Source organism: uncultured Kluyvera sp. (genome assembly GCF_902485085.1).
Lineage (GTDB): Bacteria > Pseudomonadota > Gammaproteobacteria > Enterobacterales > Enterobacteriaceae > Kluyvera > Kluyvera ascorbata.
This window is the reverse complement of the sequence record NZ_CABTJS010000014.1, coordinates 56930-113204: the sequence shown is the minus strand read 5'-3', so window position 1 is coordinate 113204 and position 56275 is coordinate 56930. Positions and strand designations below refer to the sequence as shown.

Genomic DNA, 56275 nt, shown 5'->3' with positions numbered 1-56275 from the left:
GGATGCTGTACCAGCAGGGAGTTACCGGCATCGAATGCACCCGGGATATCGTTAGATTTGGTCGGTACCTGATAGATTTGTTTTTCCGGGAAGCCCGCCGCTTTCAACGCGTCCATTGAACCGGTAGTACGACGACGCGCCGTATCCAGTTCGTTCGCGGTGATGGCCATCACGCCGGTCGTTTTCACATCCCAACCGCGCTTTTGCATTTCTTTGTAGAGTTCCTGGCCCTGACGCGCGCCAATTTCGCTCGCCGCCATCATCACCAACGGTACATCTTCCATCGGTTTACCTTTGGCGTTGACGAACTGATCGTCGACGGTGATTACCTTCATGTCATAGCCGCGCGCTTTCGCCACAATGGCTGGCCCTAATTTCGGGTCTGGGGTGCAGATAACAAAGCCTTTTGCGCCGCTAGCCGCCAGGCTATCAATCGCATTCAGCGTTTTCTCTCCGTCCGGCACGGCAATTTTAATCACGTCAAAGCCGAGGTCTTTACCGGCTTTATCGGCAAATTTCCATTCCGTCTGGAACCAGGGTTCCTCGGGTTGTTTCACTAAAAAACCGAGCTTGAGATTTTCAGCCATAGCTGATTGTGACATAACCGCTGCCAGACCAATGGCCGCCAGCGCTTTGGTAAATTTGTGCATGGTTAACTCCAGCCTTAATGTTCTTTTATGTAGGGAAAAATCAAATAGGTGATTTAAATTAGACATAAAACAAAGTATTAGCCGTATTATTAACAGCGTTAACGTTGTTGAAACATTAATAGCCCGGAATGCGTTTTCCAGAAGAGAGCGGCATCACACCGCAGAATTACAGTAGGGTGATGCATATATTCAGCAATTAAGTACATATAGAAAGCGTGAATTGTCGGACAATTCACGCTAAGGGATAGCAGATTTATCTATATAACGAGTGGGAAAATCCCTTTAACCGGAATTTGTTAACAATTACCAGCGGTAATAGATGTGATCGGCATGGTCGCGAACCGGCGCTTCATCACCCAGCAGGCGAGCGGCAACGGTGAATGCGAAATCAAAGACATGACCAAAGCCTTTGCCGCTAATCAGATTGCCATCTTCGACAACCGGTGCATCAACATATTCACCGTTTTTCACATCCTGCCATAAATCCCCGGAGCAAACGTAACGGCGCCCTTTCAGCAAGTCATTACCTGCTAATACACGTGCCGCCGCAGAGCAGATTGGGCAGATAAACTTACCTGCCGCATCGTGGGCCGCGACGAATTTAACAACATCGGCATTCGCCGCCAGATTCACGCTCCCCTGAGGGCCGCCTGGCAGGACAACCGCGTCGTACAGCGTATCAAGGCGTTCTGCCAGCGTCGCATCGGCAACCATCGGAATATCGTGATAGCTGACAACCGCTCGGGACTCAGCGCAGGACACCAGTTCAACGCCAATGTGCAGACGACGTAGGATATCAATCGTGACAATCGCTTCCCCTTCTTCAAAACCTGGGGCCAGCAGTACAGCAACCTGTTTCATTTTAACTCCTGTCATTTTAATCAACGCATCTTCCCTGAGGCGGCAAAACGGGAAGAACTTGCGTACCCTTAATTACGGCAAACAGCATCTACCGGCTGTCTAATAGCAAAAATGATCTAAAACAAATTTAACCTTGTTTTGATATTCAAGACAGCCACTTAAAAATACATGCTTTGTCTGATAAACATTATTCGTAAAATGCCATTCATCGTAAATAATACGTATTAATTTCGCTTTAACTTTAATATTCATTGAAAAACAAGATCGCGATCACACTTTAAATGCCCATCGAGCCCTAGCAAACCTCATGTTAACAAAGCCTTACGGAAAATATACAAACGCGTTATATTCACTGTTAATCATCGCATTAAGAAAATATATCTCTGCCAATGGCGTTAATTTTAATATAGGTTGTAACGAAACGTAAAAAGCAACCCATGAGACTTTTCTTATATCCACACTCAGCGTATTATTTTTTTGACGAAGGGATTTAATATCCCAAAGTCAGACGCAAGGACTACAGGTAATATGTAGTCACACTCTAACGCGGAAATAGCGCATGGTTAGCGGCTATTACGAACTATGCGATTTAACGCGTATCGTTCCTACCAGCAATAAGGATATTTGTATGGCAGTTCCAGGAATGGTTCAAAAGCTTAATGCACAGATGAATCTTGAGTTTTCTGCATCTAATCATTATTTGCGTTTGAGCGAGTGGTGCTCAGAACATAGGCTGAATGGGACCGCGACGTTTCTACGTTCACGGGCTCAGTCCAGCGTAACGCAGATGATGCGCGTGTTCGACTATATGAAGAAGTCTGGCGCTTATCCGGTGGTTAAAGCTTTTGAAACCAACGAAGATAAATGCGCGACCCTCGAAGATCTTTTCCTGAAAACAATCGAAGGCCATGACCAACGTGCTTCAACGCTGTCAGAATTAACTGAACAAGCTAAAGTGCTTCATGACGATAACACCCTGACGTTCCTGAACGCTCTGGAAGAAGAGCAGGAACAGGATGGTATCTTGCTGAAGACGATTCTGGATGAAGTTCGCAGCGCACGAAAAGCCGGTCTTTGCATTCAACAAACCGACCAGCATCTGCTGAATATCGTGACTCAACAACAACATTAATTGATTTCAGAAGGGCGGCGTCTCCGCCCTTCTTTTATTGGTATTCCGGGCCATTTTCCCGAAACCTCACCGCGTTATTGGTATTCCGGGCCATTTTCCCGAAACCTCACCGCGTATTAGTGCGTTGCATCCTGTGGCGCAAACTTCAGCTCAATCAGTGCAATCGCTTTCTGAATCGCTCGCAGCGTCACCGGGTCAGCCCCTGCTGGGTGGGTGGTAAAATCGATGGATTTCAGTTGGCTCGCCATTTTTTCACGGACTTCAACCGGGGCGATAACGTCGATGACGTCGAGGATCTGTTTGATAACGAGCTGGCAGGCTACCACATCGGAAACCAGTTCATCGTTCGGGGTCAGGTTCTGAGACATTTTTTGCTCCTATTTTGCGGAGCGTAATAGTAACCTACTTTCGCAGAAGATAAAAAAACCTGCCGTGGCAGGTTTTTTTTATCAGAACATAGCGCCTGGCGGTACGTCTTTGAAAGTTTTGCAGTAGTTCTCAAACATGCTTTTGAGGATTTTACGCATGCGCTGTTTCATGTTGATGCTCCGGTTTTGTTATGCAGGTGTTATTGTCTTTACGCACATAATATGACCACCGTCACAAAAATCAACCGTTTTGCGACAAAAATCACACTAGTTTTATCGATTGCGTTAAATTTATAAAAATTTTGTTATAGAAATCGACCACTTACCAAAACTACAAAAGCTATAAATTTTAAAAATTATTTTGATAGGGTAAAACAACCATGAGTGAGCCTCTCCAGGCCCAGGCGAGCCGCGGGGTATCCCCTGCTGCGCTGCTTGTGGCCGGTGCATTCTTTATGGAGTTCCTGGATGGTACGGTGATTGCCACCGCCCTTCCTGATATGGCGAAAACATTTGGCGTTGAAGCCGTCGACCTGAACATCGGCATCAGCGCCTATCTGATCACCCTCGCCGTACTCATCCCCGCCAGCGGTTGGATTGCGGATCGCTTCGGCGCCAGAACTATCTTCAGTCTTGCGCTGGCTATCTTCACCGTCTCCTCCGTTTTCTGCGGGCTAGCCACCAGCGCGCACAGCTTTGTGGCTATGCGTATTTTGCAAGGCGTCGGCGGCGCGCTGATGGTACCGGTCGGGCGACTCGCCGTGCTGCGTACCACGCCCAAGCACCTATTGATTACCGCCATCGCCACGCTCACCTGGCCCGCGCTGATTGCCCCCATTATTGGGCCACCGCTTGGTGGGTTCATCACCAAAGTCGCAGACTGGCGCTGGATTTTCTTTATTAACGTTCCACTTGGCATCATCGCCATTCTTCTGGCACTGAAGATAATCCCTAATATCCGTGACGATGAGCGGAGACCCTTTGATCTGCCGGGATTTGTGGCGACCTCGGTCTCGATGGTGAGCCTGGTCTATGCCATGGAACTACTGGGGGCTGAAAAATTACAAGGTGGGTTAATCGTCGGCCTGCTGGTGCTCGGCGGCGTCACCTTCTATTACGCACTGCGCCACTTCCGCAACAGTCAATGGCCAATGATTCGTATGGACGCCCTACAGGTCCCAACGTTTAAAGTCACGATGTACGGTGGATCGCTATTCCGCGCCTCCATCAGCGCCGTGCCGTTCCTGCTTCCGCTGCTGTTTCAGGTGGGCTTCGGTATGGATCCGTTCCATTCCGGCCTGCTGGTGCTGGCGGTATTCGTGGGTAACCTGACGATTAAACCGGCTACAACGCCGCTCATCCGCAAGCTAGGATTCCGCCGCCTGCTGCTGCTCAACGGCGCGTTAAACGTCATTGCGCTGGTTGCCTGCGCCTTCTTAACACCGCACACGCCGGTGTGGGTGATAATGCTGGTGCTCTACCTTGGCGGCGTGTTCCGTTCCATCCAGTTCACCGGGGTCAGTACGCTGGCTTTTGCCGACGTACCGTCCGCCCAGATGAGTTACGCCAACACGTTATTCAGCACCGCCAGCCAGCTGGCTATCGGCCTTGGCATAACGCTTGGCGCTATCGGTATTCGTTTGGGTGAGAAAGTCAGCGCTATACTGAGCCTCAGCGATGTTCCAGGCATTAGCTTCCGTTTGGCGTTCATCTTTATCGCGCTGATTTGTCTGGTGGGGATGATTGATACGCTGCACTTAACGCGGGATGCGGGCAGTTCGGTGTCGAAGAAAGTGAAACAGTAACCCATCCGGGATGGGTCTGGTTGCAAGGTACGGTGAGCCGTTGACCGTACCAGTAAAAGACCACCTTCTTAGAAGGTGGCTTTTGAGAATGCCCCCTGTAAGGGGGGCTACTTTCACCTTCCGCTTACTACTCTAGCAATTCCATCTGTTGTTCATGTGTTTGTTCCGTTTTCTCCTGATGCCGCACATATCTTCTGATAATTTCCTCATTCACTCCTACCGTATCTACAAAGTAACCACGCGACCAAAAATGGTTTCCCCAGAGCTTCTTCCTGATGTGTGGAAAACGATTGTAGAGCCTGATGGCACTGCGACCTTTCAAATGGCCCATTAGCGTTGATATTGAGATTTTAGGTGGGACGATGACGACTAGATGTACATGATCTGGCTGGACATTTAACTCCAGAACTTCACAATCCTTGATTCCGCAGAGAATGTAGATTGTCCTGTAAAGCTCCTTGCCCAGCTTGTCTTTGAGGATCCTGAATCGATATTTTGGTGTCCAGACTATGTGGTATTTGCAACGCCAATATACATGTGATGAACTCCTGTAAAGCCCCATGTTGGTTTGTCTCCTTTTACTTGTGGTGAGTAAGCAGAGATATTCCGGCATGGGCATTCTTCAGGCTATAGCCTTACAGGATCAATCACCACCTCCCTAGGAGGTGGTTTAGGGGTGACAATGAAAAGGCAGACTTCGGTCTGCCTCTTTTTTTGGACATCATAATGGTCTGTGTTATTTTAACCCTTCAGCTTTGTCTAAAAATAATTTAAATCAATAAGTTAAGTAAACACATTTAACCTAAAAATGGTTAAGGAGAACCGTTTGTCTATTTCCATCAAAGGCATTAACGCAGGCGTTATTCGTCAGGAAAATAACTTCATTGCGCTGGCCTTAAAAGTTAAAGAGCCGCGTAACAAAGAGTCGCTCTTTTTCCTGCCCGCTATCGTGCTGAAAGATTTGCTGATTGCCCTCGAATACCGTCTTGCTCAGATCCCGCAGCTCAGCGCCGACGAGCATAGCCGCTACGAAAAGGCGCGCGATAAAGCCACTGCGAAAATGCACCAGAATATCCCAGCTTTGCAGCGCGAAGAGCTGGAGCAAGCCGACGTGAATCTGCGCGTCAACGCCATCGCACTCACGCATGATGACAATGAAACCCAGACGTTCACCCTGACGCTGCATTCCGGCAAAAAGGTCGAACTGGTCGTTGACCTGCTGCAAATCGAGCTGCTGGTGACCGTGATGGTCCATGCCATCAATAACGCGGGGATGAACGAGCTGTCGCTGCGTATCTCTTCCATGCTGGATTTCCTGCCACTGTACGATGTGGACTGCCAGGCAGGCGGTAATCTGGAATACGACACATACTACCATCCGGCCTGGAAACGAAACCTGTTCGTTCACCATCTGGCGGTTATCTATCGTTATACCGATACCGAAGGGAAAACACAGTTTAGCGGGACGGTGATTAAAACGCGCAGCAAACCGGGCACCAAAGACGTCGAAGCCGTCACCCGTCGGCTGTTAGATTGCAGTCCAAGGCTGAAGAAACTCGCGGGCTTACCGTGCCAGGTTTTTGTCAGAGCACTCTCTTCTGACAAACGTAAAACCTTCACGGCTGATGCCTGCATGCAGGCGCTGTATCAACTACAGCAAAGCGTAGAAAAAAACGCAGAAAAAGCCTGACGCACTACGCCCCCGAAATACTAGCGGGGGCGCTACGCGTGAATCAGTTCGGGCACTTATAAACCTGACCGTTCATTTCGCTGTCGGTCGGCACGAAGCTGGACAGTACGCCTTGGGTCGGGCTGCTTACGCCATAAATAACGTTGCCGCCCATCTCTGCGGCGTGGTTACGCAGCGCATTGGCCGCACCGCGCAGAGAGCCACCTTCAGCACCCTGCTGCCCAGAAAGCCAGTTACCCTGAGTCCCGGTAGCGGTACCCAGCAGCTGACACTCCGCACCCGGTTTATCTTCTACAAAGCGTACGTTCTGGCCGCCAGAGGTCAGTTCCGTGGTTGAGCTACAGCCGGCCAGCAGCAGCGCTGCGCCAACGATCCCTGCCAAATATTTTACCTGCATGTTATTCCCCATAATCAATGAGCTGGACGCAAGCCGCCCGTGTGTAAACCTTATACCTAAAAGATGACCAAAAGAAAAACCCCCGAGCATTTCTGCTCGGGGGTTTCTTGATGCTATGGGGTATAGCGCACGATTACATCATGCCGCCCATACCACCCATGCCGCCCATGCCGCCAGCTGCGCCTAAATCAGGAGCGTCGCCTTTTGGCAGGTCGGTAACCATGCACTCGGTGGTGATCATCAGACCAGCAACGGATGCAGCGTACTGCAGAGCAGAACGGGTCACTTTAGTTGGGTCCAGGATACCGAAGTCGATCATGTTGCCGTATTCTTCAGTTGCTGCGTTGTAACCGTAGTTACCTTCGCCCGCTTTCACGTTGTTCGCAACAACAGATGGCTCTTCACCGGCGTTGGAAACGATCTGACGCAGTGGAGCTTCCATTGCGCGCAGCGCAACTTTGATACCGACGTTCTGATCTTCGTTCTGAGCGGTCAGGCCAGCCAGTTTAGCGGCAACGCGAACCAGCGCTACACCACCACCAGCAACCACGCCTTCTTCTACCGCAGCACGGGTCGCGTGCAGGGCATCGTCAACGCGTGCTTTTTTCTCTTTCATTTCAACTTCGGTAGCTGCACCGACTTTGATTACCGCAACGCCGCCAGCCAGTTTCGCTACGCGTTCCTGCAGTTTTTCACGGTCGTAGTCAGAAGTTGCTTCTTCAATCTGTTTGCGGATCTGAGCAACGCGGCCCTGGATCGCAGCTTCTTCACCCACGCCATCGATGATGGTGGTGGTGTCTTTGTTGATCACAACGCGTTTAGCCTGACCCAGGTCTTCCAGGGTTGCTTTTTCCAGCTCCATACCTATCTCTTCAGAGATAACGGTACCGCCGGTCAGGGTTGCGATATCTTGCAGCATAGCTTTACGACGGTCGCCGAAGCCAGGTGCTTTAACAGCAGCGACTTTCACGATACCGCGCATGGTGTTAACCACCAGAGTAGCCAGCGCTTCGCCTTCAACGTCTTCAGCGATGATAACCAGTGGTTTGCCTGCTTTAGCAACGGCTTCCAGAACTGGCAGCATTTCGCGGATGTTGGAAACTTTTTTGTCAGCCAGCAGGATGAACGGGCTTTCCAGCTCAACAGCACCAGTTTCTGGTTTGTTGATGAAGTATGGGGACAGGTAGCCACGGTCGAACTGCATACCTTCAACCACGTCCAGTTCGTCTTCCAGACCGGTACCGTCTTCAACGGTGATCACGCCTTCTTTACCGACTTTATCCATCGCTTCAGCGATCAGTTTACCTACGGTTTCGTCGGAGTTAGCGGAGATGGTACCAACCTGAGCAATCGCTTTAGAGTCGGAGCAAGGTACGGACAGCGCTTTCAGTTCTTCAACTGCAGCCAGAACGGCTTTGTCGATACCGCGCTTCAGGTCCATTGGGTTCATACCCGCAGCAACGGCTTTCAGGCCTTCTGCGATGATAGCCTGAGCCAGTACGGTCGCGGTGGTGGTACCGTCGCCTGCAGCGTCGTTCGCTTTAGAGGCAACTTCTTTCACCATCTGTGCACCCATGTTTTCGAACTTGTCTTCCAGTTCGATTTCACGTGCTACAGATACGCCATCTTTAGTGATGGTCGGTGCGCCGAAAGATTTGTCCAGAACAACGTTACGGCCTTTAGGGCCCAGGGTAACTTTAACTGCGTCTGCCAGTACGTTAACGCCGCGCAGCATTTTTACACGAGCGTCGTTACCAAATTTTACGTCTTTAGCTGCCATTTCTTCTATTCCTCAAATTCGTTCGCGCGTTGCTTACGCTTCAACAATTGCCAGGATGTCGCTTTCAGACATGATCAACACTTCTTCATTGTCGATCTTCTCAGATTTCACGCCGTAGCCATCGTTGAAAATCACGATGTCACCAACTTTAACGTCCAGCGGCTGCACGGTCCCGTTTTCCAGGATGCGGCCCTTACCGACAGCGATGATTTCGCCACGAGTTGATTTTGCTGCCGCAGAACCGGTCAGAACGATGCCGCCTGCAGATTTGGTTTCAACTTCTTTGCGTTTGACGATCACACGATCATGTAACGGACGAATACTCATTGATAGCTCTCCTTTGAGAAAGTCATTATCAGTTATGGGTGATGCCGGGCCGTAAACGGTTTTCCGGCTAGTGCCAGAGAGATGGGGATGGTTATTTTGCCCTTCAAGGGGGCACCCTAAAAAAAATTTTGTCAGGCGGCGCAATCACGATAAATCGCTGAATTACCGGCTTAGAACAGCACAATGCCGCGGGGCCGTCGGGAGGGGGGATGTGGTAACATTTTGCTCTTTTTGCAAGGGTGTGGACGAGGGACATGGCAGGACTTAAACAGGAGCTCGGGTTAGCTCAGGGAGTAGGATTACTATCAACGTCACTGCTCGGCACCGGCGTCTTTGCCGTTCCGGCGCTGGGCGCGCTGGTTGCCGGTGATAATAGCCTGTGGGCATGGCCCGCGCTGATTGTACTGGTCTTTCCCGTGGCGATTGTTTTTGCCCTTCTGGGTCGACACTTTCCCAGCGCCGGCGGCGTAGCGCACTTCGTCGAAATGGCCTTTGGCCCTCGCCTCGCCCGCGTGACCGGCTGGCTGTTCCTTTCCGTTATCCCGGTTGGCCTGCCCGCCGCGCTGCATATCGCCTCTGGCTTTACCCAGGCGCTGTTCGGCTGGCATGGCTGGCAGTTGCTGATGGCGGAGATGGCGACGCTGGCGATTGTCTGGTGGCTGGGCTCACGCGGCGCCAGTTCCAGCGCTAATTTACAAACGCTGGTCGCCATTTTGATTGTTGCCCTGCTGGCCGCCATTTGGGTCTACGGCGATATTTCTGTAAAAGCGATCCCTTTCCCGGCGCTACCGGATGTCGATAGTTCACAGCTTTTCGCCGCGCTATCGGTGATGTTCTGGTGCTTCGTCGGCTTAGAAGCGTTCGCCCATATGGCCTCAGAATTCCGCAACCCGGAGCGCGACTTCCCGCGCGCGCTGATTATCGGCCTGCTGTTGGCGGGCGTGGTCTACTGGGCCTGTACCGTGCTGGTGCTGCACTTCCACGCCTACGGTGCCGCCAATACCGCGGCGGCCTCGCTGCCGACCATCGTGGTGCAACTGTTTGGCGTGAAAGCGCTGTGGCTGGCGAGCGTAGTCGGCTTCCTCGCCTGCTTCGCCAGCCTCAATATCTATATTCAAAGCTTCGCCCGGCTGGTGTGGTCGCAGGCGCAGTCTAAGCCGGATAGCTATCTGGCGCGCCTCTCGCCGGGGCTGGTGCCGCGCAATGCGCTGAGCGTGGTGATTGGTAGTTGCATGGTGAGCACGCTTGCCAGCTACTGGCTAAACATCAACCTCGATGCGCTGATCGTCTATGCCAACGGCATCTTTATTATGATTTATCTGCTGTGCATGCTGGCGGGCTGCCGGTTGTTAGGCGGGCGCTACCGCGCATTATCCGTCGTGGGCGTGGCGCTGTGCGTGCTGTTGCTGTCAATGGTGGGATGGAAGAGCCTGTACGCGATCGTGATGCTGGCCGCGCTGTGGGTGCTGCTGCCGAAAAGGAAGGCCTGAGCATTCCCGGCGTCGCTGCCGACCTGTAGCCGGGACCGCACCAACGCCATAAAAAAAGCCGGAGGCTCAACGCGCTCCGGCTTTTTATTATCACCACCACTTACGGGCGATGATCGTCTTTGTTATCCAACTGGTCCGGACGCTCGTCCTTACGCTGATACTCACCGTCAAACGTCTGCCCGCCTGTAGTACCGCCCGCAAACCCGCCGCCCGGCATCCGATTAAAGTGCAGATACGGCATCAGCTTCACGGTGAGGTGTTTCTGCACCGGCGGCAGCAACAGCACCAGACCTAACAAGTCGGTAAAGAATCCTGGCAACAGCAGCAGCAAACCGGCGAGGATCAGCGAAACGCTTTTGACCATCTCGGCCGCCGGGCTTTCGCCCGCCTGCATTTTTTCCTGCATCAGCATCAGGTTTTTGAAGCCCTGATTGCGCACCAGCGACATGCCGATGACGGAGGTAAAAATAACCAGCACTAACGTCAGCAGGACGCCAAACACATGGGCGACCTGGATAAAAATCGATATCTCAATGTAAACATAGAGAAAAATGGCAATTAACGGTATCCAGCGCACTGGCATCTCCTGTTCGAAAAATAACGCGATTCGCGCGTTTGCAGCGATTCACAGCCCGCTACACTACCTTTAGATGGTGGTGATTCATCGTATTTCAATCAGCACCTGTCCATAATTTTGTCAACAATGGTCAAGCGGTGACTCATTTCACAAATCAATAATTCTTATCTGTTCCGTCTGATAATAAGTGATCCAGATTACTGCAATCCGCTATTATCAGCATATGATCATGGACACCGGGCCGATTAAGGAAATAATCTGCGGTCAGAAAACGCATAACCATTCAGATTATGCGTATTTAGTGAAATCATTGGCAGCTCGCAAATAGAAGGTTCACATGCTAAACAACATTCGTATCGAAGAAGATCTGTTGGGTACCAGGGAAGTTCCGGCTGACGCTTATTACGGCGTTCATACTCTGAGAGCGATTGAAAACTTTTACATCAGCAACAGCAAAATCAGCGACATCCCGGAATTTGTTCGTGGGATGGTGATGGTGAAAAAAGCAGCGGCCCTGGCGAACAAAGAACTGCAAACGATCCCTAAAGGCGTGGCGAATGCCATTATTGCTGCCTGTGATGAAGTCCTGAATAACGGCAAATGCATGGACCAGTTCCCGGTAGACGTTTACCAGGGCGGTGCAGGCACCTCCGTTAACATGAACACCAACGAGGTACTGGCAAACATCGGCCTGGAGCTGATGGGCCACCAGAAAGGGGAATACCAGTACCTGAACCCGAACGACCACGTCAACAAATGCCAGTCCACCAACGACGCCTACCCAACCGGTTTCCGCATCGCGGTGTACACCTCTATTCTGAAGCTGATTGATGCGATTAATCAGCTGGGCGAAGGCTTCCAGCGCAAAGCGGCGGAATTCCAGGACATCCTGAAAATGGGCCGTACCCAGCTGCAGGACGCGGTACCGATGACCCTGGGCCAGGAGTTCCACGCGTTCAACGTGCTGCTGACCGAAGAGACCAAAAACCTGCTGCGCACCGCAGAACTGCTGCTGGAAGTGAACCTCGGCGCGACCGCTATCGGTACTCGCCTGAACACGCCTGACGGCTATCAACAGCTGGCGGTACAGAAGCTGGCAGAAGTCAGTAATCTGGCGGTTGTCCCGGCGGAAGACCTGATCGAAGCAACCTCCGACTGCGGCGCGTACGTGATGGTACACAGCTCGCTGAAACGCCTGGCGGTGAAAATGTCGAAGATCTGTAACGACCTTCGCCTGCTCTCCTCCGGCCCGCGCGCTGGCCTGAACGAAATCAACCTGCCGGAGCTGCAGGCGGGCTCGTCCATCATGCCAGCCAAAGTTAACCCGGTGGTGCCAGAAGTGGTGAACCAGGTGTGCTTCAAGGTTATCGGCAACGACACCACCGTCACCATGGCATCTGAAGCCGGTCAGCTGCAGCTGAACGTGATGGAGCCAGTGATTGGCCAGGCGTTGTTTGAGTCTATCCACATCCTGACCAACGCCTGCTACAACCTGCTGGAAAAATGCATCGACGGGATTACCGCGAACAAAGAAGTGTGCGAAAGCTACGTCTATAACTCGATTGGTATCGTCACCTACCTCAACCCGTTCATCGGCCACCACAACGGCGACATTGTCGGTAAAATTTGTGCCGAAACCGGTAAGAGCGTACGTGAAGTGGTGCTGGAGCGCGGACTGCTGACGGAGGCGGAGCTGGACGATATCTTCTCCCCGCAAAACCTGATGCATCCGGCCTATAAAGCGAAGCGATATACCGATGAAAGCGAACAGTAGTCTTTCTGACTAATAAACTGAGGCATGTCATGATGACATGCCTTTTTTGTTTCTATAATTCACGAAAACACAACAATTATATATCAACTTGTTAAACAAGGAAGGCTATTATGTTTGGAGCAGAACTGGTCATTGTGCTTCTTGCCATTTATCTGGGGGCAAGACTTGGCGGTATCGGCATTGGTTTCGCTGGCGGTTTCGGCGTGCTGGTACTGACGCTCATCTTTCAAATTAAACCCGGTGCGATACCCTTTGACGTTATTGAAATCATCATGGCGGTTATCGCTGCCATTGCCGCGATGCAGATTGCGGGAGGGATGGATTATCTCGTCAGTCTGGCCGAGCGACTGCTCCGCCGTCACCCCAAATACATCACCTTCTTAGCGCCGCTGGTCACCTGGTTTATGACCATTCTGGCGGGCACTGGGCACACCGCGTTCTCCACGCTGCCGGTCATCACTGAAGTCGCCAAAGAGCAGGGGATCCGCCCTTCTCGCCCGCTCTCTATTGCCGTGGTCGCCTCGCAGATTGCGATTACCGCCTCGCCGATTTCCGCGGCGGTGGTGTTCTTCGCCGGCATTCTGGAACCGATGGGCGTGAGCTACCTGACGCTGCTGGCTATCTGTATTCCGGTAACGCTGATTGCCGTTATGCTCACTGCCGTTGTCTGTAACTTCCTCGGCTGCGAGCTGAAAGACGACCCGGTGTATCAGGAACGTCTAGCAAAAGGTGAAGTGCGCCTGCGCGGTAGCAAAGTGTTTGAGTTGAAGCCGCATGCGAAGCGTTCCGTCCTGCTGTTCCTGATTGGTATTGTGGCGGTGATGTTCTACGCCACCGCCATCAGCGACACCGTCGGGCTGATTCAGAACCCGGTACTGCCGCGTAACGAAGCGATTGTGGTGTTCATGCTGACCATCGCCACGCTGATTTGTATCACCTGTAAAGTCGATACCGGCGAGATCCTCAACGCCAGCACCTTTAAGTCCGGCATGAGCGCCTGCGTATGCGTGCTGGGCGTTGCATGGCTGGGCGATACCTTCGTGAAAGCGCATATCACCGACATTCAGGCGGTAGCGGGCGACCTGCTGCACAATTACCCGTGGCTGCTGGCGGTGGTGCTGTTCTTTGCCGCAACCCTGCTTTACTCCCAGGCGGCAACCACCAAAGCGCTGATGCCTGCGGCGCTGATGCTCGGCGTAACCCCGCTGACGGCGATTGCTTCCTTCGCGGCGGTTTCTGCGCTGTTCGTGCTGCCAACCTACCCGACGCTGTTGGCCGCGGTAGAGATGGATGACACCGGCTCTACGCGCATCGGCAAATACGTGTTTAACCACGCCTTCCTGATCCCGGGCGTGATAGCCATTACCCTGTGCGTGATCCTCGGTTTTATCTTCGGCGGCCTGATGCTCTAATCCGCTGTAAAAATCGTTAAAGTCGGGCCGCGCTGCGGCCCGATTCATTCAATCCCCATTACCCGCCGTGCTATAGTGCCTCTTTTCATCGATACGAGGTTTGCAATGAGTACTCCCGACGCTGTTGTGGTTCTCTGTACTGCTCCTGATGAAGCCACCGCCCAGGACCTGGCGGCGAAAGTGCTGGCAGAAAAGCTGGCGGCCTGCGCTACGCTGCTGCCCGGCGCAACATCGCTCTACTACTGGGAGGGGAAACTCGAACAGGAGTATGAAGTGCAGATGCTGCTGAAAACCGACCACGCGCACCAGCAGGCGCTGCTCGACTGTCTGAAGGCTCACCACCCGTATCAAACGCCCGAACTTCTGGTTTTACCCGTTACTCACGCAGATACCGATTATCTCTCATGGCTCAACGCTTACTTACGCTGATTCTGCTGCTGTGCAGCACCTCGGCCTTTGCCGGGCTGTTCGACGCGCCCGGCCGCTCGCAATTCGTTCCTGCCGACCAGGCTTTCGCCTTTGATTTTCAGCAAAACCAGCACGATGTAAAACTTACCTGGCAGGTGAAAGACGGCTACTACCTGTATCGCAAACAGGTTCAGGTTACCCCCGCTAACGCCAGCATCGCTCCGCTCCAGTTGCCCAACGGCGAATGGCATAGCGACGAGTTCTACGGCAAAAGCGAGATCTATCGCCACAGCCTGACCGTACCGGTGACGCTGACCCAGGCCAACGCAGGTGCGATGCTTACCGTCACCTACCAGGGCTGCGCCGATGCGGGCTTCTGCTACCCGCCGGAAACCAAAACTGTACCATTGAGCGCGGTCAAAGCCCTTCCCCCTCTCCCCACCGGGGAGAGGGCCGGGGTGAGGGGCAACCCCAGCGCGGACTTACCGTTCTCCGCCCTCTGGGCCTTACTCATCGGCATCGGCATCGCCTTCACCCCCTGCGTCCTGCCAATGTATCCGCTGATCTCCGGCATCGTCCTCGGCGGCAAACAGCGCCTCTCCACCGCCCGCGCGCTGCTGCTGGCCTTTATCTACGTGCAAGGCATGGCGCTGACCTACACCGCGCTCGGCCTGGTGGTGGCCGCCGCCGGAATGCAGTTCCAGGCAGCGCTCCAGCATCCGTACGTGCTCATCGGCCTGTCGGCGGTGTTTATCCTGCTGGCACTGTCGATGTTTGGTGCCTTCTCGCTGCAATTGCCATCGTCGCTGCAAACTCGCCTTACCCTGATGAGCAACCGCCAACAGGGCGGCTCAATGGGCGGCGTATTTGCGATGGGGGCGATTGCCGGGCTTATCTGTTCGCCGTGTACCACCGCGCCGCTGAGCGCCATCCTGCTGTACATCGCCCAGAGCGGTAACCTGTGGCTCGGCGGCGGAACGCTGTACCTCTACGCGTTGGGGATGGGTCTACCGCTGATTCTGGTGACGGTATTCGGCAACCGCCTGCTGCCCAAAAGCGGGCCGTGGATGGCGCACGTCAAAACCGCGTTTGGCTTTGTGATCCTCGCTCTGCCGGTGTTCCTGCTGGAACGTATTATTGGTGACGTCTGGGGGCTGCGACTGTGGTCGATGCTCGGCGTGGCATTCTTCGGCTGGGCGTTTATCACCAGTCTTGGTTTGAAAAAGCCGTGGCAGCGCATCGGCCAAATACTCCTGCTCGCCGCCGCGCTGATTAGCGTACGCCCGCTTCAGGATTGGGCCTTTGGTACTACCGTGGCGCAGAGCCAGTCGCACCTCAACTTTACCCGCATCAACAGCGTTGAGACGCTGAACGCCGCGCTGGCCAGCGCTCAGGGCAAGCCGGTCATGCTCGACCTTTACGCCGACTGGTGCGTGGCCTGCAAAGAGTTTGAGAAGTACACCTTTAGCGACCCGCAGGTACAGCAGGCGCTGCAAAACACCGTGCTGCTACAGGCGGACGTCACCGCCAACAGCGCGCAGGACGTGGCGCTGCTAAAACATTTACAGGTTCTGGGCCTGCCAACCATTCTCTTCTTTGATGAGAACGGCAACGAGCAGCCCGCACTACGGGTGACCGGCTTTAAGGATGCCGCCGCGTTCCGCGCACATTTGCGCGATCGCCAACCGTAGACAACACTTTTAGACGGATAGCCGTCAACGGAGGAGAGACACGTGCAACGCGAAGACGTACTAGGAGAAGCCCTACAGCTCCTCGAGCAAGAAGGGATTGCGAGCACCACGCTGGAGATGGTTGCCGAACGCGTAGACCGCCCGCTGGACGAACTGCGCCGTTTCTGGCCGGACAGCGAAGCGCTACTGTATGACGCGCTACGCTACCTGAGCCAGCAGGTTGAGACCTGGCGCCGCCAGTTGATGCTCAACGAAGAACTGACTCCCGAGCAAAAACTGCTGGCCCGCTACAGCGCGCTAACCGACTGCGTGACCAAAAACCGCTACCCCGGCTGCCTGTTTATCGCCGCCTGCACCTTCTACCCGGAAGCTGACCACCCGATTCATCAGCTCGCCGCGCAGCAAAAGCAGGCCGCCTATGACTATAGCCACGAACTGCTGACCCAACTGGAAGTGGACGACCCGGCGATGGTCGCCAAACAGATGCAGCTGGTGCTGGAAGGCTGCCTCAGCCGCATGCTGGTCAGCCGCAGCCAGGCCGACGTGGACACCGCGCAACGTCTCGCCGAAGACATTCTGCGCTTTGCCCAGTGCCGCCAGAACGGCGCGCTGACCTAAGCCCCAGCCGCGCAGTAGCCTGAAAAAGGAAGAGAAACACGTAGATTGCCGCAATAGTAAGCAGTTGAACGGCTTTTCGGTGATTTTGGTTGACGCGCGGGGGCGACTACGGTTTAATGCGCCTCGTTGCCCGGATAGCTCAGTCGGTAGAGCAGGGGATTGAAAATCCCCGTGTCCTTGGTTCGATTCCGAGTCCGGGCACCACTATTTTTGTTTTGGGACGTCACTATACGTCCGGGAACATAGAAAAATCAGTAGGTTGATGAAAATCTGGAACACCGAAAGGTGCTGCTAGATTTTTTTATATCCGTAGTTTCTGGTGGCTTAATTGAGGGCCTGCCGGTTCGATAAACTACGGAGCCCCCCACCATGTCTCTGACTGATGCCGCCATCCGCAACGCCAAATCGCTCGATAAACCTTACAAACTCATTTACCCTTTCGGCCTTTTTACTTTGGCTGCATCAGAGACAAGAATAACCCCCTTCGTTTCAACGCCCACAGCGGTTCGTATCCAGCGCGAAGCTTTCAATTCAGCGGCAAATTAATCAACCAGTTCCGCCGATGTGCTGGATATCCTCAACGGTATTGATAAGCGCTAAACCTAAGGCCCGGTCTTCGCAGCGCCACCGGGGAAGATCAATGCCGTTATGCCAGCGCCTGTTGCCAGTCGGCAATCAAATCGTCCGAGGCTTCAATTCCCACCGACAGCCTAATTAGCTGCGGCGTAATGCCGTTCGCCAGCCGTTGCTCCAGCGGGATTGAGGCGTGCGTCATGCTATAGGGTTGGCTCACCAGACTTTCCACACCGCCCAGACTCTCAGCCAGCGTAAATAGTTTCAGCTTGCTAATAACCTGCGCCGCGTAGTGGTCGTCGCCTTTCACTACCACTGAAATCATCCCGCCGGGCAGCGCCATCTGCTTACGCGCCAGCGCATGATGCGGGTGCGACGGCAGCCATGGGTACCACACTTTTTCCACCCGCGGCTGCTGCTCCAGCCACTGGGCCAGCGCCAGTGCGTTACTGCTGTGGCGCTCAAGGCGCAATGACAGCGTGCGGATCCCGCGCAGCGTCAGGAAACTGCTGAACGGATCGAGCACGCCGCCCACGGCGTTATGCAAATAGGCCAGTTTTTCCGCCAGCGCGGGGTTATCGCCCACCACCGCCAGCCCGGCCACTACGTCAGAGTGGCCGTTCAGATATTTGGTGGCGGAGTGCACTACGATATCGAAACCGAGCTCAATCGGGCGATGGATAACCGGCGAGGCAAAGGTGTTATCCGCCACGCTCAGGACCTTGTGCCGCTGCGCGATCGCCGCGATCGCCTCCAGATCCGCCAGCTTAAGCAGCGGGTTGGTCGGCGTCTCAACCCAGATCATACGCGTATCTGGATGAATGGCCGCTTCCAGCCCCGCCAGGTCGTCGGGCTTCACCCAGCTCACCCGTAGGCCAGTACTGCGCTTGCGAACATTTTCAATCAGGCGATACGTGCCGCCGTAAACATCATCCACCGCAACGATATGGCTGTCTTTATCAAGCAGCTCCAGCACCGTAGAGATGGCCGCCAGTCCGGAGGCAAAGGCGTAGCCGCGTGTGCCTCCTTCGAGTTCCGCAATCGCCGTTTCCAGCGCATGGCGGGTCGGATTTCCGCTGCGGGAATATTCATAGCCGGAATGCTGACCAGGGGCAGGCTGCGCAAAGGTGGATGTGGCGTAAATCGGTGGCATCACCGCGCCGTGCTGGTCGGTGAAGGTGCCGCTGTGCACGCTCAAAGTATTCAACGTTTTCATAAGTACTCCTTTATTGTTCCAGTCGGTTACGCCAGGTGGTCAGCACATCGCTGCGTGTAATCAGGCCAAGAAAGCGGTTGTTGTCCGTAATCACTGCCACCAGGCCCCGGTCAAAAATGGCTCTCAGGTCGCTTTCCGACGCGTGCTTGTCAAGGGTTTCCACGTTGCGGGTCATCGCCTCTTTCACCGGTGATGAAAAACGCGCGCTATCGCCCTGCACGTGGCTTATCAGGTCCCACTCATCGACGATGCCGACTACGTGGCCGTTTTCCAGCACCGGCAACTGCGAGAAGTCGTACAGCCGCATACGCGCCAGCACGGCGGCGAGGGTGTCATCCGGGGCTGCGGTGACGGTGGCCCCTTCGTCGTGGCGTAGGGCAATGAAATCGGTCAGATCGCCGCGCGTCGGGCGGCTTAATAATCCCTGCTGACGCATCCAGTCATCGTTGAACATTTTGGAGAGGTATTTGTTGCCGCTATCGCAGGCGAGCGTCACCACGCGTTTAGCGGTGGTCTGCGTCTGGCAGTAACGCAATGCGGCACTGAGCAGTGTCCCGGTGGACGAACCGGCCAGCACCCCTTCGGTTTGTAGCAAGGCGCGGGCGGTGGCAAACGCCTCGGCATCGCTCACGCGATAGGCCGTATGAACGCCGTCGATATGGGCCAGCGGCGGGATAAAATCCTCACCGATCCCTTCGACTAGCCAGGAGCCCGGCTCGCCGTACTGTCCGGTTTCAACCTGATCGGCAAGAATCGAACCGGCCGGGTCGGCAAGGATAAATTCGGTTTTCGGCGAGTGTTCGGCAAACCACGCCTGCAATCCCCCCAGCGTCCCGCCGGAACCGACACCGACCACAATCGCGTCGATATCGCCGTCAAGCTGGGCGTAAATTTCCGGCGCGGTGGTACTAAAGTGCGCCAGCGGATTGGCCTCGTTATTAAACTGGTCGATGTAAAACGCCCCCGGCGTCTCCTGCGCCAGGCGATGAGCATAATCCTGATAATAGGCCGGGTGACCTTTGTTGACGTCTGAGCGCGTTAGCACCACTTTTGCCCCCAGCGCCCGCAGGTGGAAAATCTTCTCCCGGCTCATTTTGTCCGGCACCACCAGAATCAAAGCGTAGCCTTTTTGCGCGGCAATCAGCGCCAGCCCAAGGCCGGTATTGCCCGCGGTCGCCTCTATGATGGTCCCGCCTGGCTGTAAATGGCCCAGCCGTTCGGCTTCGGTAATCATCGACAGCGCAACGCGGTCTTTGATGGAACCACCCGGGTTCTGGTTTTCCAGTTTTAAGAACAGGCTGCAGGGGCCGGTCTCCAGTTTATGCAGTTGGAGAAGCGGCGTCTGGCCGATAAGTTCACTAATCGAATGCAACACTGACATGGTTAATCACCCACAGATAAACGTGATGAGCGGATGATAGGTCTGTCAATTTGCCTGTTTAAAGAACGTTTATCCAGCAATTAGAACGAAAAGAAATATGAACTGCTATTTAGACATCAGGAGGGAAAGGCGCTTAGCCGTCCGGAAGTGTTGATTGCCGTAATTTGGCATTTTTGCTGTGTTTTTAGCCATTTTACCGGAAGTCTGTCTGTGGTTTATGCATCTCGCAGATAACCATTGCTGAATTAAGTCATTAGGCAAAACAGTGTGACGGGGCGCTACTTAGTGCCAGAAGTTATATCTAATGTCTATTTAGTTATTTGAATTATATTCATGACTGATTATTATCTTTTGGACTTCCATACTGCTAAACCGCCAAACGGATAAGTAATGCAATGATCATTCTCAGGAATATTTCTAAGATTTTCGACCAGGGAAAGGCGTCGATTACCGCCGTGGACAGCGTCAATCTGTCGGTTGAGCAGGGGCAAATTTACGGGATTATTGGCTACAGCGGCGCCGGGAAAAGTACGCTGATTCGTCTGCTGAACGGTCTGGAAAAACCGACCTCCGGCAGCGTTGTGATAAACGGTCAGGACATCTCGGCGGCAAAGGGCGAGCAACTGCGCCAGGCCCGGCTGAAAATCAGCATGGTCTTCCAGCACTTCAACCTGTTGTGGTCGCGTACGGTGGCAGAAAACATCGCCTTTTCCATGCAGATCGCCGGTGCGCCAAAAGCGAAAATCAAAACTCGCGTGGCGGAACTGATCGATCTGGTCGGGCTGAAAGGCCGCGAAGGGGCTTATCCGTCGCAGCTGAGCGGCGGGCAGAAACAGCGCGTGGGGATTGCCCGTGCGCTGGCGAATAACCCGGATGTGCTGCTGTGCGATGAAGCGACGTCTGCGTTGGATCCGCAAACAACCGATCAGATCCTCGATCTGCTGTTGGATATTAACCGTCGTTTCAAACTGACGATCGTGCTGATCACCCATGAAATGCATGTGGTACGCAAAATCTGTGACCGCGTGGCGGTAATGGAAAACGGCAGCGTGGTGGAAGAAGGCGATGTTATCAGCGTCTTCACGCACCCACAGCAGCCGATCACGCGCCAGTTTGTTCGCCAGATTGGTCAGTATCAGGAAGAGGAATTTAACCCTGATCTGAACGCAGATCTCGACGGCACCGTGATCAAACTGACCTTCACCGGGCATAACACGCATCAGCCGGTGGTGGGTGAAATGACGCTGCGCTACGGACTGCCGTTCAATATTTTGCATGGAAAAATGACGCAAACCGCCCACGGCGTGTTTGGTCAACTGTGGGTGCACGTCGTGGCCACAGAGGAACAAGTGAACAATATCCTCGCGGATTTACGCCATAGCGATATTGAAGGCGAGGTGATTAAACATGCTTGAGACATTATTTCCGCATCTGAAACTGGCCCAGTTATGGGCGGCAACGCAGGAGACGCTGTACATGACGGCGCTCTCCGGCGCGGCAACTTTTGTATTAGGGATCATTCTGGGGCTGGCGCTGTTTTTGACTGCCCGTGGCGGGTTATTTCAAAACCGCGCGCTCTATAGCGTGATTTCGATTGTGGTGAACGTGTTCCGCTCGATCCCGTTCATCATCCTGATTGTTCTGCTGATTCCGTTCACCAAAACAATTGTCGGCACCATCCTCGGGGCGAATGCCGCACTGCCGGCGCTGATTGTTGGGGCTGCGCCGTTTTATGCCCGCCTGGTGGAGATTGCTCTGCGTGAGGTGGACAAAGGGGTAATCGAGGCGACCCGCTCAATGGGCGCGCGTCTTAGTACACTGATTTTTCGGGTACTACTGCCTGAATCATCACCTGCACTGGTTTCCGGAATCACGGTGACGCTGATTGCTCTGGTGAGTTACAGCGCCATGGCCGGAGTTATCGGTGCGGGCGGCTTAGGAAATCTGGCTTATCTGGAAGGATTCCAGCGCAACCACGGCGACGTCACGCTGGTGGCGACAGCGACCATTTTGATCATTGTCTTCATCATCCAGTTCTTTGGCGACGCAATTACTTCTCTGTTAGATAAACGCTAATAAAATTAGGGAACCATATCATGAAAAAAACACTGACACTGATTGCCGCCATGACTTTAGGTGCGATGAGCTTTTCCTCCTGGGCTGACAAGCTGACCGTGGGCGCGTCCAACGTACCGCATGCTGAAATTCTGGAGCAGGCGAAACCGATTCTGGCAAAACAGGGGATCGATCTGGAGATCAAACCGTTTCAGGACTACATCCTGCCGAACACCGCACTGGCTGGCCGTGAAATCGACGCCAACTATTTCCAGCACATCCCGTACCTTAACAGCGTACTGAAAGACCACGCGGGCGACAAAACCTATGATTTCGTCAGCGCTGGCGCAATCCACATTGAGCCGATTGGTATTTACTCCAAAAAATACAAGTCGCTGAAAGACCTGCCGCAGGGTGGCAAAATCATTATGCGTGACGCGGTATCCGAAGAAGGCCGTATTCTCTCTATCTTTGAAAAAGAGGGAGTGATCAAGCTGAAACCGGGCGTGGATAAAGTTTCTGCACGTATCAGCGATATCGTTGAGAACCCGAAAAAGTTGCAGTTCCAGCCAAACGTAGAAGCAGCGCTGCTGCCGCAGATGTATAACAACGACGAAGGTGATGCGGTGGTGATCAATGCCAACTACGCCATCGACGCGGGTCTTGACCCAGTACACGATCCGATCGCAGTTGAGAGCGGTGAGAACAACCCGTACGCCAACATCATTACCGTACATCGTGGCGATGAGAAGAAAAAAGATATCGTCGCGCTGGTGAACGTACTGCACTCTAAAGAGATTCAGGACTGGATCCGCACTAAATATAAAGGTGCTGTTATTCCGGTAAACAACTGATTTTCTGCTGTCCTGGTGCGACGGGTTAGCCTGTCGCACTGCCCCACAGCAGCATGATATTCATCCCCGCAATAGGCCACCACAGAGGCGTAATTATCGGGCAGACCCGGCGTCGGCGCGTTGCGTCTCGGACGAGCTACGTCCAGATGAAGGACAGATAAGCGCAGCGCCATCCGGCAATGCCACAGCGCGAATCACCCAATCCTCACCCACCGCCACCCTACCGCCATCATCACCAGCACAATCGTCACTCCCGCCGCCATATGCAGCAGAAAATCCAGCGGATGCACCTCCACCGGGTGGCAAAACGACAGCATCGTCAGCGCCATACAGGCGATTCCCACCCCTGACGTCGCCAGCGTGCGCAGCGGGTACAGCGCCCGGGTCCGGCGCAGGTAGCCCATCATAATGGCCATCATCGGCGTGCTCACCGCCATCATAAACGCGTAGCAGTTCACTTCGTCGGGATGGCTTTCCGGGGCGTGTGTCGTCCCGAGGCTGAAGATAACGCCGCCGAGCCAGAGCGCAATTAGCGGCACAAACCAGCGCCAGCCCAGCGGTTTACGCCCGGCGATGCTCAGCAGGAAGGCGTTGCGTATCGCTAGTATGCCCATCACAAAGGCCACGGTCAGTTGCAGTACTGCCAGCAACGCGCCGGCTTGCGTCCAGTCCGTCGCTACCCGGTGAAACACCAGGCTACTAAGCCAGCCGCACGGCAGCGCCATCAGCAGCCAGGCGGCGACCCGTCGGTTGCTGGCCCAGGGGCGGCGTATCGGCCCGGCGTCGCGGCTGAGCTTCGCAATAAAAAGATCATGATCGGTCATGGTTCGCTCCCATCCGGCGAAGGTTGGTTAGTGCTCTGTGTAATAGTGATTTCACCGCCGAAACGCTTAAATTATGGCGGGCGGCGGCCTCGGCGAGGCTCATCTCCTGCAGGTGGATATGCTCCACAATCTGCCGCTGGCGCGAGGGGAGCTGGTCGAGGATTAGCGCCAGCGTTGCTTCTCGTTCATCCTCTTCCGGGATGTGTTCAGCGGCGGGCTCAACGACCTCTTCCTCATCGGCTTCACGTAGCCAGTGGCGACCGCGTTTACGCAGCGCGTCAACGGTGCGGGCCTGAGTGATGGCCATCAGCCACGGTAAAAACGGACAGGCGGGATCGTAGGTGTGGCGCACCCGATGGACAGCCAGCAGCACGTCCTGGATAACATCGTCAACCAGCACGCTGTCGGCAATCTGCTTGCGGACCATCGCCCGAATCACCGGCACGATGGCCCGCAGCAGTTGGGTATAGGCATCGCGATCCCCCACCTGCGCGCTTGCCATCAGCGCAGGCCATGCTTCACGCGGCGCTAAACCGTTATCCATATTCCGCCATGCCCGTTACCTCATGCTTTTTTACCGGATGCCTGATTCAGGGCGTCGACCACAATCATCGGGGTCAGCACCTGCGGCAGCACTTTCGGCGCGCTGCCGTCCGCCGGGTAGACCACGTAGAGCGGCAAACCACCCTGCCCGAACGCGGTCATCGCGTCATCGATATCGGCGTTAAATTTAGTGGAATCCGCCACCATGTAGATCGTATTTGTGCTCGCCAGAGCCTGTTTCACCGCCGCCGTTGAGAGCGATGTGCGCTCGTTCACCTGGCAGGTAATGCACCAGGACGCGGTGAAGTCGACAAAGATAGCTTTGCCATGCCCGCGCATCTCCTCCACCGTCTGCGGCGACCACTTCACCTGCGTGATGTTCTCCACGCGCGCGAGTTCCGGCTGCGACGGCTGGACGTGCATCACGCCAGGCAGCGGGCTGACCGCGGCGATAAACAGCACCACCGTCACCGCCAGCAGCGCTTTGTAGGATTGGCCGATATAGCGTCGGCGCTGGGCCATACCGTACAGCCACGCGGCAAAGCTCACCACCACCGCACAAATCAGCATCGCTAACAGCGCGGTGGTCCCCGCCTGCTGGGTCAGTACCCACACCAGCCAGGCAAACGCTCCGAGCATCGGGAACGCCAGGCCGCGTTTGAGGATATCCATCCATGCGCCTGGTCGCGGCAGACGTTTGGCGATGGCCGGGAATAGCGAGACCAGCGTAAACGGTGCGGCAAAGCCTATCGCCAGCGACAGGAAAATCGATAGCGAGGCCACCGGAGGTTGAACCAGCGCGTAGCCCACCGCGCCCGCCATAAAGGGTGCCGAGCAGGGTGTTGCCACCACAATCGCCAGCGCGCCGGTTAACGCCGAGCGCACAAAAGCCCCGCTTCCTACCGAAATCTCCCCGGCGCGTTGCAGCGATAAACCCACTTCAAACACGCCGAGCAGATTCAGCGCCGCGCCCAGAATGATTAACGCCAGCACGGCAATGACCATCGGCGACTGAAGCTGGAACCCCCAGCCGACGGCGGTGCCGCCAGCACGCAGCGCCAGCAGTATGCCAGCCAGCACCAGCATGGTAAAAATCACGCCGAGCAAAAAGCCCAACCCTTCGGTGCGCGCACTTTTGGCATCGCCCTCATGGCGCAGAATGCCCAGCGCCTTCAGCGAGATGACCGGGAACACGCAGGGCATCAGGTTGAGGATAATGCCGCCCACAAAGGCGGCCAGAATGGCAGTTAACATAGCGAACCCCGGCGGCTAAATTACGAGTGCGATTGCGCGTATTGCTTCACGGCATCCATCGCTTTCTGGATGTGCTCATCAGGGTTACGGTCGGTGTAGCTCATCAGAATTTTGCCGTCCGGTGCAATCACAAACGAGGTGCGGTCCGACAGCGTTTTGCCATTCATCTGCATCAGCGTCTGGTACTGCGCCGCCACTTTCGCGCCCGGGTCTGCCGCCACGGCAAATTTATCCCGGCACTCCAGTTTTGAGAACTCATCCACCTGGTCAACGTTACCGGCAGTCACGCCCACCACGGTTGCGCCGAGCTTTTTGAAATCATCGGTGGCTTCGGCAAAAGCGTGCGCCTCAAGGGTGCAGCCTTTGGTGAACGCGGCTGGGAAGAAATAGAGCACCACTGGCCCTTTCTGCAATGCCTGTTGCAGGGAGAAGGTCAGCGGTTTGCCGCCGAGCGCGCCTTGCAGGCTGAAGTCTGGTGCTTTTGCGCCGGGTTCAAGGGCAGCGTTCGCATTCACGGCGAACAGAGAAAGGCTGAGTACGGCGGCGGCTGACAAGGTTTTCAAACGATTCATGGTCGACTCCATCAGGGGGATAAAGGTGCTCTGTACATAATAGTTCGCACGCTAAGGCCTGAAGGTTTCGGTCAATAGAAAAAAATATCAGTGCCAATTGAAAAAATCAGTTTACAGCCAATAAAGGCGGAGGTTGTTATATGAAGCGAAGATGCTGAGAGAAGGCGTTGCAGAATGAGTAAAAATGTTTAATGAACCGCTTACCTACGAGGATTCTTGTACACTATCCGCTGACAATGTTTAGAGAATAAAATGGCCCATATAATAACTGAGCCATATTCTTATTTGTAAGAACACATCTATAGATGTTTAATAAATAACATCATGGATATGTAATTATAGCATTCACATTACCATCAAATAGTTTACATTGATCCTTAAACGTCCAGTACTTAACGTTCTCTACCTCGTTTGAGAGTACTGGCTTGCATCCGTTACTATCAATAGGCATATTTCCTATTTGTTTAACCACATTACCGTCATTAATCAATAGAACACTATTACCACTTTTAAAAAACGAAAGAGTATCACCTTCTCTATGCAATGTTCTTTCCAGTATTATCTCTGGGTGTGGGTTATAAAGATTCGGGTAATTCTCAAGCACAAATGTACTTACAGGTGACAAATATGTATAGTCTTTCGCATACCACAAATTATTAGCCTGCATATATGCAACAATTGTCTGAGAAGCCAATACAAATACAGAAATTGAATTTACTAACCATTTCCTATCAAACGAATAAATTAATTCAGATATTGCGAAAATAATAAAAACAGAGTTCCAGTATGTATATCTAAGTATTCCAAACGTTCCTGGATTCCAGTTTGTCGTCTGTGTGCTGGGTATTGCAGAAACAATACTTAAAAAAATCAAAAACAAAGATAAAACAATTCTACCAACATTCTTTTCTTTTTTAAACAAAGAAAAACAAAATAAAGGAAGACATATAAAGAAAGCAGGAATGAGTAAAACCATACCTTGATTAAGATCAAGGTAAAACCCAATAACCCTCTCTATTGAAATTAAATTATAATCTGCACTCCCCTTTGACAATATAAGGTTTGGAGCATTGAAATTATATAGATAAAATATAGATGGAGCTAATATCAGTAAAGCACAAACTATTGCAAATGGTATATCTCGATATATCGAACGAGCAAGCACTTTAATTTTACTATCATTATCATCCTTAGCCATTGTTAACAAGCCAAAGATATATACAGCCAATGAAGAAAAAGCTATCGGTGGATTTTGCATTGAGCAAACAGCGAGAATAAGAGCAGATTTTTTATACTTCCTATTCTTTAAGAGCACCAGTGATATAACAATTAAACTTAGAGTAACTGATTCTGGATGATTCCATTTTAAGTATTGAATCGTTGCTATTGTTATTAGCCCAGAAAGAACTACTGCTTTATATACTAACCCCTCACTTAATTTAAATATTAAAAAATACATAGCCAATAAGAAAAATATCATATTTGTAAATACAAATGATACTGTTGGACTAGATTTTATAAAACTAAAAACTACATATGAAGGTAAATTAAGTAAAGAATAGCCAAAAAAATGCCAAGGAAAATACTCATTCTTCGTCGATTTAAAAAAAGGCACAGACTCTTCGCTAAGACAGCCAGGGTCTTTTAGGCAATTAAGCGTCTGGTCATTAAAATCATCGGACTTAGCTTTAAATTTTGATATCACATCGTTAACATCTTCAACTCTCAATGCTGGTGAACCGTGATTCATCAGACTTTGTGACATCAGTATATACTCATGGCCATCGCCTGTTATGGGAAAATCTCTCCCCTTCAAATAGAAAAATAGCGCCACAATAATCACAGTTAATACTATCGCCAATTTTTTTCTTAATTTCATTTTTAATTTAAACATTTATGATGATAATCCCACACAATATAACAACGATTCCAATTATTAGCTTTGCACTAATTTGCTCACCAAATAAAAATCCGAAAAACAATAACTGAAGTACAGCAAACGCTACCATTAAAGGATATGCTTTTGAAACAAGAGAATGTTTTAATGCCATAGAATAAAAGACAAACCCAATACCATAAAAAAACAATGCAGGTGTTTTAGAAATAATACTGTCACCTAAATTATTTAGTATATAGATCCTATCCTGGTATTTTATGACCACACTTGCCAACGCACTAAATGTCGCGCTAATGAAAAGAAATATGACGCTTAAAAACTCCACATGGAACTCCAATTGATGTATTTAAAGCCTAGGATAATCATCACCATTGCAATGGTTATGGAAGTATAGATTGAAGTTCTTCGTATGTGTCGATTATTATCACACCGCCACCAATAGAGAACAATGATAAAATTTTGGTCACCGGGGTTTTCCGCGCTTGTAATTAGTGTGAAAATCGTAGGATTGATTACCATTTGAGATGAGACAAAATTTTAATGAGATCACAAAGAAAAAATAATAACGAAGCCCTTGCAAAATTTCTATCACAAAGTTGGGGGTTGTGCAAGCTGATGCGGCCAAAGCAGTGGGTTAAGAACGGATTTGTTCTAGCTCCACTGATGTTCTCCGGGGAGTTTATGGACCTCGAAGCAGTGAGTCGCGCTATGTTTGCTATGTTTTTGTTCTGTGTCGCTTCATCAGCCGTCTACATAATCAACGATATACACGATATTGAGAATGACCGCCGGCATCCAAGAAAATCAAAGACTCGCCCTCTGGCAGCAGGCATCATTTCTATACCAGCGGCCCTTACACTACTTGCGGTTCTTTATACTGTACTTGTACTAAGTTGGTTTATCGCACCAAAAGTTATGCTGGTCATCATAGCCTATTCGGTTTTGAACCTAGCCTATACTTTTAAACTTAAATATCTGCCCGTGATAGACATATTCGTTATTGCCATTGGTTTCGTTTTACGCGTCTATGCTGGGGCCATGGCAGTAGGGGCACCGGTTTCATCATGGATGTTTATCACAACCCTATGTTTAGCTTTATATTTAGCATCTGTTAAACGCCAGCAAGAACTAAAACAAAGCGGTAGTGAGGGGCGAAAGACGCTTGAAAAGTATACAGTTGCGTTGGTGGATCGCTATGCTGAAATGTCCGCAACAGGGGCATTGTTGTTCTACAGCATGTTTGTTATGTCTGCCAGACCTGAGCTAGTCATCACCATTCCATTGGTGCTTTTTGGATTATTTCGTTATTGGTTTGTTGTAGAGGCTCTTGAGGGTGGTGAATCGCCCACTGATGCGCTATTCGCGGACTGGCCATTGTTACTTACAGTGATATTGTGGGTTAGTGCTTGTATTTGGTCATTGTGGCCGGGGCAGGGGTAATTATGGACTTCTCTTATTTATTGACTCCGTTTCTGGCTTGGCTTGTTGCGGGTATCTCCAAGTTTATTATCAACAGCGTAAAAGCCGGTAAACCTGCTTTTTCTCTTATCGGTTACGGTGGGCTGCCTAGTAACCACAGTGCGATTGTTAGCAGCATGACCATGCTTATTGCCTTGAAGGAAGGTATCGGAAATCCCGCTTTTGGTGTTGCGCTCACACTCGCTTTTATCGTTATGCTTGACGCTAGCAGTCTCCGTCGGCAGGTAGGAAAACATGCTGAAGCGATCAATAAGTTGTTTGCTGATCAATCCGAGAACAAAATACTACGCGAACGTATGGGTCACACCCGAATTGAAATTTTAGCCGGTATCATCGTTGGCATTGTGGTTGCTGCCATAGTAAATGCGGCTTTTCTAGCATTTTAGTCACGTAGGCCGAATAAGCTTGCCTTATCCGACCTATAGAATTATGCCACGCTGCCGAATACCAGCCGCCCCTTATGGAACGTCGCAGCGCGCGGAGAAATCCGCGCCACGGCTTCCGCCGAGCACGAGGCGTCCACCAGCACAAAGCTGGCGTCATCCTGCGCCTTCGGCCACACGCGCTCGCCCTGGTCGTTCAGCGGCAGCACGTCGCCGGTGGCGAGGAACAGCGAGCGGGAGAGATTCTGCTCGTTCGGGCGGATATAGAGCTGGGCGTAGAGGTTGGCTTTTTCGAACATATCGCCAAGGCCGTACGGCGACCAGTGGTCAATCACGCTGTCGGTGCCGGTCATCAGCGTCACGCCTTTGTCACGCAGCTGTTTCAGCGGCATATGCAGCGTGCCGATGGGGACCGTTGAAGCGATGGAAATCTGCTGCGCGGCCATACGGGTGGCAATCTCATCCACCTGCCCTTCGTTCATTGTTGCCAGCGCGAAGGCGTGGCTGATGGTCAGCTTGCCCTTCAGCGCCGGCGTTTTCTCCACGGTTTCCACCATATATTTCACCGCCGCCACGCCCGCCGGGCTGGTTTCATGCAGGTGAATATCCACCCCTTTGTGGTAGTCGATGGCAATCTGGAACATGGTGTCGAGGGACTTCTCCATCGCACCGTCGACGTTGGTCGGGTCCAGCCCGCCGACGTAGTGCGCCCCGGCCTGCATCGCTTCGCGCATCAGCGGTTCAGATTTCGATAACAGCAGCCCATGCTGCGGGAAGGCGACGATTTCACAGTCGAAACCGGCTTTGCGCCGCGCCAGCACCGCCTGTAAATTTTCGAGGTTTTTCAGCCCGGAGACCGGCTCGATATTGCAGTGGCTGCGGGCGATGGTGGTGCCTTTTGATTGCAGCAGGTCAATCAGCTTTTCGGCGCGCTCCTGCGTGTAGGGCTGGAGTTCAGGCAACAGCTTTTGCTCAAGCTTAATCATATCCTGAATCGTGGTGCCTGCCGGGCGGTTGAGCGAGCGCCACGGGCCGCCGTAGAAGGTTTTATCGAGGTGGATATGCATGTCGCGGGTGGTCGGCAACATCAGCTTGCCGCCAGCGTCATAGTGCGGCAGCGCGGCGTCCGGGTGGCTGTTGTTATCGCGCAGGGCCACGATTTTGCCGTCCTGAATTTCCACGGTCTGTTGCGCAGTGCGGGTGTGCACGACGACGGCCCCCTCGTACTCAAAACCCGTTTCAAGCAGCACGTTATCCAGATAGTAATGGCTGTCGGTAATATTCATGGTTCCCTTCGTCTCGCAGACGGCAGTGCCGGAAGTCGCTGCATAGGCCATCGGCGCGGTCGCGCCAAACAGCGCGGCGGCGGTGACCATTTTGCCGCTGTTGCTTAAAAACTCACGGCGACTGTTATTCTCTTTCATCGTCGTTCCTTATCAATGGACAATATGAGTGCCCGTTTCGCCGCGCAGGGCGGCAGGCAGACATTCCGGCGTGGTGATAATCACTCGTTTACCGCCGTGTTGTAAAAATTGCAGGCTAGCGACAATCTTCGGCAGCATGCTGCCCGCCGGGAAGTGGCCTTCGTGCATGTAGCGGGTCATGGTGGCGATATCCACCTGCCCCATCGTCTGCTGTTCCGGTTTGCCAAAGTGAATGCAGACCTTCTCCACCCCGGTGGTGATCACCAGAATATCAGCGGCGATCTCGCGCGCCAGCAACGCGGTGGAGAGATCTTTGTCGATCACCGCATCGACGCTGTGATAATCGCCCTCTTCCCCCAGCACCACCGGAATGCCGCCGCCGCCCGCGCCGATCACCAGGAAGCCTTTCTGCGCCAGCGCCTGAATGGCTTCAGACTCGACGATGCGTTTCGGCTCCGGCGAGGCCACCACGCGGCGATAGCCGCGCCCGGAATCTTCGACGAAGCGCCAGGTCGGGTTGGCTTTTAACAGTTCGTCACGCTGCTCGGTGCTGAAGAACGCGCCGATGGGTTTGGTCGGGTTGACGAAGCCGGGGTCGTTTTTATCGACCTCCACCTGAGTCACCACCGTCACCGCTTTTTGTTCGCCACGTTTTGCCAGCCGGTTATTCAGCGCCTGCTGAATAAGGTAGCCGATACCGCCCTGGGTATCGGCGACGCAGTTGGCGAGCGGAGTGAGCGGCAGCCCTTCGCGCTCGTGGGCAATCTCCGCACGACGCAGATCCAGCCCCACCTGTGGGCCATTGCCATGGGTCAGTACAATGTTGTAATCCGATGCCAGCATCTCCAGCACCGTGTCCGCGACCGCTTTCACCGCCTCTGCCTGATGTTCAATCGACTGGCTGGCGTTGTCTTTGATTATGCTGTTGCCGCCAATGGCAACGACCACAAGTTCTTTCATCGTGTAGGTTCCAGTGCAGAAGGTGATGTGATTATTGTTGTTGGGGTAGCCGTTGTAGCCCGGCCAAGCGAAGCGCCGCCGGGAGAAACCCGGGGTCGGCGTAAACGCCTCGCCCGGGCTACAACGTTATGCGCAGTAACGTTCGCACCAGCGTAAAATGGCTTTTTCGAAGCAAGCGAACGGCGGGTGCACAATCCCGGCGCCAATCATGCCGATGCCGGCATCTTTATGGGCAATGGCGGTATTGATCACCGGCAGAATGCCGCTACTGCCGACACGGGTGATGTCGATAGCCGTTGGCACGCCCATAAAGCCGAGCAGCGGGATGGTGACGTTCGGGTTCTCGCCGAGCGTGATTTCGCGCATCTGGCGGGAGAAGTCGATAGCCTCTTCCACCGTGCCGCCCACCAGCGCCACAATCGCCGGGGCCGTTGCCATCGCAAAGCCGCCGATGCCGTAGGTTTCGGTAATCGCGCTATCGCCGATATCAAGCCCGGAGTCTTCCGGTTTATAGCCAGCAAACATCGGGCCGATAACCTGCTGCGCCGGGCCGGTGAACCACTGCCCCGGCAGGCCGCTGACCCGCAGGCCGAACTCGACGCCGTTACGCGCCATGGTGGTGACCACGGTGCTGTATTCGATGCCGTGCGCCGCGTCCATCGCCGCTTTACACATCGCCATCCACGTCGGGCCAGAGAAGTAGTCGCTGCTGGCGACAAACTCGAACACTTCGCGCTGCTGCTCAACGGAATAACCCGCCTGAATAATCCCCGGCGTCAGCGCCTGAATCAGCAGCGTAGTGCCCGCGTTGTTACGGTTGTGGCACTCATCGCCCATGTGCAGCGCCTGGGCCAGCATTAAGCGCAGATCAATCTCGCCGATGATCTTCATTGCCTCGCGCAGCATCGGGCCCTGCACGTCGCGCATCCAGTTCAGACGGTCGATCACGCTCTGGTCGTTGGCTCCCATGCGCAGGATCTTCGCCATCTGCTCGCTCATGTTGGTATAAGCGATGTTGCCGTAGGTTTTGTTCTCAACGATGTGCATAAACATCGAGGCTGAAGTCACGCCCGCCATCGACCCAACGCAGTCGTGCTCATGGCACGGCGAGAAGGTGATTTCACCGGAAGCCGCGAGTACCGCCGCGTCATCGATATTCTTCGCCAGCCCTTCAAACACCAGCGCCCCGGTCACCGCACCTTTCATCGCGCCGCACATTTTCTCCCAGGTAACCGGCGGGCCCGCGTGGAGGATGGTTTTCGGCGTCATGCCCGGCACCACGTTGATAGCCTGGTCAAAGCCAATCAGCACCGGGTGAGACTGGATAATGCGCTCCAGCGCCTGCTGGTTGGCGGCGGCAATTTTCTCCGCCAGCGGGGAATCGGCGATGCTGTCCAGCGCATTCACCACTTGCATATTGCCCTGCCCCGGCGGCGTCCAGTCGAGCTGGGTGACGGCGACGTGCTGTTTTTTCAGGTCATCGCTGAACATGGCGATGCCGACGTTAATGACGTTCAGCGGTTGGGTAAACAGTGACTGGCTCATCAGGCTTCCTCCCCTTTGCAGATAAATTCACGCGCCAGCAAACCGGTATTGGTGCTGCTGCTGGCGAGGACAACGCCCGCGTCGGTCAGCATCTGGCGCTGTTTTTCCAGCGACGGCGCGTCGAGATCGGTCCCCAGAACGTAGGCGAGGATCACCAGCTCACGGCCATCGGCGGCGGCGATCGCTTTCGCCTCTTTGATTGCTTCGATCGTTGAACCCACCGGATCTTCATGCGATCCGAAGCCCAGCACGAAATCCATCACGATCACGCCCACTTGCGGATCGCGCGCTTCCTGAATCAGGCGGCTGATGCGGTTGGTCGGGTCGATCATCGGGTGCGGCTTGCCGTTGGTGAAGTCGTCATCGCCGAAGTCGAGGAAGGTGTGTTTCACGCTGAGGTTGATGTCCGCCAGGCGGAAGGCCGGGTCAGGCTGAATGTTGCTATAGACGTCACCGTGTTTTTCCATCACCGCGAACATGGTTTCGTCGCACAGCGTGCCGCCGCAGAACAGGCCGCGAATGTACTTCTGCTGCGGGGTCAGCCGTGAACGCACGTCAGCGATTAACGTCTCGTTCAGCGGATGCAGGTCTAACGATGCTCTCTTCACGCCGCTCAGCAACACCGCTTTCAGCGCTGCGTCTTTGGTGCCGCGAGCGAACTGTAAGCCCTGCTCGTCAGCCGGTGGCTCAGCGCGACCGAGGAAGCAGACCACGACCGGTTTACGGCACGCGCGAGCACGCTCCAGCACTTTGCGCGCCACGGCTGGAGCCGGTGGCTTAGAGACCAGCGCGATAATTTCGGTTTCCGGGTCGTTTTCCAGCATGCCGATCGCGTCAAGCATCATCAGCCCGCCAATCTTCTCGCTGAGATCGCGCCCGCCGGTGCCGATAAGCTGCGAAATGCCGCCGCCAAAATCATGGATACGCACGCTCAGCTCCTGGCTGCCGGTGCCGGACGCACCAATAATGCCGATGTTGCCACGGCGTACCGCGTTGCCAAAGCACAGCGCCGCGCCGTTGATAATCGCGGTGCCGCAGTCCGGCCCCATCATCAGCAGCCCTTTTTCGTGCGCCAGCTGTTTCAGCGCCAGTTCGTCTTCAATGGTGACGTTGTCGGAGAACAGCATCACGTTGAGGTCGTTTTGCAGCGCCTGACGCGCTTCGCGGGCGGCAAACAGGCCGTTGACCGAAATCACTGCCAGGTTGCTGTCCGCTACGTGTTTTTTCGCGCTGGCAAGCGTGGCGTAGCGTGCTTCGTGCGAACCGCTTTCCGCTTTTTTGGAGAACAATTCTTCAATGGCCGCCAGCGTCTGCTCGTTGTCCGCACCGTCTTTGCCGTTGATGACGATCATCAGGTCGCCATTTTTCGCTTCATCCAGCTCGGCGGTTAACAGACCGAGATTTTTCAGCACACCCTTGTTCATCTCGGTGGCCATGGCCACGAACGCTTGCTCAACGCCGTCTATCTTATTCGCACGAGTGGAAATCGACATCAGCGAGACCGAATCAAAATACGTATTCTGCTTAATCACTATTTTGACTGACATAACTCCCTCCATAGGCTTGGCTCAGCGCGCAGGCATCCGCCATGCCATAAAGCATGTCGCAGCCGGAACTGGAGCCAATATTTTTAATACTGGCGATAGTTTGGGTAGAAATATGTTTCGGTTTATTAACCATGCCGTTAATAAACCCGAAAATCGTTTCGCGATAGCGCTGGGAAAAAGCGGCTTCCAGCGTAATAGCGCTTAATAAAGTGGTATTGTTACGCGCCACGCTTAGCGCGAAATCAAATGCATCGCGATATTTTTTCGCCGGGTGCCCGTCGATAAATAAAACGGTGCTTAATCCCACTAAATAATCATCTGCCGACGGCGTCAGGCCAATGCCTAATCCCACCATATTAGCCACCGCCGAGATTATTTCCCGTCCCTGTAATAACGCGTTAAATAATGTTTTTCGCCGCTGCTGTAATGTCTGAGAGATAGCCTGATAAAACGGGTTATCGCCGCGCCAGAGAAACAGCGTCTGGTTATCCTGTAATTGTTGATGAATCCCGTCGTGCCACCGCAGCCAGGGAATCTGCCGGAACCGTTCGGCGTTAAGCTGCGGTATCGTTGGCTGCCAGCGCTGGCAGGAGGCGGTATTCAGCCATTTATCCTCGCCAACCGTTATTCCTGTTGGGTGAAACTGGACCGTCTCACCGGGCCGGAACAGGCCTTCAAAGTGAGTGAGTGCTAACCTACAGCTATTCGGGGCGTTGTCGTACTCTTCGCACAATAGCGTCAACAACCGCTGCTGCGCCGGGAGATAAAGGTTTACCGCCCGGGAAAAGACCTGTTCGACACGTCCAGCACCACGCTCCGAAAGAAAGTGCTCATCCGCAGTTAGCGCTTGCACACACCGCCGTATTGGGGTGTCGATAGCGCGTCTCCTCTGTTACGCTCCGGCGGAAATCAGCAGCTGGGCTATCTCTTCGTAACCCTTCTCCCGCGCCAGTTCCAGCGGGGTTTTGCCGTATTTGTCGGTCATGTGCGGGCTGGCACCATGCTCCAGCAGCAGGCCGACAATGGTCTGCTGGGTTTCACCGCCGTCGTTGAGCACGATGGCCTCCAGCAGCGGCGTCCAGCCGACAAAGTTAGTGTGGTTGACGTTAATGTGAGTGCGATGTAATAGCTCTTTGACGATTTCAAGGTGCCCTTTTTCGCAGGCGGGCGTTAGCCCCACGCCGCCAAAACGGGTTAAACGATTTAAATCCGGACGAGCCGGTAACAGTAAACGCAGCAGCGTTAAATCATTATTCAGACAGCTAATTAAAAAAGGGTTTAAACAGGTCTGGTCTTGTTTATTAATATCCGCACCGGCGTCCAGTAAGGCCACTACGCAATCATATTTTTTATTCAGGCTCGCCAGCGTAATGGCCGTTTGCCCCTGACGATTACAGGCATTAATATCAACGCCCTGATGCAGGCAAGATTTTAATTTCGTTAGTTCGCCTTGTTGCGCAGCCAATAGATAGTCAGCAATCAGATTGTTGTTGGTCATGTCAAATTCCCTGATTTTTGTGGCTGTTTTCGATGAAATGAGAATAGCAACGAAATAATCAGAAAAGAACCCGCTTAAATTTTATTCGCCATAAGCTGCTTGATTAGTGAATTTTATTTAATAATCGATACAGACTGTGCGGTAGTGCACCGTTTATTTCTTTGCCGCTATGCCCCTTAACTCAATCGGGTTTTCTTTCTATATAGTTTCAGTGCGTAACCACTACATGAGAGGAAACAACGATGAACGGACTCACCGCTACGGGCATTACCGTTGGAGTGTGTGCAGGTCTCTGGCAGATGGTGTCCTCGCAGGTTGGGCTGGCCCCGGGCTGGGAATTATTAGGTACGATTGGCTTTGTGGCGTTCTGCAGTTTCTATGCGGCAGGCGGCGGCAAGGCGGGATTTGTGAAGAGCCTTTTTGTCAATTACTCCGGCGCCGTCTGGGCGTTTCTCGCGGCGGCGGCCTCCGGCTGGCTGGCGGCGGTTAGCGGGCTATCGCCCTTCTGGGCGGGCGTGGTGATGACGGTACCGTTCTCCGCCGTGGTGGTCTGGCAGGGCCGATTCTGGCTCACCTCATTTATCCCCGGCGGCTTTCTTGGCATGACGCTGTTTTTCGCCACCGGGATGAACTGGTGGGTCACATTGCTGGGCTTTTTTGCCGGAAACTGCGTCGGGATTATCTCGGAATATACCGGGCGCAAGCTGAGCGAAGCCACCTCGAAAGAGGTCGCGTAGGCGGTTTTTAAAAGTTATTCAAAAATGGTTGCCCAACAATCATTTCAACCAATACATTCATCTCATTAAAGAGGCCCAATAAATAGTTGAACCGAGGAGCAGGTGAATGAACTCAATTTTTACCGAAGAGAACCTGCTGGCATTCACTACCGCCGCGCGGTTTGGCAGCTTCAGTAAGGCCGCGGAGGAGCTGGGCCTCACCACCTCCGCCATCAGCTATACCATCAAACGCATGGAGACGGGCCTCGATGTGGTGCTGTTTACCCGCAGCACCCGCAGCATTGAGCTGACCGAATCCGGGCGCTACTTCTTTCGCAAAGCCAGCGACCTGCTCAATGACTTCCACGCGATTAAGCGCAGCATCGACACCATTTCCCAGGGCATTGAAGCGCGGGTGCGCATCTGCATTAATCAGCTGCTCTATACGCCGAAACACACCGCCCGGCTGCTGCAGGTGCTGAAAAAACAGTTTCCTACCTGCCAGATAACCGTCACCACCGAGGTCTACAACGGCGTCTGGGATTCAATTATCAATAATCAGGCCAGTATCGCCATCGGCGCGCCCGATACCCTGCTCGACGGCGGCGGCATTGATTACACCGAGATTGGCGCCATCCGCTGGGCCTTTGCCATCGCGCCGTCCCACCCGCTGGCGTTTATGCCAGAGCCCATTGCCGAAAGCCAGCTGCGCCTCTACCCCAACATCATGGTTGAAGACACCGCGCACACCATTAATAAAAAGGTCGGTTGGCTACTGCACGGACAAGAATCAATTCTGGTGCCGGATTTCAACACCAAGCGCGAATGCCAGATCCTCGGCGAAGGGATTGGTTTTCTGCCGGACTACATGGTGCGCGATGCCGAAGCGCAATCTCAGCTGGTCACCCGGCAGATCAACAACCCGCGCCAGGACTCCCGCATGCTGCTCGCGACTCAGCACTCGGCCAATGGACAGGTGACGCAGTGGATCAAACGGCAGTTTAGCCCGCAAGGGGTATTAACGGATATTTACGCAGACCTACTACATCGAGACGTAGAAAACGCCAATAAATAAAAAAGCACTACGCAATTTATGAAAATTGCCGATAACTCAGATATTACGCTTAGTATTTTTTATCCGTTTAAAAAATACTAAAAAATAATTAATGAATAATAAATACCTGTACATTCACTATGATAGCTGGAACCTCGCTTAATCCGTTTCGGTGATATCACCAAATCCACAAACATAATGTTATTCTGGCTAAAGCGACGTTTTACAGGGATCTCATCGCGCAGCAAGGAGAATAAATGTCACTGCATCATTTAATTGCGCACATTCAACAGGCCTTCCAGCAGCCTGCAGGCATGACGTAATGACATGGCGTCCAGCCGGCGTTAATCCTTTCAGTCTCCAGAAACGATGGCTTTCATCGCTACTGGCGCTGTTGCTTTTGGTCGCGCCAAATCTGGGCGCAGGCTGGGATTTTAATACTATTAATTCACGTACCCAGCGGCTTTATGGCCCGACTACGCCCACCGCACAGCGCAACATTGATGCCTGGGAAGCTCTGCTTAAGCAGCCGCCGTCGAGCGATATTCATGCCACGCTGAACCGCGTGAACCAGTTTTTTAATTCCCGTATTAGGTTTACCGATGATATTTCGGTATGGGGTCAGCAGGATTATTGGGCGACACCGGTTGAGGCATTACGCAAAGGGGCTGGTGATTGCGAAGACTACGCCATCGCCAAATATTTTACGCTGCGGCAACTGGGCGTTCCCGCCAGCCAGTTAAGAATCACCTATGTTAAAGCACTACAGCTTAACCAGGCCCATATGGTCTTAACCTGGTATTCCGCGCCCGATGCCGTTCCGCTCGTGCTCGATAATCTTAAACCCAACATATTACCCGCCTCCGCACGCAGCGACCTGCTTCCCGTCTATTCCTTTAACGGTGAAGGTCTCTGGATCCCGCAGGCGAGCGGCAGCAAACGTGTCGGCGACAGTAAAAAACTCTCTCGCTGGCAGGATCTTCTCACCAGGATGCGTGCAGAAGGATTTGTCATTAATGAATAGGATTCAGCCATGTCCCTTTATAAACAGCTACTAATTGGCATCTGTCTGTTTACCTTCACCATATTCTGCGGCAATTTTTTTGCCACGCTGGAGAGCTCACGCGAGCAGTATTACAACCAGCTCAGCGCCCATGCCCAGGATGCCGCCACCGCCCTTGGGCTGTCGCTGACGGCGCATATCGACGATCCGGTGATGACGGAGCTGATGGTTAACTCCATTTTTGATAGCGGCTATTTCTACCGCATCCAGGTCGTTGATATTAAAAGCGGCCAACCGATTATCGAGCGTCAGAACGTGCCGCCAAGCGCCAACGTTCCGGCCTGGTTTGTCCGCCTGGTGCATCTGGACCCGGGACAAGGTGAAGCCATTGTGATGCGTGGCTGGAGCCAGGCCGCGCGCGTGGAAGTGGTCAGCCATCCGATGTTTGCGCTGTCACGTTTGTGGAGCAGCCTGGTTGCCAGCCTGCTATGGCTCAGCGGCTGTAGCGTGCTGTGCATTCTGGGCGCGATGTTCTTGTTGCGAAATCGCCTGCGTCCGCTGAATTACATCGTCGAACAGGCGACGGCCATCAGCCGTCGTGAATTTTTAAGTATCCCCGCCCTGCCGAAAACGCCGGAACTCCGCCGGGTGGTTGAAGCCACCAACATGATGGTTACGCAGCTCAAAGCGCTGTTCAGCGAGCAAGCCAAACGTACCGAAACGCTGCGTCAGGAAGCCTATAACGACAGCCTGACCGGGCTGAATAACCGCCGGGCTTTTGATATTAAATTCCAGACCCGCTTGAGCGACGAAGAAAACGCGGACGGGAATCTTATCTTACTGCGCGTGCAGGACCTGATGGGCCTCAACCAACGCCTCGGCGGCGTCAATACCGATAAGCTATTGAAGAATATCAGTGAGATTCTTATCACGCTGCAGCAACGCTTTTTCCTTAATGAAGGCTTTGTCGCTCGCGTGCGCGGCGGCGAATTTGCCATTCTCACCGACCCGGTGTTGCCAACCGAGATGGAACATTTCGCCAGCTCACTCAACACTCAACTCAAAGCGCTGTATGAAACAGGCCTGAGCGACGTTGATCCCGTCGCCCACTTTGTCGATGTTGCCTTCCACTATGGCGATTCACCGCAAACCCTGCTGCGCCAGGCAGATAGGATACTGGTCGCAACCGAAACGGATATGCACGCCTTCGCCGATCCAGAGGCCGCCGCGAAGCAGGCAGATGAGGACCACCATCAGTGGCATCATCGTTTGACCACCGTTCTGGATAAAGAAGCCTTTGAGCTTTACGCGCAGCCGGTATACCAGTGCAACAACCAGCACATTGTTTTGCATAACAAAATTCTGGCTCGTATCCAGACAGATGAAGGCGAAATTATCCCGGCGGGGCGCTTTATTCCCTGGGTTCGCCGCCTGTCTCTCAGCCGCAAAATGGATATCGTCATGCTTAAGCAGACGTTGCGCGCCATGGAAAACAGCCGACATGAGTTTGCCCTCAGCATTAGCGGTGAAAGCGTGGCCGATGATGAAAGCCTGAATGCACTGCTTAAGCCGCTGAAAGGTCTACGCCATCTGACGCCACGGTTAACGCTGGAGCTGGATGAAAACGAACTGCCGGATCCCGATCGCGTCAGCATCCTGGTGAAAAAATTGCAGGATCTGGGCTGCGGCCTGGGGATCCAGCACTTTGGCGGCCGCTTCCATCTGATTGGCAACCTGCCGCAGTGGGGGCTCGCCTGGATCAAAGTTGACGGTGGATACATTCACCGCATCAACGAAGAAGAAGATAAGAAGCTGTTTATCGAAGCCATTTACTGGGCTACGCGGCAAATTGACCTGCCGCTCATCGCCGAGCGCGTCGAAACCGAAGGCGAACTGGCGGTACTGGAAAACATCGGCCTGTATGGCGCAATGGGGCGTTATTTTAGCGACGCCAGCACACTACAAAAAACTCAGGAGAGCAGCCATGCATTTTATAGAACGTGATAGCGAAGGGCGGATAGTTCGGGTCGAGACCGCGGAATTCAGCGGCATGACCGAAATAAGCGAAGTGACCACGGGAGAAATCAGCGACTGGATTAAGGTGAGCGAGCTTCGCGCCTCGACGATCCAACAGTTGCAGCAGAGCGACCTGAACATGGTGCGCGTACTGGAAGATCTTATCGAAGTGTTGATGAGCAAAGGCGTTATCAGCATTACCGACCTCCCGGCCGCCGCGCAAAGCAAGCTGCTCAATCGCGCGGCAGCTCGCCAAACGCTAGGCGGCCTGGAAGGGCTTATCAGCGATGATGACGAGCGATTAATATAAGCAACAATTATCCTTATTTGTTCAGGCACATCATGTATGTGCCTGACATCTCTCCCGCCACGCAAAAATATTCACCAATACATCCATGACGTTGACCTGTATAAAGTGATGCACCTTATCTGTTGTGTCTTCCACATTGCAGGTTTAAATAACAAACACAGTTACCACGCCGATAAAACAAATTTACGACGAATACGAAATGTTCATGCTATTAATATATTCACATACTAACCCAGTAAAAACAATTAACTTATCTAATACATTGACGCACTACCAGACTATTAACAGGAAAATTAAACCATAAAACAAAAATAAGTAATACAAAACTATCAGCATTAATACCACACGGGTGAACGCGTCAAAACTACGTATAACAATCAATTAATTACAGATGAATGGCATAGTCCACATAGCAGAAAAACTAAAATCACAGGGCTATCAATCACTATAAATCGATATCAAACATTGATATTACTCTACAGATATACTTCTGACTGGCCATTTCATTTACCTTTTAAAAACAACACAATATAGAAAGCCAAGAAACTATCTTTATAGTTTTCATCTTTAGCCAATAATTTCTTTACAGAAAATTCTCACAAAATCGACATTAAAATCAAAGAAAGCGTTTATTTTGCGTATTACCTTATAAACATAGCCAAAGTCTTTATTTACCAGACCTCATCTTCATGAGATGCCTGGAATACTATCAGCACACACACAAATGTATGAGATATCCGTTTTGCTGTGTTTTGTATGGAAGGCGTTCGCTATTTCTCCTGATGGAAACAGGAGATTGCTGATGTAAGACAGCAACAATTTTGTTTTTTGTCTCAACCTCGCCTCTGGTGGTCCCCCACCGGCCAGGGAAATGAACACAAGAAAAGGATGACATGATGAAAAAACACATTCGGGTATTAACCAGCCTCTCTCTGCCGCTGCTGTTCGTCAATAACGTCAGCGCGGCAACGTTAGAACAGGCGGTCAAAGACAGTTTGCTGTGGCACCCACAGGTCAGCGCCTCCGTTAACAGCCGTTACTCCGCCGACGAAGATCTCCGTGCGGCAAAAGGGGGATACTTACCTACGTTAAACCTGTCCGTCGGTACCGGTTGGGAGCAGACCGATAACTCCAGCACCCGAGCGGCAAACGACCACCACCGTAACCTGAATCGCAGTGAATCCAGCCTCAATCTGCGCCAGAACGTGTTTAACGGCTTTGCCACCACCAGCGAAGTCGCCCGGCAAAAAGCGACCGTCAACTCCCGTGCGTTCTCGGTGATGAACACCAGTGAAGTCACCGCGCTGAACGCCATTCAAAGCTACCTCGACGTGCTGATGCGTCAAAAAATGGTACAGCTGGCGCAAAATAACCTCACCAGCCACGAGCGCGTCTTCGATCAGATTCGCCTACGCACCGAGCAGGGCGTTGGCCGTAAGGCCGACTATGAGCAGGCACAGGCGCGTCTGGCACAAGCCCGCAACAACCTGCTGACCGAGCAGACCAATCTTGAAGATGCTCAGGCCAACTACTACAGCGTGGTGGGCAAAGAGGCCTCCGGTCTGTCGATGCCGATGACCACCAAAGTCCCGGCTTCACAGGCCGACGCGCGCAAGCAGATGCTGGAAAACAGCCCGTTGCTGAAACAGGCCGATGCCGATGTTGAAGCCACCCGCCAACAGTACGAAGCGGCGAAATCTCGCTTCTATCCAAGCGTGGATATCGACCTCGGTCGCCGTATGGACAACAACGTCGATGGCACTCGCGGCCACGATCAGGAATGGCAGGCCATGGGTCGGATGAACTACAACCTGTTCAACGGCGGCAGCGATAAGGCCCAGCTCTCATCCTATGCCTACAAAATGCAGGAAGCACAGGACGTGAAGCGTAATGCGCTGCGCCAGCTCGATGAAGAACTTCGCCTGTCCTGGAACGCCTGGCAGAACGCCAAACAGCAGGTGCCGATCGCCAAAGATTACGCTGACCGCAGTGCCGTCGTGCGCACCGCCTATCAGGAGCAGTTCAGCATCGGCGAGCGTAGCCTGCTCGATATGCTGGACAGCGAAAACGAAGTGTTCAACGCCCAGCGCCGCTACGTCGAAATGCAGTTTGTGGAAATGTTCACCACCTACCGCATCAACGCCCGCATTGGCGACCTGTTAAAACAGCTCAATATTCAGGCACCAACGGCAGCACAGCCCGTTGAGGAGCAGCAAAGCGCACACGCCAATTTACCCGAACTGAAGTAACGATTTAGACCTACGGGCTACCCCACTCTCCGGCGGGGTAGCCCCTTATAGGCTTTGAGCAATACGAACATTTTGATGGCTTATGAGGTCTGATTATGGCGTCTTATACTGATTCACTTGAACATGTGACCTCCTCGCCTGATGACACCATCAGGCTCGACTCATGCCAGAATCACGATGATCCCCTGCTCGATGCGCTGATGATCATCTGCAAACTGCATAATATTATTTCCAGCCGTAACGTCTTAACCGCCGGACTCCCCCTCCAGGAAAACCAGCTCACTCAGGGCACTTTCCCACGCGCCGCCACACGTGCTGGCCCGAAAACATGTGGCGGTGCTGATTAGCTGGGATGGATTGAATCGCGCCCGGCCCAAAAGAGAGCGTCATGAACGCACTGAAAAAAGGACTAATTCATGCGCAACGCTAACCGAATCAACCGCCTGAAAGCCTGGCTTTTGGGTGATAAAAATACCTCAACCCTGGCCGCCAACGAAGTAAACAAAGCGCTGATCGACGACTCCCCGCGAGTGGTGCGTATCACGCTGTGGGCCATCCTCGGCTTCTTTATCATCATGATTGCCTGGGCCGCGCTTGCCGAAATTGACGAAGTGACGCGCGGCGATGGTAAGGCGATTCCCTCCTCACGGCTGCAAAAAATCCAGAACCTGGAAGGGGGGATTGTCGCGGAAGTCTTCGTTCATGAAGGGGAAGTGGTCAACGCAGGCGCGCCGCTGCTGCGCCTGGACGATACCCGATTCCGTTCTAACGCCGGGGAATCGGAAGCCGACCGGCTGGCGCTGGAGGCGCGTATTCAGCGCCTGACCGCCCAGGTCGAGGGCAAAGAAACCCTGACGCTATCGCCCACTATTATGGCGAAATCCCCGGATATCGCGAACGGCGAACTGGCGCTTTTTGCCAGCGTAAACAAACGCATTCAGAGCGAACTATCCGGCCTCAATGAACAGCTGGTGCAGAAAAAACAGGAGCTGCTGGACTACCAGGCTAAAGCCGAACAGTACCGTCGTAGCCTGAGTTTGCTACAACAGGAAATCAGTATGTCTGAGCCGCTGGTTGCCAAGGGGGCCATCTCAAAGGTTGAGGTGCTGCGTCTGCGTCGCTCTGAGGTAGACACCCGCGGGCAGCTGGAATCGGTGACGCTGGCGGTGCCACGAGCGCAGGCGGCGCTTAAAGAGATTGAGAGTAAAATGGGTGAAGCGCGTGGCCGCTACCGCAGCGAAGCGCTGTCGCAGCTCAATGAAGCGCGTACCGATCTCAGTAAAACCGAGGCTTCCGGAAAAGCGATTGAGGACCGGGTTAACCGTACGTTAGTCACCTCGCCGGTTCGCGGTATCGTTCAGCAGCTGATGGTCAACACCATCGGCGGCGTTATCCAGCCGGGTAACGATATTGTGGAAATCGTGCCGCTGGATGACACCCTGCTGGTCGAAGCTAAAATCCGCCCGCAGGACATCGCCTTTCTGCGCCCCGGCCAGGAAGCCATCGTGAAGTTCACCGCCTACGACTACACCATCTACGGCGGGCTGAAGGCCAAACTCGAGCAGATAAGCCCGGATACGGTGACGGATAAAGAGGGGAAAAGTTTTTACGTGATTCGCCTGCGTACTGAGAAAAACCATCTCGGCAGCGATAAAAATCCGCTGATTATTATTCCTGGCATGGTGGCCTCGGTGGATATTATTACCGGCAAGAAAACCATTCTTGCCTATCTGTTAAAGCCGATTCTGCGCGCCCGCGCGGAGGCGTTCCGCGAACGATAAGCATAAAAAAACCCCGGCATTACAATAATGTCGGGGTTTTTATTTGTAGGCCTGATAAGCGCAGCGCCATCAGGCAGTTCGATATACATTGCCGGATGGCGGCTTTGCCTTATCCGGCCTACTCGTTAATTTTCGGATGCTGCATCACCAGCTGCGAACGTTTTTCCTGCAGCGCGGCAATCTCGGCATCGATATCTTCAATCTTATGCTCGATATGGTCGTGATGCTCCTGGAGGATCTCCTTCGCTTCGGCCATATCCGACGCCGCAGGGGTTGCGCCTTTCAGCGGTCGGTTGGCGGTCTCTTTCATCATCACGCCGGTCATCAGACCGATCACCGCGACCACCATCAGATAGTAAGCCGGCATCATCAGGTTCTGCGTCGACTCCACCAGCCAGGCGGCCAGCGTCGGCGTTACACCGGCAACCAGCACCGAGATGTTAAAGGCACTCGCCAGCGCGCTGTAGCGAATATGGGTTGGGAACATCGCCGGTAACGACGACGCCATCACCCCGGTGAAGCAGTTCAGAATCACCGCCAACAGCAGCAGACCGGAGAAAATCAGGCCAATCGAGTTGCTGTTAATCAGCACGAAGGCTGGAATCGAGAACACCAGCAGCGCGATACTCCCCACAACCACAAACGGACGACGGCCAAATCGGTCGCTCAGCAGACCCATCACCGGCTGCACGAACAGCATACCGATCATAATGGCGATGATAATCAGCACGCCGTGGTCTTCCGAATAGTGCAGGTTATGCGACAGGTAGCTCGGCATGTAGGTCAGCAGCATGTAGTAGGTCACGTTGGTCGAGATAACCAGACCGATACACGCCAGCAGGCTGCGCCAGTGCTTGGTAGCAATCTCTTTAAACGATACCTTTGGACCATCCTGCAGACCCTGACGATCGCCCTGCTCCAGCTTATCCACGTGCTGCTGGAACGCAGGGGTCTCTTCCAACGCGTGACGCAGATAGAGACCGATAATCCCTAACGGCAGCGCGACGAAGAACGGAATACGCCAGCCCCACTCAAGGAAGTTCGCCTCACCCACCGCGGTGGAGAGTAGAACTACCAGACCCGCCCCCATCACGAACCCGGCAATAGAACCAAAGTCCAGCCAGCTGCCCATGAAACCGCGCTTACGGTCAGGGGAATATTCGGCCACAAAGATAGACGCCCCGGTATATTCACCGCCGACCGAGAAGCCCTGCGCCATTTTACACAGCAGCAGCAGGATTGGTGCCCAAATACCGATGGTCTCGTACGACGGAATAAGACCAATACAGAATGTACTGAGCGACATAATAATAATGGTGATGGATAGAATCTTCTGGCGACCGTATTTATCCCCAAGCATCCCGAAGAACAAACCGCCCAGCGGACGAATCAGGAAGGGAACGGAGAAGGTACCCAGTGCGGCAATCATCTGCACGCTCGGGTCGGCATCCGGGAAGAAGACTTTACCTAGCGCATAGGCCACAAACCCATAAACCCCGAAGTCAAACCACTCCATCGCGTTACCCAGTGAAGCAGCGGTAATCGCTTTGCGCAGCTTGGTATCGTCGATGATAGTGACGTCACGAATCGTGATCGGTTTTACTTTTTTCCTTTTAAGCATGGTTTTCCTCGTTCAATTTCGCCTTGAACGCACACCCAGTGGCGACAAACACACGATGTGTTTGCGAGGGCGCGTAAAGGGAGCCGTGGAGATGCTGGTCCCTTTTATCCAAGCGTAGCAGGTTTGCATGTCTGCGTGAGTCGATGTTTGCGGACAATCAAACCTGTTGGGCCTGCTGGCGAGTCAGTTAAAAAGCCGCCCCTCTGAAAATGACCGTGTGAGGGACAATCCTATTTACCCTAACAGCGATTAATATTGTGATCAACTTAACAAAAGCTTGAATCATGCTACTAACGCGAAATATTCCGCTCACATTTGCCTGCTCATTTCCCGCTCAACGCTAGTGATGCCGCACCGTTCACGCCGTTTTTTCACCTCAATTTTGAAATGAGTTTTTTCAGAATTTGTCACATTAGCTTCACACCGTTTTTATCTTTCCAATCCCCTCGGTATCAATATTTGAAATATGTGTTCCATATATAAAATGCTGCTTTATTTTTATTGAGTCGCTATTTCCATAAAACCAGAGCACGCTCAACAGCCCGCGCATCGCTAATCAGTCCCCTCTCCCTACAAGGAGGAGGGGGAAAATCACCCTTCGTTTTCTGACCATTCGTCAACCAATTCCTCGATACCACCGACAAATGCAGGGTTTTATTGTATAATCAGGGCCATTTTCGGCGATTTGCCGTTTTACAGGCCTTTGCCTTTCGCACTGCACATTTGAGGATATATCCATGTCATTACCCCACTGCCCACAATGCAACTCCGAATACACCTACGAAGACAACGGCATGTTCATCTGCCCGGAGTGCGCGCACGAGTGGAACGATGCTGAACCGGCACACGACAGCGACGAGCTGATCGTCAAAGATGCCAACGGCAACCTGCTGGTCGACGGCGACAGCGTGACCGTAGTGAAAGACCTGAAGGTCAAAGGCAGCTCTTCGATGCTGAAAATCGGCACCAAAGTGAAGAACATCCGTCTTGTTGAAGGCGACCACAACATCGATTGCAAAATCGACGGTTTCGGCCAGATGAAGCTGAAATCTGAGTTTGTGAAAAAGAACTGATTTAACATGTAGTATTGCCGGATGGCGTTTCGCTTATCCGGCAATACCTGCCCCGCCCCGCTTCGCCCCCAGAACCGACACGCACTACACTTAATGAGCACTTCTTACCTGAGGTAACGATCATGCCGTTAAGTCCCTATCTCGCCTTTTCCGGAAACTGCGCCGATGCCATTGCCTATTATCAGCAGGCGCTGGGTGCGGAACTGCGCTACAAAATCACCTTCGGCGAAATGCCGCCCTCCGCCATGGACGACGAAGGCGGCTGCCCGTCCGGCCTGAAGTTTCCCGATAGCGCCATCGCCCACGCCAACGTCCACATCGCGGGTAGCGATATCATGATGAGTGACGGCACCTCGCCGGATGCCGCAGGCTACTCTGGCTTTACGCTGGTGCTCGACACCCAGGATGTGAAAGAGGGTAAACGCTGGTTCGACAATCTCGCCGCCAACGGCAAGGTTGAAATGGCCTGGCAGGAGACCTTCTGGGCACACGGTTTTGGCCGCGTCGTCGACCGCTACGGCGTGCCGTGGATGATTAACGTGGTCAAACAACAAGAGCCCACGCTCTAACAACGCGGGAGGCCACGGCCTCCCGTCCTGTCATCAAATCCCTGCCAATTATTCATCGCCGAGTCATCCCGCCTTAACCCAAATGTCACACTACTTCGCCACGATGAGGCCACCTTAATTGAGGGTCTCAACATGCAAACGATTATTCGCGTTGAAAAGCTCAACAAGACGTTCAATCAGAATCAGGTACTCCACGCCATTGACCTGAACGTCCACGCCGGTGAGATGGTGGCTCTGCTTGGCCCGTCCGGTTCTGGCAAATCCACCCTTTTACGTCATCTGAGCGGCCTTATCGTCGGCGATAAAACGCCGGGCAGCCGCATCGAACTGTTGGGCAACACCGTACAGCAGTCGGGCCGTCTGGCGCGCGACATCCGCAAGAGCCGCGCCCACACCGGCTACATCTTCCAGCAGTTCAACCTCGTAAACCGCCTGAGCGTGATGGAGAACGTGCTGATTGGCGCGCTCGGCAGCACGCCGTTCTGGCGCACCTGCTTTAGCTGGTTCACCCGCGAGCAAAAACAGCGTGCATTACAGGCGCTCACTCGCGTGGGCATGGCGCATATGGCCCACCAGCGCGTCTCGACGCTCTCCGGCGGCCAGCAGCAGCGCGTGGCGATTGCCCGTGCGCTGATGCAGCAGGCGAAGGTGATCCTCGCCGACGAACCTATCGCCTCGCTGGACCCAGAATCCGCGCGCATCGTGATGGACACGCTGCGCGACATTAACCAGACCGACGGCATCACCGTGGTGGTGACGCTGCATCAGGTCGACTATGCGCTGCGCTACTGCGAACGCATCGTCGCGCTGCGTCAGGGACACGTGTTCTACGACGGCAGCAGCCAGCAGTTTGATAACGAACGATTTGACCATCTCTACCGCAGCATTAATCGCGTCGAAGAGAACGCGCAGGCTGCTTAACGTCCCCACAATGAGGAATGGAAATGAGTTATAAAGCCGTTGCCGCGCTGGCTTTTACCAGCATGTTTAGCCTCAGCACCCTGTTAACCCCAGCCCACGCGGAAGAGCAGGAAAAGGCGCTGAACTTCGGCATTATTTCGACGGAATCACAGCAGAACTTAAAGCCGCAATGGGAACCGTTCCTGAAGGACATGGAAAAGTCGCTGGGCGTAAAGGTTAACGCCTTCTTCGCACCGGACTACGCGGGGATTATCCAGGGGATGCGCTTTAACAAGGTCGATATCGCCTGGTACGGCAACCTCTCCGCCATGGAAGCGGTGGACCGCGCTAACGGTCAGGTATTCGCTCAGACCGTGGCCGCCGACGGCTCCCCAGGTTACTGGAGCGTGCTAATCGTCAACAAAGACAGCCCAATCAACAACCTCAACGACCTGCTCGCCAAGCGTAAAGAGCTGACCTTCGGCAACGGTGACCCGAACTCCACCTCCGGCTTCCTGGTCCCAGGCTACTACGTCTTCGCCAAGAACAACGCTTCCGCCAGCGACTTCAAGCGCACGGTCAACGCCAGCCATGAAACCAACGCCCTGGCCGTTGCCAACAAGCAGGTGGATGTCGCCACTAACAACACCGAAAACCTCGACAAGCTGAAGGTCTCCGCGCCGGACAAGCTGAAAGAGCTGAAAGTTATCTGGAAGTCACCGCTGATCCCAGGCGACCCAATTGTGTGGCGTAAAAACCTGTCTGAGTCCACCAAGGACAAGGTGTACAGCTTCTTTATGAACTACGGCAAAACGCCGGAAGAGAAAGCGGTGCTGGAACGTCTGGGCTGGGCGCCGTTCCGCGCGTCCAGCGACCTGCAACTGCTGCCGATTCGCCAGCTGACGCTGTTTAAAGAGATGCAGACCGTGAAGGGCAACGGCACGCTGAACGATGCAGAGAAGGCCACGAAGACCGCCGATATCCAGGCGCGTCTGAACGACCTTGACCGTACCACGGCGGCGATTGGCGCGATGACATCAGTGACCAAAGCGGTGCAGTAACAGTCCCCTCTCCCCCATGGGGAGAGGGTTAGGGTGAGGGGGCAACGGCGCACGCTGATGCCCTCACCCCGGCCCTCTCCCACAGGGAGAGGGAGAACTCACTACGGAGACCAACCATGCAACACACCATCACCGTTCCCCCGCCCAAGCGCAGTTGGTTTTCGCTTATCAGCTGGGCCATTCTGCTGGCGGTGCTTGTCGTCTCCTGGAAAGGGGCGGAAATGAACCCGGTCACGCTGTTCAAAGACGCGGGCAACATGGCAACCTTCGCCGCCGACTTCTTCCCGCCGGACTTTAGCCTGTGGCAGGACTACCTCAAAGAGATGGCCGTTACCTTGCAAATCGCCGTCTGGGGCACCGCGCTGGCGGTCGTACTCTCCATTCCCTGCGGCCTGATGAGCGCCGAAAACCTGGTACCGTGGTGGGTTTACCAACCGATGCGTCGCCTGATGGACGCCTGCCGTGCCATCAACGAAATGGTTTTCGCCATGCTGTTCGTTGTCGCCGTCGGCTTAGGTCCGTTTGCCGGGGTGCTGGCGCTATTTATTCATACCACCGGCGTGCTCTCCAAGCTGCTTTCCGAAGCGGTGGAAGCCATTGAACCCGGCCCGGTTGAAGGCATTCGCGCCACCGGCGCTAACAAAATCGAAGAGATCCTCTACGGCGTCCTGCCGCAGGTCATGCCGCTCTTAATCTCCTACTCGCTCTACCGCTTCGAGTCCAACGTCCGCTCCGCCACGGTAGTCGGGATGGTTGGCGCAGGCGGCATCGGCGTGACGCTGTGGGAGGCGATTCGCGGTTTCCAGTTCCAGCAAACCTGCGCACTGATGGTGCTTATCATCATCACCGTCAGCCTGCTGGATTTCCTCTCTCAGCGTTTGCGTAAGCACTTCATCTGATTAGCGAGGTTTTGTTGACTATGCACCTGTCTACACATCCGACCAGTTATCCGACGCGTTATCAAGAGATTGCCGCTCGCCTGGAGCAAGAGCTGCGTCAGAACTACCGCTGCGGCGACTATTTGCCCGCCGAGCACCAGCTCGCGGCGCGCTTTGAAGTGAACCGTCACACCCTGCGCCGCGCCATCGACCAACTGGTGGAAAAAGGCTGGGTTCAGCGCCGCCAGGGGATTGGCGTGCTGGTGCTGATGCGCCCGTTCGACTACCCGCTGAACGCTCAGGCGCGCTTTAGCCAGAACCTGCTCGACCAGGGCAGCCATCCCACCAGCGAAAAGCTGCTGTCGGTGCTGCGCCCGGCCTCTGGCCATATCGCCGAAGCGCTGGGGATAGCCGAAGGCGACAACGTCATTCACCTGCGCACGCTGCGCCGGGTTAGCGGCGTGGCGCTGTGCCTTATCGACCACTACTTTGCCGACCTGCAGCTCTGGCCTACGTTGCAAAGCTTCAGCAGCGGTTCGCTGCATGACTTCCTGCGTGAGCAAACCGGCATTGCGCTCAAACGCAGCCAGACCCGCATCAGCGCGCGCCGGGCGCAGGCCAAAGAGAGCCAGCGCTTAGAAATCCCCAACATGGCCCCCCTGCTGTGCGTGCGCACTCTGAACCATCGTGAAGGCGATGACCAGGCAATGGAGTACTCCGTCAGCCTGACCCGCGCCGACATGATCGAATTTATTATGGAGCACTGAATGCATCTTGATACCGCGACCCGTCAGCACTGGATGTCGGTGCTGTCCCACAGCGACCCCGCAAATCTTGCGGAAAAAATGGTCACGCTGAACATTACCGCCGACTACGAGACGATTCGCGCCCCGGAAACCGGCCTGGTCCAACTTCAGGGCCGCATGGGCGGCACCGGAGAACGTTTTTTTGCCGGCGATGCCACGCTGACCCGCGCCGCCGTGCGCTTGAGCAACGGCACCGTGGGCTACAGCTGGGTGCTGGGGCGCGATAAACCGCACGCCGAGCGCTGCGCGGTGATTGACGCGCTAATGCAGCAACCCACCCATTTTCAAACCTTATTAGAAACCCTGATTACCCCGCTGGAAGCCGACCGTACCGCACGCATTGCCGCACGTCAGGCTGAAATCAACGCCAGCCGGGTCGACTTCTTTACTCTGGTTCGCGGAGATAACGCATGACCCTGGAAACCGCTTTTACCCTTCCCGTGCAGGATGCCCAGCACAGCTTTCGTCGCCTGTTAAAAGCCATGAGCGAGCCGGGCGTGATCGTCGCGCTGCATCAGCTCAAACACGGCTGGCAGCCGCTGAATGTCGCCACCACCAGCGTGCTGCTGACCCTTGCCGACAACGACACGCCGGTGTGGCTATCCAACGCACTGCATAACGATATCGTCAGCCAGAGCCTGCGGTTTCACACCAACGCACCGCTGGTTGAGCAGCCGCAGCAGGCGACCTTCGCGGTGTCGAGCGACACCATCAGCAGCGAGCAGCTAAACGCCCTGTGTGAAGGCAGCGCCGTAGCACCGGAAACCAGCGCCACGCTGATTGTGCAGGTCTCAAGCCTCAGCGGCGGTCGCATGCTGCGCCTGACCGGCGCAGGTATCGCCGAAGAACGCATGATCGCCCCGCAGTTACCGAGCTGCATTCTGCATGAACTGACCGAACGCCCGCACCCGTTCCCGCTTGGCGTGGATTTAATCCTCACCTGCGGCGAGCGTCTGCTGGCTATTCCGCGCACCACTCACGTCGAGGTTTGCTGATATGTACGTTGCCGTCAAAGGGGGCGAGAAGGCGATAGCCGCCGCCCATGCGCTACAGGAACATCGACGTCGGGGCGATACCGCGCTGCCGGAACTCAGCGTCGCCCAGATTGAACAGCAGCTTAACCTGGCGGTGGACCGGGTGATGACCGAAGGCGGCATCGCCGACCGCGAACTGGCCGCGCTAGCGCTGAAGCAGGCGAGCGGCGATAACGTTGAAGCGATTTTCCTGCTGCGCGCCTACCGCACTACGCTTGCCAGGCTAGCGGTGAGCGAGCCGCTGGCAACCAGCAACATGCGCCTTGAGCGCCGTATCTCCGCCGTCTACAAAGACGTGCCCGGCGGCCAACTGCTCGGCCCTACCTACGATTACACCCACCGCCTGCTGGACTTTACGCTGCTGGCAAACGGCGAAGCGCCGCCCCTGAAAACCGATGACGGCGAGCCGTCTGCCGCACCGCACGTCTTTAGCCTGCTGGCTAAGCAAGGGCTGGCGAAAGCGGAAGAGGATAACGGCGCGACGCCGGATGACATCACCCGCACGCCGCCGGTTTACCCCTGCTCACGTTCCTCACGCCTCCAGCAGTTGATGCGCGGCGACGAAGGCTATCTGCTGGCGCTGGCCTACTCCACCCAGCGCGGCTACGGGCGCAACCATCCGTTTGCCGGGGAAATTCGCAGCGGCCATATTGATGTCGAAATTGTGCCCGAAGAGCTGGGTTTTGCGGTGAACATCGGCGAACTGCTGATGACCGAATGCGAAATGGTTAACGGTTTCGTGGACCCGGCGGACGAACCGCCGCACTTCACCCGCGGCTATGGCCTGGTGTTCGGCATGAGCGAGCGCAAGGCGATGGCAATGGCGCTGGTCGACCGCGCGTTGCAGGCACCGGAGTATGACGAACACGCCGTCGGCCCGGCACAGGACGAAGAGTTTGTCCTCGCCCACGCCGATAACGTTGAAGCCGCCGGTTTCGTCTCGCACCTGAAACTCCCCCACTACGTCGATTTCCAGGCCGAACTGGAACTGTTGAAACGCCTGCAACGGGAGCAGAAAAATGGCTAATCTCAGCGGCTATAACTTCGCTTATCTCGATGAACAGACCAAGCGCATGATCCGCCGCGCCATCCTCAAAGCGGTGGCCATTCCCGGCTATCAGGTGCCGTTCGGCGGCCGCGAAATGCCGATGCCGTACGGCTGGGGCACCGGCGGCATTCAGCTCACCGCCAGCGTGATTGGCGAAGCGGACGTGCTGAAGGTGATTGACCAGGGCGCGGATGACACCACCAACGCCGTATCTATTCGCCAGTTCTTTCAGCGCGTGACCGGGGTGAACACCACCGAGCGCACCGAGGACGCCACCTTGATCCAAACGCGTCACCGGATCCCGGAAACGCCGCTGCTTGAGGATCAGATCCTGATCTTCCAGGTGCCGATCCCCGAGCCGCTACGCTTTATCGAACCCCGCGAAACCGAAACCCGCACCATGCACGCGCTGGAAGAGTACGGCGTGATGCAGGTGAAACTGTATGAAGATATCGCCCGTTTCGGCCATATCGCCACCACCTATGCCTACCCGGTGAAGGTGAATGGCCGCTACGTGATGGACCCGTCGCCGATCCCGAAATTCGATAACCCGAAGATGGACATGATGCCCGCGCTGCAGCTGTTCGGTGCCGGACGCGAGAAGCGCATCTACGCCGTGCCGCCGTTTACCCGCGTTGAGAGCCTCGATTTTGACGACCATCCGTTCACCATCCAGAGCTGGGACGAGCCGTGCGCCATCTGCGGTTCACAGCACAGCTATCTCGATGAAGTGGTGCTCGATGACAGCGGCAAACGAATGTTTGTCTGCTCCGACACCGATTTCTGCCGCCAACAGCGCGAGGCGAAAAACGCATGACGCAACCATTACTCTCCGTTGATCGCTTGACCCATCTCTACGCGCCGGGCAAGGGCTTCAGCAATGTTTCTTTTGACCTGTGGCCGGGCGAAGTGCTGGGCATCGTCGGTGAATCCGGCTCCGGTAAAACCACGCTGCTGAAATCCATTTCGGCGCGTCTGACGCCGCAGGAAGGGGATATTCGCTACGAGGACCGTTCGCTATACGCCATGACCGAAGCCGACCGTCGCCGTCTGCTGCGCACCGAATGGGGCGTGGTACATCAGCACCCGATGGACGGCCTGCGTCGCCAGGTGTCGGCGGGCGGCAATATCGGCGAACGGCTGATGGCGACCGGCGCGCGCCATTACGGCG

The 56275-nt window shown here is 54.2% G+C and carries 58 protein-coding genes and 1 tRNA gene (2 of these 59 cut by a window edge); 35 read left to right on the top strand and 24 right to left on the bottom strand.

From position 1 onward, the window contains the following. On the bottom strand, positions 1-650 hold the 5' portion of the coding sequence (locus RDN66_RS02995; protein WP_185669426.1) for an arabinose ABC transporter substrate-binding protein. It extends 331 nt beyond the left edge of the window; 650 of the gene's 981 nt are visible here — the first part of the coding sequence; its start codon is at positions 648-650; the stop codon falls past the left edge of the window. 303 nt (positions 651-953) lie between these two features. Beyond that, positions 954-1511, bottom strand: a complete 558-nt coding sequence (locus RDN66_RS02990; protein WP_202217724.1) for a DJ-1/PfpI family protein — start codon at positions 1509-1511, stop codon at positions 954-956. A gap of 628 nt (positions 1512-2139) precedes the next feature. Between RDN66_RS02990 and RDN66_RS02985 the strand changes: the two genes are divergently transcribed. Next, positions 2140-2643, top strand: a complete 504-nt coding sequence (locus RDN66_RS02985) for a non-heme ferritin-like protein (RefSeq protein WP_115074044.1) — start codon at positions 2140-2142, stop codon at positions 2641-2643. A 116-nt stretch (positions 2644-2759) separates the two neighbouring features. Here the strand turns inward: RDN66_RS02985 and RDN66_RS02980 are convergent, their stop codons facing one another. After that, a complete protein-coding gene (locus tag RDN66_RS02980) occupies positions 2760-3011 on the bottom strand; it encodes a DUF2766 family protein (RefSeq protein WP_035897221.1) in 252 nt (83 codons plus the stop codon). 81 nt (positions 3012-3092) lie between these two features. Continuing rightward, on the bottom strand, positions 3093-3182 hold the full coding sequence (gene azuC / locus RDN66_RS02975) for a stress response protein AzuC (protein WP_015963980.1): 90 nt from the start codon (positions 3180-3182) through the stop codon (positions 3093-3095). A gap of 209 nt (positions 3183-3391) precedes the next feature. On the opposite strand from azuC, the gene RDN66_RS02970 reads away from it, so the two are divergent. After that, the gene (locus RDN66_RS02970; RefSeq protein WP_202217723.1) at positions 3392-4816 is read left to right on the top strand and encodes an MFS transporter; all 1425 of its coding nucleotides are present in this window, start codon (positions 3392-3394) and stop codon (positions 4814-4816) included. Between the two features lie 127 nt (positions 4817-4943). Here the strand turns inward: RDN66_RS02970 and tnpA are convergent, their stop codons facing one another. Continuing rightward, entirely contained in the window at positions 4944-5378 is a 435-nt protein-coding gene (gene tnpA, locus RDN66_RS02965; RefSeq protein ID WP_041162689.1) for an IS200/IS605 family transposase, read from the bottom strand. A gap of 264 nt (positions 5379-5642) precedes the next feature. Here tnpA and yjeJ point away from each other — a divergent pair, with 264 nt between their 5' ends. After that, a complete protein-coding gene (gene yjeJ, locus RDN66_RS02960; RefSeq protein ID WP_308537540.1) occupies positions 5643-6506 on the top strand; it encodes a YjeJ family protein in 864 nt (287 codons plus the stop codon). Positions 6507-6549: 43 nt separating this feature from the next. Here yjeJ and RDN66_RS02955 read toward each other — a convergent pair whose 3' ends face one another. The 3 genes from RDN66_RS02955 to RDN66_RS02945 all read right to left on the bottom strand — a co-directional run bounded on the left by RDN66_RS02955 (position 6550) and on the right by RDN66_RS02945 (position 9010). Continuing rightward, entirely contained in the window at positions 6550-6903 is a 354-nt protein-coding gene (locus tag RDN66_RS02955) for a DUF4156 domain-containing protein (RefSeq protein WP_035894232.1), read from the bottom strand. Between the two features lie 133 nt (positions 6904-7036). After that, positions 7037-8683, bottom strand: a complete 1647-nt coding sequence (gene groL, locus RDN66_RS02950) for a chaperonin GroEL (protein WP_035894234.1) — start codon at positions 8681-8683, stop codon at positions 7037-7039. 33 nt (positions 8684-8716) lie between these two features. Beyond that, complete coding sequence (locus RDN66_RS02945; RefSeq protein WP_003855929.1) at positions 8717-9010, bottom strand: co-chaperone GroES; 294 nt, start codon at positions 9008-9010, stop codon at positions 8717-8719. A gap of 254 nt (positions 9011-9264) precedes the next feature. Here RDN66_RS02945 and yjeH point away from each other — a divergent pair, with 254 nt between their 5' ends. Then, positions 9265-10500: an L-methionine/branched-chain amino acid transporter gene (gene yjeH, locus RDN66_RS02940; protein WP_123651156.1), complete on the top strand. Its 1236-nt coding sequence runs from the start codon at positions 9265-9267 to the stop codon at positions 10498-10500. 100 nt (positions 10501-10600) lie between these two features. Here yjeH and RDN66_RS02935 read toward each other — a convergent pair whose 3' ends face one another. Continuing rightward, positions 10601-11077: an FxsA family protein gene (locus tag RDN66_RS02935; protein WP_035894236.1), complete on the bottom strand. Its 477-nt coding sequence runs from the start codon at positions 11075-11077 to the stop codon at positions 10601-10603. A gap of 337 nt (positions 11078-11414) precedes the next feature. Between RDN66_RS02935 and aspA the strand changes: the two genes are divergently transcribed. The 7 genes from aspA (at position 11415) to RDN66_RS02900 (ending at position 17526) form a co-directional block, all read left to right on the top strand. Further along, complete coding sequence (gene aspA / locus RDN66_RS02930; protein ID WP_035894237.1) at positions 11415-12851, top strand: aspartate ammonia-lyase; 1437 nt, start codon at positions 11415-11417, stop codon at positions 12849-12851. Positions 12852-12961: 110 nt separating this feature from the next. Further along, positions 12962-14263, top strand: coding sequence for an anaerobic C4-dicarboxylate transporter (locus RDN66_RS02925; protein WP_035894238.1), 1302 nt, complete (start codon positions 12962-12964; stop codon positions 14261-14263). A gap of 105 nt (positions 14264-14368) precedes the next feature. Beyond that, on the top strand, positions 14369-14692 hold the full coding sequence (gene cutA, locus RDN66_RS02920) for a divalent cation tolerance protein CutA (RefSeq protein ID WP_308537537.1): 324 nt from the start codon (positions 14369-14371) through the stop codon (positions 14690-14692). Next, complete coding sequence (locus RDN66_RS02915; RefSeq protein ID WP_308537536.1) at positions 14668-16362, top strand: protein-disulfide reductase DsbD; 1695 nt, start codon at positions 14668-14670, stop codon at positions 16360-16362. Before cutA ends, RDN66_RS02915 begins: the two co-directional genes overlap by 25 nt. 42 nt (positions 16363-16404) lie before the next feature. Beyond that, a complete protein-coding gene (locus tag RDN66_RS02910; protein WP_035894241.1) occupies positions 16405-16980 on the top strand; it encodes a transcriptional regulator in 576 nt (191 codons plus the stop codon). 128 nt (positions 16981-17108) lie between these two features. After that, positions 17109-17184, top strand: a tRNA-Phe gene (locus RDN66_RS02905). A 165-nt stretch (positions 17185-17349) separates the two neighbouring features. Beyond that, the gene (locus RDN66_RS02900) at positions 17350-17526 is read left to right on the top strand and encodes a hypothetical protein (RefSeq protein ID WP_202216712.1); all 177 of its coding nucleotides are present in this window, start codon (positions 17350-17352) and stop codon (positions 17524-17526) included. 100 nt (positions 17527-17626) lie between these two features. Here the strand turns inward: RDN66_RS02900 and RDN66_RS02895 are convergent, their stop codons facing one another. After that, a complete protein-coding gene (locus RDN66_RS02895) occupies positions 17627-18769 on the bottom strand; it encodes a PLP-dependent aspartate aminotransferase family protein (protein ID WP_202216713.1) in 1143 nt (380 codons plus the stop codon). Positions 18770-18779: 10 nt separating this feature from the next. Then, a complete protein-coding gene (locus RDN66_RS02890) occupies positions 18780-20150 on the bottom strand; it encodes a pyridoxal-phosphate dependent enzyme (RefSeq protein WP_202216714.1) in 1371 nt (456 codons plus the stop codon). A 395-nt stretch (positions 20151-20545) separates the two neighbouring features. Between RDN66_RS02890 and RDN66_RS02885 the strand changes: the two genes are divergently transcribed. From RDN66_RS02885 to RDN66_RS02875, 3 genes are read left to right on the top strand one after another with little or no spacing between them, the layout of a single operon-like run. Continuing rightward, on the top strand, positions 20546-21565 hold the full coding sequence (locus tag RDN66_RS02885) for a methionine ABC transporter ATP-binding protein (protein ID WP_123651163.1): 1020 nt from the start codon (positions 20546-20548) through the stop codon (positions 21563-21565). After that, the gene (locus RDN66_RS02880; RefSeq protein WP_123651164.1) at positions 21558-22226 is read left to right on the top strand and encodes a methionine ABC transporter permease; all 669 of its coding nucleotides are present in this window, start codon (positions 21558-21560) and stop codon (positions 22224-22226) included. The genes RDN66_RS02885 and RDN66_RS02880 overlap by 8 nt, the downstream gene beginning before the upstream one ends. A 20-nt stretch (positions 22227-22246) precedes the next feature. Beyond that, a complete protein-coding gene (locus RDN66_RS02875; RefSeq protein WP_039077131.1) occupies positions 22247-23059 on the top strand; it encodes a MetQ/NlpA family ABC transporter substrate-binding protein in 813 nt (270 codons plus the stop codon). A 194-nt stretch (positions 23060-23253) separates the two neighbouring features. Here RDN66_RS02875 and RDN66_RS02870 read toward each other — a convergent pair whose 3' ends face one another. The 6 genes from RDN66_RS02870 to RDN66_RS02845 form a co-directional block, all read right to left on the bottom strand. Then, positions 23254-23883 (bottom strand): NrsF family protein, encoded by a 630-nt coding sequence (locus RDN66_RS02870; RefSeq protein WP_202216715.1) that lies wholly within the window; start codon positions 23881-23883, stop codon positions 23254-23256. Further along, the gene (locus RDN66_RS02865) at positions 23870-24427 is read right to left on the bottom strand and encodes a sigma-70 family RNA polymerase sigma factor (protein ID WP_202216716.1); all 558 of its coding nucleotides are present in this window, start codon (positions 24425-24427) and stop codon (positions 23870-23872) included. Before RDN66_RS02865 ends, RDN66_RS02870 begins: the two co-directional genes overlap by 14 nt. 20 nt (positions 24428-24447) lie before the next feature. Beyond that, positions 24448-25680 carry a protein-disulfide reductase DsbD gene (locus tag RDN66_RS02860; protein ID WP_202216717.1) on the bottom strand — a complete coding sequence of 411 codons (1233 nt, stop codon included), beginning with the start codon at positions 25678-25680 and terminating at the stop codon, positions 24448-24450. Positions 25681-25700: 20 nt separating this feature from the next. Then, entirely contained in the window at positions 25701-26252 is a 552-nt protein-coding gene (locus RDN66_RS02855; protein ID WP_227675119.1) for a peroxiredoxin, read from the bottom strand. A gap of 322 nt (positions 26253-26574) precedes the next feature. Continuing rightward, positions 26575-28146, bottom strand: a complete 1572-nt coding sequence (locus RDN66_RS02850) for a hypothetical protein (protein WP_308537535.1) — start codon at positions 28144-28146, stop codon at positions 26575-26577. Continuing rightward, positions 28139-28474 carry an EamA family transporter gene (locus RDN66_RS02845; protein WP_202216719.1) on the bottom strand — a complete coding sequence of 112 codons (336 nt, stop codon included), beginning with the start codon at positions 28472-28474 and terminating at the stop codon, positions 28139-28141. The genes RDN66_RS02850 and RDN66_RS02845 overlap by 8 nt, the downstream gene beginning before the upstream one ends. A gap of 215 nt (positions 28475-28689) precedes the next feature. Here RDN66_RS02845 and RDN66_RS02840 point away from each other — a divergent pair, with 215 nt between their 5' ends. Together RDN66_RS02840 and RDN66_RS02835 are read left to right on the top strand one after the other, a co-directional pair. Continuing rightward, positions 28690-29589, top strand: coding sequence for a decaprenyl-phosphate phosphoribosyltransferase (locus RDN66_RS02840; protein ID WP_202216720.1), 900 nt, complete (start codon positions 28690-28692; stop codon positions 29587-29589). Between the two features lie 2 nt (positions 29590-29591). After that, positions 29592-30014 carry a divergent PAP2 family protein gene (locus tag RDN66_RS02835; protein ID WP_202216721.1) on the top strand — a complete coding sequence of 141 codons (423 nt, stop codon included), beginning with the start codon at positions 29592-29594 and terminating at the stop codon, positions 30012-30014. A 41-nt stretch (positions 30015-30055) separates the two neighbouring features. On the opposite strand, the gene RDN66_RS02830 is transcribed toward RDN66_RS02835, so the two are convergent. The 6 genes from RDN66_RS02830 to RDN66_RS02805 form a co-directional block, all read right to left on the bottom strand. After that, positions 30056-31435 carry an amidohydrolase family protein gene (locus RDN66_RS02830; RefSeq protein ID WP_202216722.1) on the bottom strand — a complete coding sequence of 460 codons (1380 nt, stop codon included), beginning with the start codon at positions 31433-31435 and terminating at the stop codon, positions 30056-30058. Between the two features lie 12 nt (positions 31436-31447). Then, positions 31448-32395 (bottom strand): carbamate kinase family protein, encoded by a 948-nt coding sequence (locus tag RDN66_RS02825; RefSeq protein ID WP_202216723.1) that lies wholly within the window; start codon positions 32393-32395, stop codon positions 31448-31450. Positions 32396-32521: 126 nt separating this feature from the next. Then, positions 32522-33940: a DUF1116 domain-containing protein gene (locus RDN66_RS02820; protein WP_308537534.1), complete on the bottom strand. Its 1419-nt coding sequence runs from the start codon at positions 33938-33940 to the stop codon at positions 32522-32524. Then, complete coding sequence (fdrA, locus tag RDN66_RS02815) at positions 33940-35487, bottom strand: acyl-CoA synthetase FdrA (RefSeq protein WP_202216725.1); 1548 nt, start codon at positions 35485-35487, stop codon at positions 33940-33942. Before fdrA ends, RDN66_RS02820 begins: the two co-directional genes overlap by 1 nt. Beyond that, positions 35465-36340 carry a DUF2877 domain-containing protein gene (locus RDN66_RS02810; RefSeq protein WP_308537533.1) on the bottom strand — a complete coding sequence of 292 codons (876 nt, stop codon included), beginning with the start codon at positions 36338-36340 and terminating at the stop codon, positions 35465-35467. Before RDN66_RS02810 ends, fdrA begins: the two co-directional genes overlap by 23 nt. A 39-nt stretch (positions 36341-36379) precedes the next feature. After that, on the bottom strand, positions 36380-36985 hold the full coding sequence (locus tag RDN66_RS02805; protein WP_308537532.1) for an ankyrin repeat domain-containing protein: 606 nt from the start codon (positions 36983-36985) through the stop codon (positions 36380-36382). A gap of 242 nt (positions 36986-37227) precedes the next feature. On the opposite strand from RDN66_RS02805, the gene RDN66_RS02800 reads away from it, so the two are divergent. The 8 genes from RDN66_RS02800 to RDN66_RS02765 all read left to right on the top strand — a co-directional run bounded on the left by RDN66_RS02800 (position 37228) and on the right by RDN66_RS02765 (position 46114). Next, positions 37228-37722: a DUF1097 domain-containing protein gene (locus RDN66_RS02800; protein ID WP_123651179.1), complete on the top strand. Its 495-nt coding sequence runs from the start codon at positions 37228-37230 to the stop codon at positions 37720-37722. Between the two features lie 106 nt (positions 37723-37828). Continuing rightward, a complete protein-coding gene (locus RDN66_RS02795) occupies positions 37829-38776 on the top strand; it encodes a LysR substrate-binding domain-containing protein (RefSeq protein WP_202216727.1) in 948 nt (315 codons plus the stop codon). A gap of 301 nt (positions 38777-39077) precedes the next feature. Beyond that, entirely contained in the window at positions 39078-39779 is a 702-nt protein-coding gene (gene lapG, locus RDN66_RS02790; RefSeq protein ID WP_081918519.1) for a cysteine protease LapG, read from the top strand. A 9-nt stretch (positions 39780-39788) separates the two neighbouring features. Then, complete coding sequence (locus RDN66_RS02785; protein WP_248537873.1) at positions 39789-41762, top strand: LapD/MoxY N-terminal periplasmic domain-containing protein; 1974 nt, start codon at positions 39789-39791, stop codon at positions 41760-41762. Beyond that, a complete protein-coding gene (locus RDN66_RS02780) occupies positions 41743-42084 on the top strand; it encodes a hypothetical protein (RefSeq protein WP_035891901.1) in 342 nt (113 codons plus the stop codon). The genes RDN66_RS02785 and RDN66_RS02780 overlap by 20 nt, the downstream gene beginning before the upstream one ends. A gap of 896 nt (positions 42085-42980) precedes the next feature. Next, positions 42981-44333, top strand: coding sequence for a TolC family outer membrane protein (locus RDN66_RS02775; protein WP_308537530.1), 1353 nt, complete (start codon positions 42981-42983; stop codon positions 44331-44333). Positions 44334-44428: 95 nt separating this feature from the next. Continuing rightward, positions 44429-44680, top strand: coding sequence for a hypothetical protein (locus tag RDN66_RS02770; RefSeq protein ID WP_202216731.1), 252 nt, complete (start codon positions 44429-44431; stop codon positions 44678-44680). A 69-nt stretch (positions 44681-44749) separates the two neighbouring features. Then, positions 44750-46114, top strand: coding sequence for an HlyD family type I secretion periplasmic adaptor subunit (locus RDN66_RS02765; protein ID WP_202216732.1), 1365 nt, complete (start codon positions 44750-44752; stop codon positions 46112-46114). 118 nt (positions 46115-46232) lie between these two features. Here the strand turns inward: RDN66_RS02765 and proP are convergent, their stop codons facing one another. Further along, positions 46233-47735, bottom strand: a complete 1503-nt coding sequence (gene proP / locus RDN66_RS02760) for a glycine betaine/L-proline transporter ProP (protein ID WP_035891904.1) — start codon at positions 47733-47735, stop codon at positions 46233-46235. 737 nt (positions 47736-48472) lie between these two features. Between proP and RDN66_RS02755 the strand changes: the two genes are divergently transcribed. The 11 genes from RDN66_RS02755 to phnK form a co-directional block, all read left to right on the top strand. After that, the gene (locus RDN66_RS02755) at positions 48473-48808 is read left to right on the top strand and encodes a zinc ribbon domain-containing protein YjdM (RefSeq protein ID WP_035891906.1); all 336 of its coding nucleotides are present in this window, start codon (positions 48473-48475) and stop codon (positions 48806-48808) included. A 122-nt stretch (positions 48809-48930) separates the two neighbouring features. Then, entirely contained in the window at positions 48931-49377 is a 447-nt protein-coding gene (yjdN, locus tag RDN66_RS02750) for a VOC family metalloprotein YjdN (protein WP_035891907.1), read from the top strand. A 132-nt stretch (positions 49378-49509) separates the two neighbouring features. Further along, positions 49510-50298 carry a phosphonate ABC transporter ATP-binding protein gene (phnC, locus tag RDN66_RS02745; RefSeq protein ID WP_035891908.1) on the top strand — a complete coding sequence of 263 codons (789 nt, stop codon included), beginning with the start codon at positions 49510-49512 and terminating at the stop codon, positions 50296-50298. A 23-nt stretch (positions 50299-50321) separates the two neighbouring features. Then, positions 50322-51338, top strand: coding sequence for a phosphonate ABC transporter substrate-binding protein (gene phnD, locus RDN66_RS02740; protein ID WP_035891909.1), 1017 nt, complete (start codon positions 50322-50324; stop codon positions 51336-51338). A 116-nt stretch (positions 51339-51454) separates the two neighbouring features. Continuing rightward, positions 51455-52237, top strand: coding sequence for a phosphonate ABC transporter, permease protein PhnE (gene phnE / locus RDN66_RS02735; protein WP_123651187.1), 783 nt, complete (start codon positions 51455-51457; stop codon positions 52235-52237). 20 nt (positions 52238-52257) lie between these two features. Then, the gene (gene phnF, locus RDN66_RS02730; RefSeq protein ID WP_202216733.1) at positions 52258-52983 is read left to right on the top strand and encodes a phosphonate metabolism transcriptional regulator PhnF; all 726 of its coding nucleotides are present in this window, start codon (positions 52258-52260) and stop codon (positions 52981-52983) included. Then, positions 52984-53436 (top strand): phosphonate C-P lyase system protein PhnG, encoded by a 453-nt coding sequence (gene phnG, locus RDN66_RS02725; RefSeq protein ID WP_202216734.1) that lies wholly within the window; start codon positions 52984-52986, stop codon positions 53434-53436. Beyond that, complete coding sequence (gene phnH / locus RDN66_RS02720; RefSeq protein WP_035891913.1) at positions 53433-54017, top strand: phosphonate C-P lyase system protein PhnH; 585 nt, start codon at positions 53433-53435, stop codon at positions 54015-54017. The genes phnG and phnH overlap by 4 nt, the downstream gene beginning before the upstream one ends. A 1-nt stretch (position 54018) precedes the next feature. Beyond that, complete coding sequence (locus RDN66_RS02715) at positions 54019-55083, top strand: carbon-phosphorus lyase complex subunit PhnI (RefSeq protein ID WP_202216735.1); 1065 nt, start codon at positions 54019-54021, stop codon at positions 55081-55083. Then, positions 55076-55921: an alpha-D-ribose 1-methylphosphonate 5-phosphate C-P-lyase PhnJ gene (phnJ, locus tag RDN66_RS02710; RefSeq protein WP_035896835.1), complete on the top strand. Its 846-nt coding sequence runs from the start codon at positions 55076-55078 to the stop codon at positions 55919-55921. The genes RDN66_RS02715 and phnJ overlap by 8 nt, the downstream gene beginning before the upstream one ends. After that, positions 55918-56275: the start of a phosphonate C-P lyase system protein PhnK gene (gene phnK / locus RDN66_RS02705; RefSeq protein ID WP_202216736.1), read on the top strand. Its footprint extends 401 nt past the window's final position; the window shows 358 of its 759 coding nt (coding positions 1-358); it begins with the start codon at positions 55918-55920; its stop codon lies off the right edge, out of view. Before phnJ ends, phnK begins: the two co-directional genes overlap by 4 nt.

Bases quoted from the DNA above. Each gene is read 5' to 3' on its own strand.
- RDN66_RS02990 (WP_202217724.1), bottom strand. From the start codon at position 1,511: ATGAAACAGGTTGCTGTACTGCTGGCCCCAGGTTTTGAAGAAGGGGAA.
- RDN66_RS02985 (WP_115074044.1), top strand. From the start codon at position 2,140: ATGGCAGTTCCAGGAATGGTTCAAAAGCTTAATGCACAGATGAATCTT.
- RDN66_RS02980 (WP_035897221.1), bottom strand. From the start codon at position 3,011: ATGTCTCAGAACCTGACCCCGAACGATGAACTGGTTTCCGATGTGGTA.
- azuC (WP_015963980.1), bottom strand. From the start codon at position 3,182: ATGAAACAGCGCATGCGTAAAATCCTCAAAAGCATGTTTGAGAACTAC.
- RDN66_RS02970 (WP_202217723.1), top strand. From the start codon at position 3,392: ATGAGTGAGCCTCTCCAGGCCCAGGCGAGCCGCGGGGTATCCCCTGCT.
- tnpA (WP_041162689.1), bottom strand. From the start codon at position 5,378: ATGGGGCTTTACAGGAGTTCATCACATGTATATTGGCGTTGCAAATAC.
- RDN66_RS02955 (WP_035894232.1), bottom strand. From the start codon at position 6,903: ATGCAGGTAAAATATTTGGCAGGGATCGTTGGCGCAGCGCTGCTGCTG.
- groL (WP_035894234.1), bottom strand. From the start codon at position 8,683: ATGGCAGCTAAAGACGTAAAATTTGGTAACGACGCTCGTGTAAAAATG.
- RDN66_RS02945 (WP_003855929.1), bottom strand. From the start codon at position 9,010: ATGAGTATTCGTCCGTTACATGATCGTGTGATCGTCAAACGCAAAGAA.
- yjeH (WP_123651156.1), top strand. From the start codon at position 9,265: ATGGCAGGACTTAAACAGGAGCTCGGGTTAGCTCAGGGAGTAGGATTA.
- aspA (WP_035894237.1), top strand. From the start codon at position 11,415: ATGCTAAACAACATTCGTATCGAAGAAGATCTGTTGGGTACCAGGGAA.
- RDN66_RS02925 (WP_035894238.1), top strand. From the start codon at position 12,962: ATGTTTGGAGCAGAACTGGTCATTGTGCTTCTTGCCATTTATCTGGGG.
- cutA (WP_308537537.1), top strand. From the start codon at position 14,369: ATGAGTACTCCCGACGCTGTTGTGGTTCTCTGTACTGCTCCTGATGAA.
- RDN66_RS02915 (WP_308537536.1), top strand. From the start codon at position 14,668: ATGGCTCAACGCTTACTTACGCTGATTCTGCTGCTGTGCAGCACCTCG.
- RDN66_RS02900 (WP_202216712.1), top strand. From the start codon at position 17,350: ATGTCTCTGACTGATGCCGCCATCCGCAACGCCAAATCGCTCGATAAA.
- RDN66_RS02895 (WP_202216713.1), bottom strand. From the start codon at position 18,769: ATGAAAACGTTGAATACTTTGAGCGTGCACAGCGGCACCTTCACCGAC.
- RDN66_RS02890 (WP_202216714.1), bottom strand. From the start codon at position 20,150: ATGTCAGTGTTGCATTCGATTAGTGAACTTATCGGCCAGACGCCGCTT.
- RDN66_RS02885 (WP_123651163.1), top strand. From the start codon at position 20,546: ATGATCATTCTCAGGAATATTTCTAAGATTTTCGACCAGGGAAAGGCG.
- RDN66_RS02880 (WP_123651164.1), top strand. From the start codon at position 21,558: ATGCTTGAGACATTATTTCCGCATCTGAAACTGGCCCAGTTATGGGCG.
- RDN66_RS02875 (WP_039077131.1), top strand. From the start codon at position 22,247: ATGAAAAAAACACTGACACTGATTGCCGCCATGACTTTAGGTGCGATG.
- RDN66_RS02870 (WP_202216715.1), bottom strand. From the start codon at position 23,883: ATGACCGATCATGATCTTTTTATTGCGAAGCTCAGCCGCGACGCCGGG.
- RDN66_RS02865 (WP_202216716.1), bottom strand. From the start codon at position 24,427: ATGGATAACGGTTTAGCGCCGCGTGAAGCATGGCCTGCGCTGATGGCA.
- RDN66_RS02860 (WP_202216717.1), bottom strand. From the start codon at position 25,680: ATGTTAACTGCCATTCTGGCCGCCTTTGTGGGCGGCATTATCCTCAAC.
- RDN66_RS02855 (WP_227675119.1), bottom strand. From the start codon at position 26,252: ATGAATCGTTTGAAAACCTTGTCAGCCGCCGCCGTACTCAGCCTTTCT.
- RDN66_RS02850 (WP_308537535.1), bottom strand. From the start codon at position 28,146: ATGTTTAAATTAAAAATGAAATTAAGAAAAAAATTGGCGATAGTATTA.
- RDN66_RS02840 (WP_202216720.1), top strand. From the start codon at position 28,690: ATGAGATCACAAAGAAAAAATAATAACGAAGCCCTTGCAAAATTTCTA.
- RDN66_RS02835 (WP_202216721.1), top strand. From the start codon at position 29,592: ATGGACTTCTCTTATTTATTGACTCCGTTTCTGGCTTGGCTTGTTGCG.
- RDN66_RS02830 (WP_202216722.1), bottom strand. From the start codon at position 31,435: ATGAAAGAGAATAACAGTCGCCGTGAGTTTTTAAGCAACAGCGGCAAA.
- RDN66_RS02825 (WP_202216723.1), bottom strand. From the start codon at position 32,395: ATGAAAGAACTTGTGGTCGTTGCCATTGGCGGCAACAGCATAATCAAA.
- RDN66_RS02820 (WP_308537534.1), bottom strand. From the start codon at position 33,940: ATGAGCCAGTCACTGTTTACCCAACCGCTGAACGTCATTAACGTCGGC.
- fdrA (WP_202216725.1), bottom strand. From the start codon at position 35,487: ATGTCAGTCAAAATAGTGATTAAGCAGAATACGTATTTTGATTCGGTC.
- RDN66_RS02805 (WP_308537532.1), bottom strand. From the start codon at position 36,985: ATGACCAACAACAATCTGATTGCTGACTATCTATTGGCTGCGCAACAA.
- RDN66_RS02800 (WP_123651179.1), top strand. From the start codon at position 37,228: ATGAACGGACTCACCGCTACGGGCATTACCGTTGGAGTGTGTGCAGGT.
- RDN66_RS02795 (WP_202216727.1), top strand. From the start codon at position 37,829: ATGAACTCAATTTTTACCGAAGAGAACCTGCTGGCATTCACTACCGCC.
- lapG (WP_081918519.1), top strand. From the start codon at position 39,078: ATGACATGGCGTCCAGCCGGCGTTAATCCTTTCAGTCTCCAGAAACGA.
- RDN66_RS02785 (WP_248537873.1), top strand. From the start codon at position 39,789: ATGTCCCTTTATAAACAGCTACTAATTGGCATCTGTCTGTTTACCTTC.
- RDN66_RS02780 (WP_035891901.1), top strand. From the start codon at position 41,743: ATGCATTTTATAGAACGTGATAGCGAAGGGCGGATAGTTCGGGTCGAG.
- RDN66_RS02775 (WP_308537530.1), top strand. From the start codon at position 42,981: ATGAAAAAACACATTCGGGTATTAACCAGCCTCTCTCTGCCGCTGCTG.
- RDN66_RS02770 (WP_202216731.1), top strand. From the start codon at position 44,429: ATGGCGTCTTATACTGATTCACTTGAACATGTGACCTCCTCGCCTGAT.
- RDN66_RS02765 (WP_202216732.1), top strand. From the start codon at position 44,750: ATGCGCAACGCTAACCGAATCAACCGCCTGAAAGCCTGGCTTTTGGGT.
- proP (WP_035891904.1), bottom strand. From the start codon at position 47,735: ATGCTTAAAAGGAAAAAAGTAAAACCGATCACGATTCGTGACGTCACT.
- RDN66_RS02755 (WP_035891906.1), top strand. From the start codon at position 48,473: ATGTCATTACCCCACTGCCCACAATGCAACTCCGAATACACCTACGAA.
- yjdN (WP_035891907.1), top strand. From the start codon at position 48,931: ATGCCGTTAAGTCCCTATCTCGCCTTTTCCGGAAACTGCGCCGATGCC.
- phnC (WP_035891908.1), top strand. From the start codon at position 49,510: ATGCAAACGATTATTCGCGTTGAAAAGCTCAACAAGACGTTCAATCAG.
- phnD (WP_035891909.1), top strand. From the start codon at position 50,322: ATGAGTTATAAAGCCGTTGCCGCGCTGGCTTTTACCAGCATGTTTAGC.
- phnE (WP_123651187.1), top strand. From the start codon at position 51,455: ATGCAACACACCATCACCGTTCCCCCGCCCAAGCGCAGTTGGTTTTCG.
- phnF (WP_202216733.1), top strand. From the start codon at position 52,258: ATGCACCTGTCTACACATCCGACCAGTTATCCGACGCGTTATCAAGAG.
- phnG (WP_202216734.1), top strand. From the start codon at position 52,984: ATGCATCTTGATACCGCGACCCGTCAGCACTGGATGTCGGTGCTGTCC.
- phnH (WP_035891913.1), top strand. From the start codon at position 53,433: ATGACCCTGGAAACCGCTTTTACCCTTCCCGTGCAGGATGCCCAGCAC.
- RDN66_RS02715 (WP_202216735.1), top strand. From the start codon at position 54,019: ATGTACGTTGCCGTCAAAGGGGGCGAGAAGGCGATAGCCGCCGCCCAT.
- phnJ (WP_035896835.1), top strand. From the start codon at position 55,076: ATGGCTAATCTCAGCGGCTATAACTTCGCTTATCTCGATGAACAGACC.